Annotated in this window: 45 protein-coding genes and 1 pseudogene (1 of these 46 only partly in view); 29 read left to right on the top strand and 17 right to left on the bottom strand. The window is 69.4% G+C overall.

All coding sequences use genetic code 11. The features are described 5' to 3' along the window. Positions 1–126, bottom strand: the 5' end (the start) of a protein-coding gene (locus ACH5AC_RS11465; protein ID WP_398861494.1) for a sirohydrochlorin chelatase. The gene continues 693 nt to the left of window position 1, outside the view; only the first 126 of its 819 coding nucleotides appear in the window; the start codon lies at positions 124–126; the stop codon falls past the left edge of the window. A 180-nt stretch (positions 127–306) separates the two neighbouring features. Between ACH5AC_RS11465 and ACH5AC_RS11460 the strand changes: the two genes are divergently transcribed. Beyond that, positions 307–993, top strand: coding sequence for a vancomycin high temperature exclusion protein (locus ACH5AC_RS11460; RefSeq protein WP_398861493.1), 687 nt, complete (start codon positions 307–309; stop codon positions 991–993). 165 nt (positions 994–1,158) lie between these two features. Further along, positions 1,159–1,455, top strand: a complete 297-nt coding sequence (locus tag ACH5AC_RS11455) for a hypothetical protein (protein ID WP_398861492.1) — start codon at positions 1,159–1,161, stop codon at positions 1,453–1,455. A gap of 84 nt (positions 1,456–1,539) precedes the next feature. Here ACH5AC_RS11455 and ACH5AC_RS11450 read toward each other — a convergent pair whose 3' ends face one another. From ACH5AC_RS11450 to ACH5AC_RS11440, 3 genes are read right to left on the bottom strand one after another with little or no spacing between them, the layout of a single operon-like run. Then, on the bottom strand, positions 1,540–2,307 hold the full coding sequence (locus ACH5AC_RS11450; RefSeq protein ID WP_398861491.1) for an enoyl-CoA hydratase-related protein: 768 nt from the start codon (positions 2,305–2,307) through the stop codon (positions 1,540–1,542). Between the two features lie 10 nt (positions 2,308–2,317). After that, positions 2,318–3,571 carry a hypothetical protein gene (locus tag ACH5AC_RS11445; protein WP_398861490.1) on the bottom strand — a complete coding sequence of 418 codons (1,254 nt, stop codon included), beginning with the start codon at positions 3,569–3,571 and terminating at the stop codon, positions 2,318–2,320. Then, positions 3,568–5,094, bottom strand: coding sequence for an amino acid adenylation domain-containing protein (locus ACH5AC_RS11440; RefSeq protein ID WP_398861489.1), 1,527 nt, complete (start codon positions 5,092–5,094; stop codon positions 3,568–3,570). The genes ACH5AC_RS11445 and ACH5AC_RS11440 overlap by 4 nt, the downstream gene beginning before the upstream one ends. Positions 5,095–5,404: 310 nt before the next feature. Between ACH5AC_RS11440 and ACH5AC_RS11435 the strand changes: the two genes are divergently transcribed. The 3 genes and pseudogenes from ACH5AC_RS11435 to ACH5AC_RS11425 form a co-directional block, all read left to right on the top strand. Beyond that, positions 5,405–7,537 carry a molybdopterin oxidoreductase family protein gene (locus ACH5AC_RS11435; RefSeq protein WP_398861488.1) on the top strand — a complete coding sequence of 711 codons (2,133 nt, stop codon included), beginning with the start codon at positions 5,405–5,407 and terminating at the stop codon, positions 7,535–7,537. A 39-nt stretch (positions 7,538–7,576) separates the two neighbouring features. Next, entirely contained in the window at positions 7,577–8,131 is a 555-nt protein-coding gene (locus ACH5AC_RS11430) for a hypothetical protein (protein WP_398861487.1), read from the top strand. Beyond that, positions 8,128–8,436: pseudogene (locus ACH5AC_RS11425) on the top strand (gamma-glutamylcyclotransferase family protein); the annotation flags it as partial. The gene ACH5AC_RS11430 and the pseudogene ACH5AC_RS11425, both read left to right, overlap by 4 nt. Positions 8,437–8,443: 7 nt before the next feature. Here the strand turns inward: ACH5AC_RS11425 and ACH5AC_RS11420 are convergent. Then, entirely contained in the window at positions 8,444–10,072 is a 1,629-nt protein-coding gene (locus ACH5AC_RS11420; protein WP_398861486.1) for an IS200/IS605 family accessory protein TnpB-related protein, read from the bottom strand. A 503-nt stretch (positions 10,073–10,575) separates the two neighbouring features. On the opposite strand from ACH5AC_RS11420, the gene ACH5AC_RS11415 reads away from it, so the two are divergent. The 5 genes from ACH5AC_RS11415 (at position 10,576) to nirD (ending at position 16,259) form a co-directional block, all read left to right on the top strand. Further along, positions 10,576–11,121: a hypothetical protein gene (locus ACH5AC_RS11415; protein ID WP_398861485.1), complete on the top strand. Its 546-nt coding sequence runs from the start codon at positions 10,576–10,578 to the stop codon at positions 11,119–11,121. A 105-nt stretch (positions 11,122–11,226) separates the two neighbouring features. Next, positions 11,227–11,907: a class F sortase gene (locus ACH5AC_RS11410; protein WP_398861484.1), complete on the top strand. Its 681-nt coding sequence runs from the start codon at positions 11,227–11,229 to the stop codon at positions 11,905–11,907. Between the two features lie 180 nt (positions 11,908–12,087). Further along, positions 12,088–13,302, top strand: a complete 1,215-nt coding sequence (locus tag ACH5AC_RS11405; protein WP_398861483.1) for an NAD(P)/FAD-dependent oxidoreductase — start codon at positions 12,088–12,090, stop codon at positions 13,300–13,302. After that, positions 13,303–15,912, top strand: a complete 2,610-nt coding sequence (gene nirB / locus ACH5AC_RS11400; protein WP_398861482.1) for a nitrite reductase large subunit NirB — start codon at positions 13,303–13,305, stop codon at positions 15,910–15,912. Further along, positions 15,909–16,259, top strand: coding sequence for a nitrite reductase small subunit NirD (gene nirD, locus ACH5AC_RS11395; RefSeq protein ID WP_398861481.1), 351 nt, complete (start codon positions 15,909–15,911; stop codon positions 16,257–16,259). The genes nirB and nirD overlap by 4 nt, the downstream gene beginning before the upstream one ends. Positions 16,260–16,324: 65 nt before the next feature. On the opposite strand, the gene ACH5AC_RS11390 is transcribed toward nirD, so the two are convergent. Both ACH5AC_RS11390 and ACH5AC_RS11385 read right to left on the bottom strand, forming a co-directional pair. Further along, positions 16,325–16,813: an excalibur calcium-binding domain-containing protein gene (locus ACH5AC_RS11390; RefSeq protein ID WP_398861480.1), complete on the bottom strand. Its 489-nt coding sequence runs from the start codon at positions 16,811–16,813 to the stop codon at positions 16,325–16,327. Between the two features lie 108 nt (positions 16,814–16,921). Then, a complete protein-coding gene (locus tag ACH5AC_RS11385; RefSeq protein ID WP_398861479.1) occupies positions 16,922–18,079 on the bottom strand; it encodes an alkaline phosphatase PhoX in 1,158 nt (385 codons plus the stop codon). A 295-nt stretch (positions 18,080–18,374) separates the two neighbouring features. Between ACH5AC_RS11385 and ACH5AC_RS11380 the strand changes: the two genes are divergently transcribed. Continuing rightward, on the top strand, positions 18,375–19,298 hold the full coding sequence (locus tag ACH5AC_RS11380) for an oxidoreductase (protein ID WP_398861478.1): 924 nt from the start codon (positions 18,375–18,377) through the stop codon (positions 19,296–19,298). Positions 19,299–19,465: 167 nt separating this feature from the next. On the opposite strand, the gene ACH5AC_RS11375 is transcribed toward ACH5AC_RS11380, so the two are convergent. Further along, positions 19,466–20,026: a hypothetical protein gene (locus ACH5AC_RS11375; RefSeq protein WP_398861477.1), complete on the bottom strand. Its 561-nt coding sequence runs from the start codon at positions 20,024–20,026 to the stop codon at positions 19,466–19,468. Between the two features lie 2,233 nt (positions 20,027–22,259). Between ACH5AC_RS11375 and mycP the strand changes: the two genes are divergently transcribed. The 9 genes from mycP to ACH5AC_RS11330 all read left to right on the top strand — a co-directional run bounded on the left by mycP (position 22,260) and on the right by ACH5AC_RS11330 (position 30,676). Further along, positions 22,260–23,603, top strand: coding sequence for a type VII secretion-associated serine protease mycosin (mycP, locus tag ACH5AC_RS11370; protein ID WP_398861476.1), 1,344 nt, complete (start codon positions 22,260–22,262; stop codon positions 23,601–23,603). 81 nt (positions 23,604–23,684) lie between these two features. Further along, a complete protein-coding gene (locus ACH5AC_RS11365) occupies positions 23,685–24,122 on the top strand; it encodes a hypothetical protein (RefSeq protein ID WP_398861475.1) in 438 nt (145 codons plus the stop codon). Between the two features lie 23 nt (positions 24,123–24,145). After that, complete coding sequence (locus tag ACH5AC_RS11360; protein WP_398861474.1) at positions 24,146–26,410, top strand: hypothetical protein; 2,265 nt, start codon at positions 24,146–24,148, stop codon at positions 26,408–26,410. Continuing rightward, complete coding sequence (locus ACH5AC_RS11355) at positions 26,410–26,940, top strand: hypothetical protein (RefSeq protein WP_398861473.1); 531 nt, start codon at positions 26,410–26,412, stop codon at positions 26,938–26,940. Before ACH5AC_RS11360 ends, ACH5AC_RS11355 begins: the two co-directional genes overlap by 1 nt. 275 nt (positions 26,941–27,215) lie before the next feature. After that, the gene (locus tag ACH5AC_RS11350; RefSeq protein WP_398861472.1) at positions 27,216–28,229 is read left to right on the top strand and encodes a hypothetical protein; all 1,014 of its coding nucleotides are present in this window, start codon (positions 27,216–27,218) and stop codon (positions 28,227–28,229) included. A 371-nt stretch (positions 28,230–28,600) separates the two neighbouring features. Next, on the top strand, positions 28,601–29,017 hold the full coding sequence (locus ACH5AC_RS11345; RefSeq protein ID WP_398861471.1) for a hypothetical protein: 417 nt from the start codon (positions 28,601–28,603) through the stop codon (positions 29,015–29,017). A gap of 13 nt (positions 29,018–29,030) precedes the next feature. Further along, complete coding sequence (locus ACH5AC_RS11340) at positions 29,031–29,561, top strand: hypothetical protein (RefSeq protein WP_398861470.1); 531 nt, start codon at positions 29,031–29,033, stop codon at positions 29,559–29,561. A gap of 56 nt (positions 29,562–29,617) precedes the next feature. Next, complete coding sequence (locus ACH5AC_RS11335) at positions 29,618–30,130, top strand: hypothetical protein (protein WP_398861469.1); 513 nt, start codon at positions 29,618–29,620, stop codon at positions 30,128–30,130. Positions 30,131–30,235: 105 nt separating this feature from the next. Further along, positions 30,236–30,676: a DUF6086 family protein gene (locus tag ACH5AC_RS11330; RefSeq protein ID WP_398861468.1), complete on the top strand. Its 441-nt coding sequence runs from the start codon at positions 30,236–30,238 to the stop codon at positions 30,674–30,676. A 259-nt stretch (positions 30,677–30,935) separates the two neighbouring features. On the opposite strand, the gene ppdK is transcribed toward ACH5AC_RS11330, so the two are convergent. Continuing rightward, positions 30,936–33,683: a pyruvate, phosphate dikinase gene (gene ppdK / locus ACH5AC_RS11325; RefSeq protein WP_398861467.1), complete on the bottom strand. Its 2,748-nt coding sequence runs from the start codon at positions 33,681–33,683 to the stop codon at positions 30,936–30,938. A gap of 435 nt (positions 33,684–34,118) precedes the next feature. After that, positions 34,119–35,363: an ROK family protein gene (locus ACH5AC_RS11320; protein ID WP_398861466.1), complete on the bottom strand. Its 1,245-nt coding sequence runs from the start codon at positions 35,361–35,363 to the stop codon at positions 34,119–34,121. A gap of 132 nt (positions 35,364–35,495) precedes the next feature. On the opposite strand from ACH5AC_RS11320, the gene ACH5AC_RS11315 reads away from it, so the two are divergent. The 3 genes from ACH5AC_RS11315 (at position 35,496) to ACH5AC_RS11305 (ending at position 40,884) form a co-directional block, all read left to right on the top strand. Continuing rightward, complete coding sequence (locus ACH5AC_RS11315) at positions 35,496–36,941, top strand: MGH1-like glycoside hydrolase domain-containing protein (RefSeq protein WP_398861465.1); 1,446 nt, start codon at positions 35,496–35,498, stop codon at positions 36,939–36,941. Positions 36,942–36,989: 48 nt separating this feature from the next. Next, a complete protein-coding gene (locus tag ACH5AC_RS11310) occupies positions 36,990–38,930 on the top strand; it encodes a glycogen debranching N-terminal domain-containing protein (protein ID WP_398861464.1) in 1,941 nt (646 codons plus the stop codon). A 205-nt stretch (positions 38,931–39,135) separates the two neighbouring features. Beyond that, positions 39,136–40,884, top strand: a complete 1,749-nt coding sequence (locus ACH5AC_RS11305) for a CDP-alcohol phosphatidyltransferase (protein ID WP_398861463.1) — start codon at positions 39,136–39,138, stop codon at positions 40,882–40,884. A gap of 4 nt (positions 40,885–40,888) precedes the next feature. Here ACH5AC_RS11305 and dusB read toward each other — a convergent pair whose 3' ends face one another. Further along, positions 40,889–42,046 (bottom strand): tRNA dihydrouridine synthase DusB, encoded by a 1,158-nt coding sequence (gene dusB, locus ACH5AC_RS11300; RefSeq protein ID WP_398861462.1) that lies wholly within the window; start codon positions 42,044–42,046, stop codon positions 40,889–40,891. Positions 42,047–42,225: 179 nt separating this feature from the next. On the opposite strand from dusB, the gene ACH5AC_RS11295 reads away from it, so the two are divergent. Then, positions 42,226–42,687, top strand: coding sequence for an RICIN domain-containing protein (locus ACH5AC_RS11295; protein WP_398861461.1), 462 nt, complete (start codon positions 42,226–42,228; stop codon positions 42,685–42,687). Between the two features lie 298 nt (positions 42,688–42,985). Further along, positions 42,986–43,423, top strand: coding sequence for an RlpA-like double-psi beta-barrel domain-containing protein (locus ACH5AC_RS11290; RefSeq protein WP_398861460.1), 438 nt, complete (start codon positions 42,986–42,988; stop codon positions 43,421–43,423). Positions 43,424–43,473: 50 nt separating this feature from the next. Here the strand turns inward: ACH5AC_RS11290 and ACH5AC_RS11285 are convergent, their stop codons facing one another. Beyond that, positions 43,474–44,352, bottom strand: a complete 879-nt coding sequence (locus ACH5AC_RS11285; protein WP_398861459.1) for a helix-turn-helix domain-containing protein — start codon at positions 44,350–44,352, stop codon at positions 43,474–43,476. Between the two features lie 198 nt (positions 44,353–44,550). Between ACH5AC_RS11285 and ACH5AC_RS11280 the strand changes: the two genes are divergently transcribed. Further along, positions 44,551–45,501 (top strand): helix-turn-helix domain-containing protein, encoded by a 951-nt coding sequence (locus ACH5AC_RS11280; protein WP_398861458.1) that lies wholly within the window; start codon positions 44,551–44,553, stop codon positions 45,499–45,501. Here ACH5AC_RS11280 and ACH5AC_RS11275 read toward each other — a convergent pair. Together ACH5AC_RS11275 and ACH5AC_RS11270 are read right to left on the bottom strand one after the other, a co-directional pair. Further along, a complete protein-coding gene (locus ACH5AC_RS11275; RefSeq protein WP_398861457.1) occupies positions 45,482–46,069 on the bottom strand; it encodes a TetR family transcriptional regulator in 588 nt (195 codons plus the stop codon). The two genes, ACH5AC_RS11280 and ACH5AC_RS11275, sit on opposite strands and share 20 nt — an antisense overlap. Positions 46,070–46,095: 26 nt before the next feature. Continuing rightward, complete coding sequence (locus ACH5AC_RS11270) at positions 46,096–47,121, bottom strand: aldo/keto reductase (RefSeq protein ID WP_398861456.1); 1,026 nt, start codon at positions 47,119–47,121, stop codon at positions 46,096–46,098. A gap of 264 nt (positions 47,122–47,385) precedes the next feature. Here ACH5AC_RS11270 and ACH5AC_RS11265 point away from each other — a divergent pair, with 264 nt between their 5' ends. Continuing rightward, entirely contained in the window at positions 47,386–48,312 is a 927-nt protein-coding gene (locus ACH5AC_RS11265; RefSeq protein ID WP_398861455.1) for an FG-GAP repeat domain-containing protein, read from the top strand. 269 nt (positions 48,313–48,581) lie between these two features. Here ACH5AC_RS11265 and ACH5AC_RS11260 read toward each other — a convergent pair whose 3' ends face one another. The 3 genes from ACH5AC_RS11260 to ACH5AC_RS11250 all read right to left on the bottom strand — a co-directional run bounded on the left by ACH5AC_RS11260 (position 48,582) and on the right by ACH5AC_RS11250 (position 55,290). Then, positions 48,582–49,625, bottom strand: coding sequence for a hypothetical protein (locus tag ACH5AC_RS11260; protein WP_398861454.1), 1,044 nt, complete (start codon positions 49,623–49,625; stop codon positions 48,582–48,584). A 31-nt stretch (positions 49,626–49,656) separates the two neighbouring features. Then, the gene (locus ACH5AC_RS11255) at positions 49,657–51,555 is read right to left on the bottom strand and encodes a DNA/RNA non-specific endonuclease (RefSeq protein WP_398861453.1); all 1,899 of its coding nucleotides are present in this window, start codon (positions 51,553–51,555) and stop codon (positions 49,657–49,659) included. Between the two features lie 372 nt (positions 51,556–51,927). Beyond that, the gene (locus tag ACH5AC_RS11250) at positions 51,928–55,290 is read right to left on the bottom strand and encodes a hypothetical protein (protein ID WP_398861452.1); all 3,363 of its coding nucleotides are present in this window, start codon (positions 55,288–55,290) and stop codon (positions 51,928–51,930) included. Between the two features lie 569 nt (positions 55,291–55,859). On the opposite strand from ACH5AC_RS11250, the gene ACH5AC_RS11245 reads away from it, so the two are divergent. Beyond that, on the top strand, positions 55,860–56,378 hold the full coding sequence (locus ACH5AC_RS11245) for a hypothetical protein (protein ID WP_398861451.1): 519 nt from the start codon (positions 55,860–55,862) through the stop codon (positions 56,376–56,378). Positions 56,379–56,475: 97 nt separating this feature from the next. Continuing rightward, positions 56,476–57,671 (top strand): trypsin-like serine protease (locus ACH5AC_RS11240; protein ID WP_398861450.1); only part of this gene is annotated, 1,196 nt, incomplete at its 3' end.

The following is a 57,671-nucleotide window of genomic DNA, read 5'->3' as shown; positions in this document are numbered from 1 at the left end:
ACGGCTGCCGTGGCCGACGAGGACGAGGGCGGGCGGGGCCGGGCGCCGACGGCCGTCCAGCTGGACGAGGCCGAGTTGGCCGGCGAGCTGGTGGGTGATCTGGTTCATGATGTGCGACGCCGTCATGGAAGGATCCTGGCGGTGCGAGGTTGCACCCCGATTGCCTGACCGTGACGGGTGTTTTCCAGCGCTTCACGGCCCGGCTCGGGACGGTGTGAGGTCGGGTGAGCCACGCCACTCGCCTGAACCGGATCATCTCCCGGGGCGTCCTCCCTGTGCGGAACCGTCACGAGGAGGATGCGCGCGATGCGCCGACCCAGGCTGAGCAGACCGCGGCTGCCGCGCACCCGTAAGGGGCGGCGACGGCTGGTGCAGGCGGTGATGGCCGGGTGCGTGCTGGCGCTGCTGCCGTCGACGTGGATGCATGTGTCGACCGCCGGCCGGCTGGTGACGACGGCTGACGCGCCGCGCACGGACGTGGCCGTCGTCTTCGGGGCGGGTCTGTGGAACGGCGAGCCGTCGCCGTATCTGGCGCACCGGCTGGACGCGGCGGCGAAGCTGTACCGGGAGGGGCGGATCAGGGTCGTCCTGGTGACCGGTGACAACAGCCGCAAGGATTACGACGAGCCCGACGCGATGCGCGCGTACCTGACGCGGCACGGTGTGCCGGACGGGCGGATCGTCAGCGACTACGCGGGTTTCGACACCTGGGACTCCTGTGTGCGGGCGAAGAAGATCTTCGGGGTGGACGAGGCCGTGCTGATCAGCCAGGGCTTCCACATCCGGCGGGCGGTGGCGCTGTGCCAGGAGGCGGGGATCACCTCGTACGGCGTCGGGGTGGACGAGTGGCACGACGCCACCTGGTACTACGGGGGCGTCCGGGAGATCTTCGCGGCCGGCAAGGCGGCGCTGGACGCGGTGTTCGAACCGGATCCCCGCTTCCTCGGGCCGCGGGAGCCAGGGGTGCGGCAGGCGTTGGCCACGGCCGAATGAGCGGCCGGACGGGTCAGGACATCCTTGCGCCGACGGGTTTGATATGCGCATTTCACCCGGGCGGGTGAAGCTGCGACTCGAACTCTCCGTGATCGACCAGTCACATTCTTCGGTGTGCGGCGGCGGACCGGGCCGTCCGCCGCGACGTTGGGGGACGGACATCAGATGAAGCGTCTGCGCTCTCTGCTCGCCGCGGCCGTCGCGGCGATGCTGATCACCGGGGCAACCGCCGTGGGGACCGCCCCGGCGGCCGACGCCGCACAGGCGATGGAGCCGGGCTGCGCCAAGCTCCGCGGCTCCGGCTCCTGGTGGGCGGACATCTACAACTCCTGCGGCTACACCATCTCCGCCAGTGTCGAGGTCGACGGCTGGGACCCGTCCTGCATCCAGATCGCGCCCTACTCGACGGGGCGGATCGGTCTGGACCCGGGCGACGAGCCGTACTACGCGTACGAGTGCTGACCGGGGACACCCTCTGACCAAGGGCGTCCACTGACCGGGGGTGGGAACGGGGTGCGTACCCCCGCTCCCGCCCCCGGGCCCGTCTCAGCGTCCGGTGAAGCGCGGTGGCCGTTTCTCCAGGAACGCGGCCATGCCCTCCTGCTGGTCGTGCGTCGCGAACAGGGCGTGGAAGACGCGGCGTTCGTAGCGGATGCCGTCGCGCAGGCCCGTCTCCAGGGCGCGGTCGACGCAGTCGCGGGCGGCCCTGACCGCCGTACGCCCGTAGGAGGCGATGGTCGCGGCTGCGGCGAGGGCCTCCGGCAGGACCCGGGCGTCGCGGACCACGCGGGAGACCAGGCCGCAGCTCTCGGCCTCCCGGGCGTCCATCGTGCGGCCGGTGAGCACGAGGTCCATCGCCTTGGCGCGGCCCACCAGACGGGTCAGACGCTGGGTGCCGCCGATACCGGGTATCACGCCGAGCTTGATCTCCGGCTGGCCGAACAGCGCCGACTCTCCCGCGATGACCAGGTCGCACATCATCGCCAGTTCGCACCCGCCGCCCAGCGCCCAGCCGTTGACGGCGGCGATCTTCGGGGTGCGCAGGTCGGCGAAGTCCTCCCAGGCGGCGAAGTAGTCCTCCGCGGCCATCTCCACGGCGGACTTCCCCGCCATCTCCCGGATGTCCGCGCCGGCCGCGAAGACCTGCTCGGAGCCGGTGACGACGAAGCAGCCGACCTCCGGGTCGCCGTCCAACGGGCGCAGGGCGTCGAGGAGTTCGGTCAGCAGCTCACCGCTGAGGGCGTTGCGGACGTGGGGGCGGTGCAGGCGGACGGTCACCACCGCCCCGTCGCGTTCGAGCTTGACGGTGTTCACAACCATCCCCCTACGAGTCCCAGATGGCGCCGTACGCCGGAATGCCGCGGCGTTCCAGGCCGTGCACCACCTGCCAGGTCAGCTTCTTGTTGGAGATGCAGATGACGGCCTCGGCGCCGAAGTCGCGGTACGCGGCGTACGCGAGGCGCACCATGTCGGGCTTGCCGTGCCGGGAGGTGTCCCAGACGACGGCGTGCGGCTGGGCGGCGAGGATCTCGTCGACGAGGGTGTCGCCGTAGGTGGCGCGCGGATCGCGGGTCGCCCAGACGAGGCGGGCGGGCACCTCGCCGGCCAGCAGGTGGGGCAGGCAGGGGCCGATGCCGCTGCCGGTGGCGACGTAGACGACCTTCTTGAACAGGACCTCGATGTTGGCGACGCCGGCCGTGGTGATGCCCTTGACCCATACGCGCGGGGGCAGGTCGTCGATGAACGAGCCCGTCCAGTCCCCGGCCCGCGAGATGGTGAGCCGGAAGCCGCTCTGGCCGGGTGCGGGCACGTTGGCGAAGGAGTGCCACTCCTTCAGGGGGCTGCGGCTGATCGCGGTCGAGGACCCGGCGAAGGGTGTCTCGCCGTAGTCGAAGCGGGCCAGCACCACATGGCGGGAGGGCCGTTCGAGCCGTACGTCGACCTTGCGCAGCCGCAGCCAGGGCAGCGCGACGCTGAAGGTGACCACGGCGAGGACGACGAGCGGCACCGGTCCGGGCGAGGAGAGGAGGGTGTGGGCCCAGAAGAGGCCGAGGGCGCTCCAGCCGCCGAAGCGGTGGATCTTCTCGAAGTGGTCGTGGTGGCGGGCGCGGAAGGGCGGGAGGGCGGTGGCGACGATGAGGACCAGAAGGGCCACCAGGGTCCAGTTCACCACGGCGAGCGGCGCGTCGGCCGCCGTGGCGACGGCCGACGCCACGAACCACCCGGCCCCCGCCACCGCCCCGCCCACGTGCAGTCCGCCGAAGTGGTACACCTTGCCGAGCGTCCAACGCACCCGTAGCGGCCAGCTCGTCGGGGCCGAAGTCGCCAGCCGGAACAGGAAGTTGATGACGTACTGCTGGCGGACGAGCACGGCGAGGGTGAGGTTGGCGAGGGCCGCGTGGTCGAGGGTGGCGGCGGACAGCGGCCAACGCGCCCACAGGAAGGCGAGGTTGGCGAGGAGGACGATTCCCGCGAGGCGGTTGTAGTGCATCAGGCGGGGGTGTTTGAGGAGGCGTCGGGGTGCGGAGGTGGGCGGGGGCAGGGTGACGGACGCCGCTCTGTCCAGTGAGGTGGTCACCGGGTCACCGCCGTGCGCTCCAGCGCCAGCCGCAGCAGCGCCTGTTTGTCGATCTTCCCGCGGTCCGTCTCCGGCAAGTGTGTCAGGGGCATGACATCCTCGGGCACGCAGTAGTAGGGCAGGGCGTCGGCGACCGCGCGCCGGGCGGCCTCCGGGTCGACGTCGGCCGGGCTGACGAAGGAGACCAGGCTGCGGTCGTCGCGTTTCAGGGTCACCGCACGCGCACAGCCCGGCAGCCGCTCCAGCACCGAGGAGACCGAGTCCAGTTCGACCCGGAAGCCGCGCACCTTCACCTGGTCGTCGGTACGGCCGAGGTGCTCCAGCCGGCCGTCGGGGGTCCAGCGGCCGAGGTCACGGGTGCGGAACATACGGCGGCCGCCACCGAGAAAGGGATCAGGGGCGTACCGCTCACCGTTCAGCCGCTCATCGCCCAGATACCCGGCCGACACACAGTCACCGCCCGCCCACATCTCACCGACCTCACCGATCGGCAGCGGCCGACGATCGGCGTCAAGGACATAGACGGTGTTGTTGGGCGTGGGCCGGCCGATGGTGAGCAGCGGATCACCCGCCTCATGACGGCTCATCGTGTTGACGATGGTGGTCTCGGTGGGCCCGCAGCAGTTGTAGAAGTCACTCCGCCGGGCCCACCGGTCGGCCAGCGGCCGCGGACAGGGCTCCCCCGCGACGGCCACGGCCCGCACCCGCGGACAGGCGTCCGGGTCGAGGCCGGACAGCACGGTCGGGGTGGCGATCAGCACGGTCGCCGTGCGCGCGGCCGCGGCGATGTCCTTGCCGCGGATGACCAGCGTGCCACCGTGAGCGAGGCAGCCGAGGATCTCCCAGGCGGCCATGTCGAAGGCGACGTTGAGGAGCTGGGCCACCCGGTCACCGGGACGGATCCCGAGGCCACCCGGCTCGGTGAGCAGGATGTTGGCCACGTTCCGGTGAGTGACCTTCACACCGTTGGGGCGGCCGGTGGTGCCGGAGGTGAACAGGACGTAGCAGCCGTCGTCGGGACCGGGCGGCGCGCACTCGATCGGGGCATCGTCGTACGACGACGACGCGTCCAGCGCGATCAGACGGTGCCCGGCGGGCAGCGGGACGCGGTGGGCGTACTCGGCCTGGGTGAGGACGATCCGCGTCCGGGCTGCGCGCATCACATGGCTGAGCTGGGCCGGAGGCGTCAGGCCGACGTCCTGCGGGACATAGGCGGCGCCCGCCTTCAGGATGCCGAGCAGTCCGACGAGCATCGGCAGGGACCGGCGGACGAAGAGGCCCACGTGGTCGCCGGGCCGGACGCCCTCACGGACGAGACGGGCGGCGAGGGCACCGGCCCGTTGATCGAGTTCGCCGTAGGTCAGCAGGGCGCCCTGATGTTCGGCGGCGACGGAGTGCGGGGCGGCGACGGCGTGCCGTTCGACGGCGTGATGGATCAGCGGATCCACGACACGGACGACACGACCCTTGCCGTACTGCCAGAAGAGCCGCTGGTCACGGGGGCAGAGATGACGCAGAGACATGAAGGGGGACCTCCAGGCTGCTTGTTCGTACGACGGGTACGGGTGCGGAGGCCGTGCGAGGTGCTTCGCCGCTCGACTGTAACGGCGATCCTTCAAGCATCAACCACCTGTGACCGGCCAATTACCGATACGGAATGAGTCACCTGTGACGTATTTCACCTCACAGGCAACTCGTCCCCCGCTCGGCGGCGACTAGAAGGTGGCCCGCCCTGTGCCTCACGCGGGCGCCGCGCCGGCGGGGAGGTCACCAGCACACCGTCGTAACAGGACACCGCACGCCACGTAACACGGCCGACCCACGCTGAAGTGCATGCAGAGCACCTCGACGCCCACCCACTGCCCGTACTGCGCCCTGCAGTGCGGAATGAATCTCACGCCCGCGCAGGAGGGGGGCGTCGAGGTGATCGAGCGCACCGACTTCCCGGTGAACCGGGGCGCGCTGTGCGGCAAGGGCCGTACGGCGCCGGCGGTGCTCTCGTCCCGGGTGCGCCTGACCTCCCCGTTGGTGCGCTCCGGCGACGGCACGCTGGTGCCGGCCGGCTGGGACGAGGCGCTGGACCGGATCGCCGCCGAGCTGACCCGGACACGGGCCGCGCACGGCCCGGACGCCCTCGGCGTGTTCGGCGGCGGCGGCCTCACCAACGAGAAGGCGTACACGCTCGGCAAGTTCGCCCGGATCGTGCTGGGCACCTCCCAGATCGACTACAACGGCCGCTTCTGCATGTCGTCCGCGGCGGCCGCCGGCATCAAGGCGTTCGGCCTGGACCGCGGCCTGCCCTTCCCCCTGGAGGACATCTCCAGAACCGGCTGCGTGATCCTCGTCGGCTCGAACCCCGCCGAGACGATGCCACCGGCCCTGCGCTACTTCACCGAGCTCCGCGAGAACGGCGGCACGCTGATCGTCATCGACCCGCGCCGCACCCGCACCGCCGAACAGGCCGACCTGCACCTCGCCCCCCGCCCCGGCACCGACCTCGCCCTGGCGCTCGGCCTGCTGCACCTCGTCATCGCGGAGGGCCGCACCGACGACGAGTACATCCAGCAGCGCACGACCGGCTGGGAGGAGACCCGCGCCGCCGCGATGGCCCACTGGCCCGAGTACGTGGAACGCATCACCGGCATCCCGGTCCCCCAGCTCCGCGAAACGGTCCGCCTGTTCTGCGAGCCCGAACACGCCATGGTCCTCACCGCGCGCGGCCCCGAGCAGCAGTCCAAGGGCACCGACACGGTCAGCGCCTGGATCAACCTCGCCCTGGCGACCGGCCGCCCCGGCCGCCCCCTCTCCGGCTACGGCTGCCTGACCGGCCAGGGCAACGGCCAGGGCGGCCGCGAGCACGGCCAGAAGGCCGACCAACTCCCCGGCTACCGCAAGCTGGACGACCCGGCGGCCCGCCGCCACGTCGCCGCCGTGTGGGGCGTCGACCCCGACTCACTCCCGGGCCCGGGCCGCAGCGCGTACGAACTGCTCGACGCCCTCGGTACGGACATCAGGTCCTTGTTGCTGATGGCCTCGAACCCGGTGGTGTCCGCACCCCGGGCCGCCCACATCGAGGAACGCCTGCGCTCCCTCGACTTCCTGGCCGTGTGCGACGTGGTCCTCTCCGAAACAGCGGCCCTCGCCGACGTGGTACTCCCCGTCACCCAGTGGGCCGAGGAGTCGGGCACCACCACCAACCTGGAAGGCAGGGTGCTGCTGCGCCGCCGCGCCCTCACCCCTCCCGAGGGCGTCCGCAGCGACCTGGAGGTCATGCACGAACTCGCCGCCCGCCTGGGCGTGGAGAAGGGCTTCCCCACCGACCCGGAGGAGGTCTTCGAGGAACTGCGCCGGGCCAGCGCGGGCGGCCCCGCCGACTACTCCGGCATCACCTACCGCCGCCTGACCGACGAGAACGGCGTCTTCTGGCCCTGCCCGGCGCCCACCACCGAAGGCGAGGACGCAGCGCCCACCCCCCTGCCGGACGACGAATCCACCGCCCCGCACCCCGGCACCCCCCGCCTCTTCCTCGACCGCTTCGCGACCCCGGACGGCCGGGCCCGCTTCGTCCCGGTCACCCACCGCCCGACCGCCGAGGAACCCGACGACGAGTACCCGATCCTCCTCACCACCGGCCGCGTCGTCTCCCAGTACCAGTCCGGCGCCCAGACCCGCCGCGTAGCCGAACTGAACACCGCCGCACCGAGCGCCTTCGTCGAAATCCACCCCCGCCTGGCAACCCGCCTGGGCGCATCCGAAGGCGACCCGATCGCCGTCGTCTCCCGACGCGGCCGCGCGGTGGCCCCCGCCCGCATCACCCCCACCATCCGCCCCGACACGGTCTTCATGCCCTTCCACTGGCCCGGCGAGGGCCGCGCCAACACCCTCACCAACCCGGCCCTGGACCCCACCTCCCGCATGCCGGAGTTCAAGGTGTGCGCGGTACGCCTGGAGCCGGCGCAGGCATAACCGGAAGGGGTGTCAGTCCCCACCCCTACGATCCCCGCCGTGCCTGACGCCTTCACCGTCCTCTGGACCCATGACACCTGCCGCGCCCTGCGCAAGGACGGACGCACGGGCGAGCGCCCGCCGGTCGCCTTCAGCGGCGTGCACACCTCCCTGCCGACCTGGTCGGGCGCCACGGCCGGCGACGAGGTGTACGCGCTGCACGTCAACCGCCGCGTCGTCCACGTGGTGAGCCGCATGCGGGTACTCGACACGGACCGGCGCGACTGCTGCGGCGCCACCCCCACGACATGGCAGGACCCGGCGTACCCCGGACACGCCGACTGGTGGATGCTCGGCGCCGGCGGCTGCGGCGCCGAGCCCGTCCACGTGGACGCGACCCCCGTACGCTTCGACACACCGATCCCCGGCCCACAGCACAGCCCACCCGAGAGGCAAACCCCGCCCGGCCACCCGCTCCTCCCCGGGCCGTCCGCTCGCTTCTTCCCCGTGCTGGAGCGCCCTTTACTCGGGCCGCGGAAGCACGACACCGGCCAGGAAGCGGGTGGGCCCCCCGCTCACTCGGCTCGCGGGGTGGCGAGAGAATCGCTTCCGTGAAGCTCCCGCGCCTCCCCTTCTTCGTCTACGGCACCCTGCGCCCCGGCGAGATCAACCACGACCTCTTCCTGCGCGGCCGCACCCTCTCCGAGGAACCCGCACTGCTGAACGGCGCCGTGCTCTACGACGCCCCGGGCTGCCCGTACGCCGTGGAGGAACCCGGCGGCAGGGTGGCCGGCGAACTGGTCACCGCGCTCCCGGAGGCGTACGACGAGCTGCTCGCCGAGCTGGACCGACTGGAGGAGTACCGCCCGGGCGCCCCGCACAACCTGTACGAACGTGTCACCCGATACGTGACCCGCACAACCGTTCCTAGAGACTGAGTGGGAGTGAGTCCTGTTGCCAGGACTCGTGCTCAGCCGAGCGCCCCGAACGGTGTTGGGCGTTCTGGTCGACCGCGTTCGCTCCGCGTCCGGCGTACACGGATCGTGTCCGTGGTCCGGGGATGCGGGGGCGGTTTCCCTCACGCCCCGGGGCCACCGGTTCGGCCTGGACGGTCCGATGCCCCGCACGATCGCTCCGGTCGTGCGGGGGCGGTGCCGTCCGTCGCCGGATCGGGTGTCCCAGGGCGCGTCTTGCGATCGCCACGGCGGCCGCGTCGTGGCGAGAAGTCTTCCTGTTCTTGCTGGTGAGGGGCTTCTGCCAGTGCTGGGCGCCCCACTTGCTGGTGTGGGCGGGGTCGACGGCGACGAGGGGGATGCCGAGTTCGGCCGCCATGGACACCAGCCGGGCGCGCAGCCTGCTGACGGGCATGCCGGAGATGAGGTGGCGGAACCGTTTGCGGCGGCCGTGCTTCTCCCGGGTGGTCTCCGCCTGGAAGTCGAGGTCTTCGAGTGCGATGGCCAGGCCGTGGCGCTCGGCCCAGTGCAGCAGGCGGATCAGGGCGTGTCTGACCTGCGCATCGCGGTGCCGGCTGGTGCCGGACAGGTCGTAGAAGAAGCGCCGTGGGTTGCCGATGGGGTTGCCGTGTGTGTCGAGGCGCCAGGCGGCGAGGTGGTCGGCGTTGGTGTCGAAGCCGATCAGGCCACCGGCACGGGCCACCTCCAGCGGCACCGTCTGGGCCGGGGGGATCGTCCAGGACGCGGTCAGGTACCAGCGCCCGCGGATCACGTCCTCGTGGATGCGATAGGCCACGGCCCGGTTCGCCGCCACACGGTCGGCCCACTGCTCACCCCGGTGTGCGAACGCCACACGGGTGGTGAGGACGTAGCGGCCGTGCGGGGCGTTCGCCAGGTGCGTCAGCGGCGCGGGAAGCCTGATCGAGACCTCGCCGTCGTCGGTGACCCGGATGGTCTCGTTGCCGAACCGCTTCCCGGACTCGCCATCGGCCTGCAGGAACCGGCGCCCGGCCTCCCACCGCATGCGCCACTGCTCTTCCGTGAGCTGCGCCTGTTCCAGGTGGTGGCGGGTGTTCATCAGCCGTTTCCCGCCGCGCACCACGCGCACCCGCCCAGCCTCACGCTCCGCCCGGGCTGTTTGAAGCCGGTCCTCCAGCACACGCAGGCGGCGGGACTTGGCGAACCATTCCTGCCTGCTGCGGTAGCCGCCCGGAGCCTTCTTGCTGCCCTTCGCCCCCACGGGCAGGGACAGCCGGTGCCCGATGGTGTCGATCCCGGCTTGAAGGCTCTGGATGTGCGCGAGCTGGCCGCGCCGGGCGAGTGCCCACTGGTCGTGGGTGGCCTTCGTGACCGACCCGGCCCAGCGGGAGGAGGACTCCTGCGTGAGAGCGCGCTTACGCTCGGCCCACTGCTCACCGCCGTGCTCCGGCCCGGCCGCGCACCGTGCCTTCAGATCACGGGAAGCGAGCGAACCGAGGTGGTCGCCGACCAGACGCAGTACCGTCTCGTCCCCGGCGGTCAGGTGCTTGAGCCGGGTACGGATCGCGACCCCCGAGGGGCCGGGCACCACGAACGGCGCCGCCACCTCCCGCAGCCCACCCACCCCTTTCACCCCCCAACCGGTGTCGCGGAAATCCGTCACCACACCCAACGACCACCACCGGCAAAGGTCACACATCCGATACACGAACTCCCGTTCCCCACCGGAATGCGGGATGCCAACCACTGCCCGGAAACTCACACCTGCACGCCAGAACACGCTCAAGCGCCGTCAGTCGCCACCTGTTCACAACCCCCACCCCCACCCCCGCCTGGGTCTACCTGGCCGCTCCCGCCGTGGCCGCGCGCCTCAGGGCGCAGGGCAAGCTGATCGAGGGCGGGGACTGGCACGCACGCCGGCGGTGACGGTCACCCATTCACACGCTCCCCCGACGGCTTTCCATGACACCCCGTCAAAGGCGGTCCGACCTGCACGGACGCTCACCGGACCACACTCCGCCCGCCACCCGTTCTACCTATTCCTGACGCGCTCTCAGGAAGCGCGGTCGGCGTGCTGCCTCTTACCTCGGAAGGGCAGGGACCACCCATGAGCCACGAGGAGCCCCGATGCGACGTACCGTCCGGCTGCTGACCGGCACCGCGTTCGCCGTCGCCGCCCTGGGCGGCATCGCCGCGCCCGCTCACGCCGCGCCCGCCGGGGACACACACGCCGAGGTCACGGGCGGCCTGGAGGTGTACCCGTCCACGGCCGTACCGGGCGGCCAGGTCACCGTGAACACCTCGGCGTGCGGCGACGGCGGTACGGCCGCGGGAGACGCCGGCGCGGTCGGCGCGGGCCGGTTCACGCTGGCGCCGAGCACCCACAAGGGCGACGCGATCGGCCAGTTCGCGGTGCCGCCGGGGGCGCATCCGGGGACGTACGAGATCGTCGCGAGGTGCGCCGAGGACGACCGGCGGGTCACCGGGGACCTGGTGGTGACGCTGGCCTCGTCCCGGCAGCAGGCGCATCCGAGGGGGAGTGTGAAGACGGGGGTCGGCGGCGCCCTGGGCCCCGACCCCGTGCAGACCGCGGCCGGTGTGGCGGCGCTCGCCGTCGCCGCCGCGGGCGGTACCTGGCTCCTGCATCGCCGGGCGAGAGGCGACGGGATCTGACGGACACCTCCGCTGTCCGTCCGCCGGTACCGCATGTCCCCTCCCCCTCCGGGTCCGACGCCCCTCGCGGCCCGGAGGGGGACCGGGGCACTTCAGGAGGCTGATATGCGCAGGCAGGCCGGTACGCGCAAGCTCGGCAACACGGCCATGGCCGCCGTCACCGTCACCGCCCTGTGCGCGGGCGGATGGCTGCTGCACAGCGGCGCAACGACCCACGCACCGCCACAGCCGTCGGCCGCCGAGGCCGCCACGGGCCGAACCTCCGGACAGGACCCCTCACAAACCGCCCGTTCAAGCCCCACCTCCACCCTCACCCCCACAGTCACCCTCACCCCCTCCTCCCCCCACCGCATCCGTATCCCGTCCATCGACGTGAACGCCCCCCTCACCGGCCTCGGCCTGACCCCGACCGGCAGCCTCGACGCCCCTCCGGCGGAGAAGAAGAACCTCGCCGGCTGGTACGAGGCCGGCACCACCCCCGGTGAGACCGGTACGGCGATCGTCGCCGGCCACGTCGACAACGCGGACGGCCCGGCCGTCTTCTACTCCCTGGGCGCGCTGAAGAAGGGCGCCGTCATCGAGGTGGACCGGCGGGACGGGAGCACGGCGGTGTTCACCGTGGACGCGGTCGAGGTCTACCGGGCGTCCGCCTTCCCCGACGAGAAGGTGTACGGCGCGGCACCCCGCCCCGAGCTACGGGTGATCACCTGCGGCGGGGGCTACTCCCGCGCCACGGGCTATCAGGGCAATGTGGTCGTCTTCGCTCACCTCACCGGCAGCCGCTGAACCCGCCGTTTCTCCAGGGCCCACAGAACGCGTCCTGCGGCACCCAAGCCGGACCCAGGCCGCACCCCAGCCGCCCCAGCCCCTCCTCACACCCCACCCCCGCCCCCGCTGAGGGCAGCGTTCCCCGCGGGAAACAGAGGTGATGCGGCCGGGTAACGTCCACACCGCACGCTCGACGACATGACCTCGAAAACGCGTGTGGTGGTGATCGGCGCCGGCCTCGCGGGCGTGCGGCTCGCCCGCCGGCTCGGCGAGCTCGGCATCCCCGCGCTGCTCGTCGGCGAGGAGGAGCACCGCCCGTACAACCGGGTCCTGCTCGCCGAGGTGCTGGCCGGCCGGTACAGCCCGGACGTGATCGCGCTGCCCGCGCCCGACGGCCTGGTCCGCGCGCGGGTCACCGGCATCGACCGGGACCGCCGTACCGTCGTCTGCGCGGACGGCTCGGAGATCGCATACGAAACGCTGGTGCTGGCCACCGGATCCAACCCGGTGCTCCCGCCGCTGCGCGGCCTGTTCACGCCCGACCACGAACTCCCGGAAGGCGTCCACGCGTTCCGGACGATGGACGACTGCCTCGGACTCTCCAAGGCCGTACGGCCGGGTGTGCGCGCGGTCGTCATCGGCGGCGGGCTGCTCGGGGTCTCCGCCGCCCGCGCGCTCGCCGTGCGCGGCGCCCAGGTCGTCCTCGCCCAGCAGTCCGAGCGGTTGATGGAGCGTCAGCTCGACCCGAACGCCTCGCGGCTGGTCCTGCGGCACCTGAAGGACCTCGGCGTCGAGGTGCACACCGAGTGCCGGGTGCGCGACGTGCGCTGTGTCGGCGGCGCTGTCCGCTCGGTCGAGATGGCCGACGGCTACGCCCTGGACGCCGACCTGGTGGTGCTGGCCTGCGGGGTCCACCCGCGTGTCGGCCTCGCCAAGGACGCGGGACTCGCCGTCCACAAGGGCGTCCTGGTCGACGACGAACTGCGTACGTCCGACCCGCACATCCGGGCCGTCGGCGACTGCGCGCAGCACGACGGCGAGGTCTACGGGCTCGCGGCACCGGCGCTCGAACAGGCCGATGCGCTCGCCGAGTCGCTCGCGGGCCGTGCGAACGCCCGCTACACCGGCACCCGTTCCCTGACCCGGCTGACCCTCAACGGTCAGGACACCCCCTTCGACCTCGCCGCGTTCGGCGAGACCGTACCCCGGCCCGGTGACGACGTCGTCCAGCTCACCGACGCCACCCGTGGCACGTACCGCAAGGTGGTCGTCCGCGACGACCGTCTGGTCGGCGGGGTGCTCGTCGGCGAACTCGGCACCGTCGGCGCGCTCGCCCGCGCCTGGGAGGGAGCAGAGCCGCTCCCGGACGACGGCCCTCTGCTCCACCTGCTCACCAACGATGGAGGCTCCTGAATGACCGCCACCCTGGGGGCCACCCCCACGATCGTGCTCGTCGGCCACGGCATGGTCGGCCAGCGCTTCCTCGAAGCGCTCGCCGAGCGCGGCCTGACCGCCACGCACCGCGTGGTCGTGTTGTGCGAGGAGCCGCGTCCGGCGTACGACCGCGTCGCCCTCACCTCGTACTTCTCGGGCAAGACCCCCGAGGACCTGTCCATGACCGACATGGACTTCATCGCCGCGCACGGCATCGAGCTGCGCATCGGTGACCCGGCCGTCGCCGTGGACCGCGAGGCCCGCAAGGTCACCGCCCGGTCCGGTCTGGTCGTCGAGTACGACACGCTCGTACTGGCCACGGGCTCCTACCCGTTCGTGCCGCCGGTCCCCGGCAAGGACGCGGCCGGCTGCTTCGTGTACCGCACGATCGAGGACCTGCTGGCGATCGAGGAGTACGCGAAGACCAAGGCGCGGGTGGGCGCGGTCGTCGGTGGTGGTCTGCTCGGTCTGGAGGCGGCCGGCGCGCTGAAGGGGCTGGGCGTCGAGACGCACATCGTCGAGTTCGCGCCGCGGCTGATGCCGGTGCAGGTCGACGAGGGCGGTGGCGCGGCGCTGCTGCGCACCATCGAGGACATGGGTCTCAGCGTCCACACCGGCACCGGCACGCAGGAGATCGTCGCCGACGCGTCGGGCGCGGTGACCGGCATGAAGCTGTCCGACGGCTCCGAGATCGCCACCGACATGGTGATCTTCTCCGCCGGTGTCCGCCCCCGCGACCAGCTGGCCCGCGACTGCGGTCTCACGGTCGGCGAGCGCGGCGGCATCACGGTCGACGAGCAGTGCCGGACCGTCTCGGACCCGCACGTGTTCGCGATCGGCGAGTGCGCGCTGGCCGCCGACGGCCGGGTGTACGGCCTCGTCGCGCCGGGCTACGAGCAGGCGGAGACGGTGGCGGCGACGATCGCGGCCGACGAGGCGGCCTTCACCGGCGCCGACCTGTCCACCAAGCTGAAGCTGCTCGGTGTGGACGTGGCGTCCTTCGGCGACGCGCACGGCACCACCGAGGACTGCCTGGACGTCGTCTACTCCGACTCCCGCGCCGGCCTGTACAAGAAGCTGGTCATCGGCCGTGACGGCACGCTGCTCGGCGGCATCCTGGTCGGCGACGCGGAGGCGTACGGCACCCTGCGCGCACTGACCGGGTCGGTGCCGCCGATCTCTCCGGAGTCCCTGGTCCTGCCCGCGGGCTCCGGGGCCCCCGCCCAGCTCGGCCCGTCCGCGCTGCCGGACGAGGCGATCATCTGCTCGTGCAACAACGTCACCAAGGGCACGATCCGCGGGGCGGTCACCGAGCACAGGTGCACCACCGTGCCCGAGGTGAAGAAGTGCACCAAGGCCGGTACGACGTGCGGCAGTTGCGTCAAGGTGCTCGGCCAGCTGGTCACCGCCGAGCTGGAGGCGAGCGGCGTCGAGGTCGACAAGGGCCTGTGCGGCTGCTTCTCGCAGACCCGCGAGGAGCTGTACGAGATCGTCCTCGCCCTGCGCATCAACACCTACCAGGACCTGCTGGACCGCTACGGCCGTGACGGCGCCCGGGGCACCGACGGCTGCGAGATCTGCAAGCCCGCGGTCGGCTCGATCATCGCCTCCCTCGCCCCCACGATCGGTGCGAGCGGCTACGTCCTGGACGGCGAGCAGGCGGCCCTTCAGGACAGCAACGACCACTTCCTCGCCAACATCCAGAAGAACGGCTCGTACTCCGTCGTCCCGCGCATCCCCGGCGGTGAGATCACCCCGGAGAAGCTGATCGTGATCGGCGAGATCGCCCGCGACTTCGGCCTCTACACGAAGATCACAGGCGGTCAGCGCATCGACATGTTCGGCGCCCGCGTCGAGCAACTCCCGCTGATCTGGATGCGCCTGGTCGACGCCGGCTTCGAGTCCGGCCACGCCTACGGCAAGTCCCTGCGCACGGTGAAGTCCTGCGTCGGCCAGACCTGGTGCCGCTACGGCGTCCAGGACTCCGTCCGCATGGCGATCGACCTGGAGCTGCGCTACCGGGGCCTGCGCTCCCCGCACAAGCTGAAGTCGGCCGTCTCCGGCTGCGCCCGCGAGTGCGCCGAGGCCCAGTCGAAGGACTTCGGCGTCATCGCCACCTCCAACGGCTGGAACCTGTACGTCGGCGGCAACGGCGGCGCGACCCCGCGCCACGCGGACCTCCTCGCCCAGGACCTGTCCGACGCCGAACTGATCCGCCTGATCGACCGCTTCCTGATGTTCTACATCCGTACGGCCGACCGCCTGGAGCGCACCTCCACCTGGCTGGAGCGGATCCCCGGCGGCCTGGACCACGTACGGGACGTGGTCGTGGAGGACTCCCTCGGCATCTGCGAGGAGCTGGAGCAGCTGATGTCGGCCCATGTCGCGAACTACCGCGACGAGTGGGCGGAGACCATCAACGACCCCGAGAAGCTGGCCCGCTTCGTCTCCTTCGTCAACGCCCCCGACACCCCCGACCCGGTCGTCGGCTTCGTCCCTGAGCGCGACCAGATGAAGCCGGACCTGCCCCTGCTGTCCATCGGCCTGCGTCCCGCCGAAGACATCCTGGAAGGAAGCGCCACGCGATGACCCTGGCACCCGAGACGACCGACCTGAAGATCCAGATCAAGCTCGGCGACGACTGGCTCACGGTCTGCGACCTGCATCGCCTGCTGCCCGGCCGAGGCGTGGCCGCCCTCCTCCCCGACGGCCGCCAGGTCGCCCTCTTCCGCGACCGCGCCGGCGAGCTCTACGCCATCGACAACCGCGACCCCTTCGGCGGCGCCGCGGTCCTCTCCCGCGGCCTCACCGGCACCCACCAGGGCCGCCCCTTCGTAGCCTCCCCCCTCCTCAAGCAACGCTTCGACCTGATCGACGGGCGCTGCCTGGACGACGAGTCGGTGCGGGTGGCCACGTACGAGGTGCGCAGCGCCTGACTGAGGAGCGTGGACCGGGCTCGTCGTACGGTACGACGGTCACGGCCCACGCCACCGCTCCGGCTCTACTCGCAGGCGACCCCGTCCCCGTCACGGTCCAGGTGGCGGCTGTAGCCGGGGTCGCCCCGGTACAGGGGAGTGTCTCCGGCTGCTCGGGCCGCGCTGCAGTTGGCGTAGTAGACGCTTCCCGCGTCGCCGTCGGCGGAGTCGTCGTCGGCGGAGTCGTCGTTGGCGGAGTCGTCGTTGGTGGAGTCGTTCGAGAGCGCCGGCTCTGCCGTGATCGTCTTGGTGACCTCCACGGTCGCCGTGGCTGTCACCGTTCCCGCCGGCTGCGGTACCGCCGTCTCCGTGGTCGTGGCCGTGACCGTGACCGTTGGCTGAGGGCTCGCCGCGGCGGGCTTCTCGTTCGTCGGTTCGCTGTTCTCGGCCGCGCCCATGCCGATGCCCAGGAACAGGGACAGGGCCAGCGCGGGCAGGACGTATCGCTTGCGTGCCCATCTGGGGGCCGGGGGCGGGGGTGTGGCGGCGGTCATGCCGGTGTACGGGTTTGTCATGGCGTCCCCCCAAGGAGCGTGACGTGAGGGGACGACCGTATGACTGCGGCGTGCGGCGGCGGAGGGGATGTGTTGGATTTGTGATGAGAATGTGTGCCCGCTCTGCGGCTAGGCGCGGAACGGCCCCGTCACCTCGTAGGTGATCCCGCCCGACGAACTGCCCGACGTGCCTCGCTGGCTCGAGAAGTACAGGCGTTTGCCGTCCGGGGAGAAGGCCGGGCCCGTGATCTCCGACGACGACTGGCCGCCGATGCGGAGGAAGGGGGTGACGATGTCGTCCGGGGTGATCAGGCAGATCTCCATGTTGCCGCCGTCCTCGGCGACGTACAGGTCGCCGGAGGAGGAACCCGTGACGTTGTCGACGCCGGTCAGCGGGGCGGTGCCGGACGTCACCAACGAGTCGTCGTAGGCCAGTTCGATGGTCTGGCTGGTCGCGTTGTACTGCCAGACCCGGTTGTCGCCCTTGGTCGTGAACCAGCAGGTGTCGTCCGCGTAGTAGCAGCCCTCGCCTCCGCTGAAGCGCTTGGCGCCGGAGACCTGGTTGCGGGTGGCGGTCGCGCCGGTGGGGTCGGGGACGCGGGCCCAGGTGACGGGGCCGGAGGTGGCGGTGCCGGCGACCAGGACCTCCAGGGTGCCGGAGGAGAGGTCGCCCCAGGTGGTCGGGCGGAAGCGGTAGAAGCAGCCGTCCGAGACGTCCTCGGTCATGTAGATGACCTGGCGGGTGGGGTCGGCGGCGGCCGCCTCGTGCTTGAAGCGGCCCATCGCGTCGCGCCGTACGGCCGCCTTCACGCCCCAGGGGTCCGTCTCGTAGACGTAGCCGCGGTCCACCTCCTCGCAGGACAGCCAGGTGTTCCAGGGGGTTCGGCCGCCCGCGCAGTTCTGGCGGGTCCCCGAGAGGATGCGGTAAGCCGCCGTGATCGCGCCCGTCGAGGAGAAGCGCACCGCGCTCGCCCCGCCCGACGGGTTGATCTCCGAGTTCGAGACGTAGATCCAGCCGGTGCCGTCGGGGTAACAGGCGCCGCCGTCGGGGGCGTTGTGCCAGGTGTACGAAGTGCCGGGCACTGTCCGGCCGGACCTCGCGATCACCCGGCTGGTGAAGCCCGCCGGCAGGCTGATGCCGTTGGCGTCCGGCGAGAGCAGCGGACCGTACGGGCCCGTACCGGGCTGGGCGGGGGCGGCGTACGCGGCGCCTCGCCACAGGGTTCCGCCGAGGACGGCGGACGATCCGCCGAGCACGGCCGCACGCAGGAGGGTACGACGTTCCACGCTCACTCCCACACTCCAAGAGGTGTCGTGACCGACCCGCCGTCGGTCGGCGGCGGGGTCGTGCGGCAGAGGACGCTAGGGGCTGCGCGTGGAATTGTCGTGTCGCCGCTGTGGCCGGGGGATGCTCGGTGGGTTACCAGATGCACGCGTTCCATGTTTGGGATGGTATGTCCCTGTATACCCACGGTCCCGTGGGACACCCTGGCCGGCCTCGCGTCCCGCTTTGCCTCGCATACGCTGAGCCGACATGCCCGCTTCTACGCTGAGGTGGCACCGATGGAGGGAGAAGCGGGCCATGGGCGGCTGGAGCGTGCGGGACATGCCGGGGCTGGGTGGGCGGATCGCCGTCGTCACCGGCGCAAACGCCGGGATCGGGTACGTCACCGCTCGCGAGCTGGCCCGGAAGGGGGCGCGGGTCGTCCTCGCGTGCCGGAGTGCGGAGCGGGGGCGGGCGGCGGAGGAGCGGTTGCGGGGTGAAGTCCCTTCGGCCGACGTGGAGTTGCGGCGGCTGGATCTTGCGGATCTGCGGTCCGTACGGGACTTCGCCGCGGGATTCCCGTACGCACGGCTCGATCTGCTCGTCAACAACGCCGGGGTGATGGCGGTGCCGTACGGGACCACCTCGGACGGGTTCGAGATGCAGTTCGGGATCAACCATCTCGGGCACTTCGCGCTCACCGGGCTGCTGCTGCCCAGGATTCTCGCCGCCGCGCCCGGAGCGCGGGTCGTCACCGTCTCCAGCGTGATGCACGCCGTGGCCAACGTCGAGCTGCGTGATCTCAACTGCCTGCGCAGTTACCAGCGTTGGACCGCGTACGCCCGATCCAAGAGCGCCAACCTGCTCTTCACGCACGAACTGGCGCGGCGGCTGCGGGCGAGCGGCGCCGACGTCGTCGCGGCCGCCGCCCACCCCGGGTACGCCGCCACCGGGCTCACCGCCGGAGTGGGCAGCCGGGCCACCCGTCCGCTCCTGGCGGTCGGTGACCGGGTCTTCGCGCAGTCGGCGGAGGCGGGCGCCCTGCCCACGCTGTACGCGGCCACCGCGCCCGGCGTCCAGCCCGACTCCTTCACCGGGCCGGCCTTCGCGATGTGGCGCGGGGCGCCCGCGCGGTCCTGGCGGGCGGCCTGGACACGGGACGACGCCATGGGGCGGCGACTCTGGGCCGCCTCCGAGCGGCTGACCGGCGTCAGGTACGACGCCCTGGAGCAGGCGTCGTAGGGCCTGTCCGGCGGATCAGGTCGCAGGGAATCGGCGGTGTCTCAGCAGCGCAGGTGAGCGGGGTTCGGTGCGTGCAGCCGCAAGGCGGAGGAGGGCGGCGACGCGTGCCAAAGCCCCGCGTCTGCGGCGTGATCCGCCGGACAGGCCCTGGCCGGGCGGCGGGCCGGTCAGCGGCGGTTGCAGCCCGTCGAGACGCGGACCTTGTTGGACCAGGTGTCGGTCGTGGCGTCGAGGACCATCAGGGTCGAGTCGTACCCGTAACCGTAGGCGGTGCAGTCCAGCAGGCCGAGCCGAAGGTCGAAGCCGCCGCCGTGGCGGCCCGGGGTGTAGCGGGCCGTGGTCTCCTTGTAGTGGCTCGGGATGCCACGGCTGCCGTCGCGGTAGACGACGATCTTCGCCTGGCCGCCGACGGTGAAGCTCTGGCCGTGCACGTCGAGGCCGTGGACGCCGATCGTGCTGGGGGTGCGGGTGGCCCATGCGCGGGGGGCGTGGCCGTACGCCTTGCCCTCCAGGGCCGGCGAGGACGACGACGAGGACGCTTTGGCCGGGCCGGCGGTGCCGGGTGCGCTGGCGATCCCGGTCGGTGCGGCTCCCGCGCCGCCCGTGTCCGTCTTGCCCGCCGTGCTGCCGCAGGCCGCCGTACCGATCGTCGCCGTCACGGCGAACAGTGCCGCGAGGCCGAGTGTGGCGGCGCGGCGCCGGACGGTTGTGGTGTGCGAAACGCTCATGGCCCATCCCCCGATGTCCCCTGGCCCCGAGCCCTCTCGGCGGCCGATGCCCTGGGGGACACCGGACCACGTCCGGCGGTTGCGGCGGCTCTCGGGGGCGCGTGGAGCGCGGGGTCGCACGGCGGGCGGCGCCCGCTCCGGCCGGTGCGGGCGGAACCGCAGGCCGGCGGTGCCATGGCGGGGTGGTGCGCGGGGGCGGGCCCAGGTCTGTGGCGTAGGCGGCGACCGACACACCGCCAACGCGCCCCCACCATCCCCGTCGTATGGTCAAGAGCCTAGGTACGACCGAAGCCATTCACCGCCGCGACGGAGCGAATGGACATGTCACCGCTGATAGTTAGAGTTTCTGAAGCGGCTGCGGGTGTCTGCCGGATCATTCCGGCCGTACGGGGAGGATGTGCTGCTGTGTTGCTGACCGAGGGCGGTCCGGTTTTGGTTCAGGCTGTGCTCAGCACGGAGACGAAGGAGCCTTGGAGCAGCGGCTACCACCCCAGTAGCGGCAAAAGTGACGCCCCGTCTGGTAACGACGCGGAAGGCACGCTCTGATGCCGGCCAAGGGCCCCGGAGGCGGCACTACCTCCTTCGAGAACATGACCCACGAGCAGATGCTCACCTGGCTCGACCAAGCCAACTCCGGCCATGTCCAAGCAGCAGCCGAGCGCCTCCTCGCCGCAGCGAAGGCCATCCGCGACATCGCCGAGGAACTGAAGATCCGCCCCCAATGGGTCGCCTGGAAGGGCGAGGGCGCCGACGCCTTCCGCACCTGGACGGCCGACCTCGCCAACTCCACGCTTCGGCTGGGTGACTTCAGCGACGACGCGGCCAAGTGGCTGACGGAGGCGTCGTGGGCGATCGCGCGAGCCCAGGCTTCCATCCCGCGGGAGGTCCCCGGCGACGTCCAGACCCTCCAGGCCAACGTCGACGCGGCCCGCGCCGCCCACAACGACCCCGACGCCGCGATCGCAGCCACCCAGGCCGAGCAGGAACTGCAGGCCCTGACGTCCCGCAAGGAGCAGGCACGGCTGCAGGCAGCTGCGCAGATGCGAAAGCTGGCACAGACGTACAGTTGGTCGGCGATGCAGATGAGCGCGCTGGAACGGCCTAAGTTTCCGCCTCCGCCGGATGCGATCGTGCCCGACCCGGCACTCAGCGTCGACAGAAAAGACATCGACAAGACTCCGGCCGGTGGTTCAGTGTCCGCTGGATCCTCCTCCATTGAAAGCACCTCTTCGGTAAACCCAAGAACGGAGCAACCGATTTCTGGCACGCGCTACGTGTCGGAGATCTCACGTGTCTCTACGGCTCTTCCTCATGTGACCGGGGAAGTTCCGCCTCCCACCCGCATGGTCATTGACTCTGTGACCACCACGCCGCAGTTCCCTCACGCCCCGACGGACAGCGTCAACAGCCCGTCGTTCCCTGAACAAGCGAGGCGCGAGCCGGTCACGATTCCCCCGACATTCGGTAGCAGCAGAGGTGCTTCCTCCGTACAGCCTCCAGGCAGGCCGGTACCGGGTGCGGCGGGGCCGGTCAGAGCGGTCACCGGGCCCTCAAGGCAGGGTGCACCAATCGCTGGTCCGTTGGCGCCAGGACCGGGACAACCGGTTACAGGACGGTCACCGCTGGGGCCTGTCCCCGGGATGCCACCAGCGACTTCCGGTCGGGGCCCGAGCAGCCCGGTCAATGGCATTGTCGGTGGTCGCCCGGTGACGCCGCCAACTGGTAGACCGACGGGAGCCATCCCACGGGGCGTGGTTGTGGGCGGGGAGGCCGCCCCTGCGCGCGGGCCCGTGGGACCAACCGTCGGGACAGCGAACCCAGCCGGACGTGTGATCGGTCAACCGGGTCAAGTCGCCGATCGCCGCTTGCCGCCCCCGAACGCTCCCGTTGTCGGGGGGCGTCCACTCCCTCACAACGGCATTGTCAGCAAAACTCCGCAGCAAGGACCTGCAGGAACGCCCACCGACCGATCTAGCGGCCCCGCTACGACAGGCGGTGCCAGCGCGGTGCGTGGTGGCGTCTTCGGCAGCGCAACCAACACGGCACGTCCAGGCGACAGCAACGGCACCAGCAGGCCCCGGAGTCCTCAGCCGACGTACCCAGCGATCAACGGGAACAGGGGCGGACAGCCGCACCGCGGGGAAGACGAAGAAAACCGGCAGCAGAACCACCGACGTACGCGGCCGCCAGTCATCGACTGAACGTATTCCAGGAAACCGAGAAAGCGAACCTCATGCACACGAGCAGGACTCGATACGGAGGCCGCCGCGCGGCGGCAACGGTGGCCCTCGCTCTCCTGCTCGCAGGCGCAGTGGGTACGCCGGCCGTCGCAGAGTCGATCCGCGAGGAACAGTGGTACCTCGACGCCATGCGCGCCGAGGAAATGTGGCGGACCAGCACTGGAGAGGGCATCACGGTCGCCGTCATCGACACCGGCGTCGATCCGAACAACGCCGACCTGAAAGGCCGCGTACTGCCCGGCAAGGACTTCGCTCCCGATGAGGTGCCCGGAGACGAGCACACCGACTACGACGGCCACGGCACAGGCATGGCCGGCCTGATCGCCGGAACCGGCGCACGCGGAGGCGGCAACGGCGCCTTCGGCCTCGCGCCCGGCGCCAAGATCCTGCCGATCCGCCTGCCAGTAGGAGGCACGGCGGCCAATAAGGCCGAGGGAGCCAAGATCTTCAACACCGCTCTGGCACCGGCGATCCGCTATGCCGCCGACCAAGGTGCGAAGGTCATCAATATTTCCCAGGCTGCCTCACAGGGCTCGCCTCAGGTGACTGCAGCAGTCCAGTACGCCCTCGACAGTGGATCCCTGCTCTTCGCCGGTGTCGGCAACGAGGGTGACAAGGTCAATGAGGTGATGTATCCGGCGGCCACGCCCGGTGTCGTCGGCGTCGCAGCAGTCGGGAAGGACCTCCGGCGGACTCCATGGTCCCAGTACGGTCCTCAAGTCGACCTCTCAGCTCCTGGCGAGAGCATGGTCCACGCCTGCGGTGGCAAGACCGGCCTCTGCGAAACGGAAGGGACCAGTGACGCCACCGCCCTCGTCTCCGCCAGCGCAGCCCTCATCTGGTCCGCTCACCCCGACTGGACCAACAACCAGGTCCTGCGGGTCATGCTCAACACCATCGGCGCCCCCACGGACGGCACCAGACGCAACGACGCCATCGGCTACGGCATCGTCCGCCCCCGCATCGCCCTCTCCAACCCCGGCGACCCGGGCCCCGCCGACGAGTACCCGCTACCAGACCTCGCCGAGGCCCGGACGTCACCATCGCCCGCGCCGACCCGTACCGGAACAGCGGGCGCCTCCGAGGACACCGACCCCGGCATGGCAGTACCCAAGCCCGACGACGACAGCGGGGTGCCCTGGCTGGCCGTAGGCACAGGCGCCGCCGCCCTCGCAGGCATCGGAGTCGTAGTGGCCGCCGTGGCCCGGAAGCGCCGAGCACCCACCGCACCGGTGCCTGGCCCAGGCCAATACCCTTACTCGCCGGCCGGCTTCGGGCCACCCCCCAACGTGCCGGGCAGCCATCCCCCGCCGGACCGAGGGCCAGGCACCACCTGACCACACTCTGTCCTCCGGACACCGCGGGGACACAAGAAGTTCGATCAGGCATACGACGACCAGACACGGGGAGGGCCACGCATGGCGTGGGAGGAGTGGGAGCAGCTCAAGGCGCAGGCGCTGGCGCGCTCCCAGAACGGGATGCAGCTGAACGGCGTTGCGGAGGCGGGCGGAGCCGGTGCCACAGGCGCACCCGACTTCAGGACGAACAAACCGGGCAAGAAGATCGCGGTGAATGCCCTGAGGGTTGAGCTCCCGGAAGGTACGAAAGAGGCCGGCAGCCATCCTGATGAGTCCTCGTCCGCTGCCGCCCGGGAGTTCAGCGGCTGGGAGACCGGTTCCGGTCTCACAAGCGCGCATGAGGAATGGGGGTTGCAGGTCCAGGGTCTCCTGGGGCGCCTGGACAGGGACCTTGGAGCTCTTGAAGGCTCCCACGGGCACTTCCAGTACGTCGACCACGGCGTCGGAAGCCAGCTGGCACAGCTCGACTCCGGCGTTGACCCGCGGCGCGAGGCATAGGTAACGGGGAAACGGGGGCGACCATGCTCAGCTACCAAGACGTCATCACGATCAACCTGGGCGTATTGACCACGGCGGCCACCAGCTGGGCCGAGACGGCCGACGGCTTCGAGGAGCTGGAGACCTTTTACCGAGGGAAGGTCGAGCCGGTCGCCAATGACGGCGTCTGGGTCGGCGTGAGCGCCCACGCCGCATCCGGCCAGTTCGCGGCGACCCGCCAGCAGTTCGCCGATGCCCAGACGGAGGCCCGCGCCATCGCCTCGATCCTGCGCGACGCGCATCAGCAGTTCGCCGAACTGGTCGGCAGGGTGAAGGACCTGGTCGAACAGGCGAAGGCGGCAGGGCTGGCCGTGACCGGCCAAGGTCAGGCGGTGTACGACGACAGCACGCTCAACGCGATGCGGCACGACCCGGACTACGGCGTGCAGCGGGCACGGGCGGACGAGGCCGCCTGGACCAAGGCGATCAAGGACGCCGTGCAGGCGGTCGACGACGCGGACCACGGCGTCAAGCTGGCACTGCGCGAAGCCGCCGGCGTCAAGAGCTGGATCGAGCGCGCCTTCGACCAGGCCAGAGGACAGGGCCACAGTTTCAACGGTGACGCGATGGGTGACATCGAGGCGTACGAGGCCATCGAAGCCAGGAAGTACGCGGACCAGGTCCTCAACGGCGAACAGTTGGCGAGCGAGGACCTCCAGGAGTGGCAGCGCCTCATGCGCGACAACTCCGACAACAAGGTCTTCACCCAGACCCTGTTCGACTCCCTCGGCGCGGATCAGACATTGAAGCTGACCACCACCATGAACGACTTGGCCCACGCCGGCGACAGCCCGAACAAGAACGCCTACGTGCAGATCAACGGCGGTCTCTCCGATTCCCTGGCAACCGCCACGCGCGTACCGGACTTCAAGGACACCAACGGCAAGCCTCTACCCTTCGGGACACCGGCGTACAACGAGGCGTTCAACGCCTGGAAGAAGACCGACGACGCCCAGTTCTACAACAAGTGGCGCGACGCGCTGCGCGAGCACGGCGACGACAAGTACCCGACCGAGGCGTCGGTCGGCCGAACCGACAGGGTCGACACCGGCAGCCCGGAGATCCGCGGCTACCACAGCCTGGTCACACTCATGCAGCAGGGCAGCGGCTATTCCCCGCAGTTCGTCGCGGACGTCACCGACGACATGATCGCGATGGAGAAGAAGGACCCCGACATCTGGCACCTCTACCGGAGCAGCGACAAGGACTCCTCCGGCTCCTGGTTCGCAAACGACCCGATCGACGGCGCACTTCAGGTGATGTCCCGCAATCCGGAAGGTTCCACCGGCTACTTCGACCCTGCCACGAGCACCGGCAAAGACCGCATGCACTACCTCCTCGGCGACGGCGACGGAAGCCGCGACTGGGAAGTCGTGGAGGTCACCGAATGGCGCGGCAACACCGAAGTCGTCAAGAGCACCGAGGACAGCGACAACCGCAAGGGCCTGGGCGATGCCCTGACAGCAGCCGCCACCGGCATCGACCCCAACAGCTCACACCCGCCAGGCCCCACATCGCACACCGATGCCAACAACCGCGTATTCGTCCACACGCTGGAGGTCCTTGCCGGCCAAGGCGACGACATGCCGGCGTCGCTACGGGACGACATGGCGAAAATCATGACCAATCACGGTGATGAAGTGTACGTGGCAATGAGCGACCCTAGCGGCACGCGGCAGCCCAGTGATGGCGTGAAGCTGGAGATGGAGCAGGTCATGGAGGTGACCAAACAGATCTCCAGAAGCGAGCATTCTTACGGTTTGCTACACGAGGGCATGAACTACGCCATCATGAACGACGTCTACGACCGCACGCGCGAACCGGGTGACACACTTAAATCCGCGGGTTACGCAGTCGGATTCATGGAGGAAGCGCGGTACTTGGCCCTTAAGACTGACCAGCACGATTACACCTGGGACAAGGCATGGAGCTACCATAGTTCAGGCGCAATACTGAACTTCGTACCGGGCTATGGGGATATCCTCCAGCGTGGAGCAGACATGGTCACAAGCGCATGGATTATGGACGAACAGCAGCAACAGGCTGCAAAGTTGACAAGCGACAGTCAGTTGACATATGAGCTGCGCAGAAACCAACTCAACGCCATTGCTCAGCAGTGGTATGCAGCCAACTCCGACTGGGCTCACGGTCGCGACGGCTACTCCTACGAGGATGGCATGTATAAAACCATTGCAGGGGCGGCCAACCATGGTAACGCCTTGGCAGAAGGCATTTCGGGAGTACAGTAGTGACCAAGATGAGACTCAGAATGGTGGCACTCCTATGGATGGTCGCGGCAGGTGTATCAGCGGGCTGTAGCAGCACGCAGCCTTCCATTCCAAGTGAATTCTGCAAGGCCCCCGTAGATAAAGCTAGCCTATCGCCACTCATCCCGAACGGCGGCTCAATTGATCAACAATATAACGAAAACCAAGCCCAGCCTGGAGCAGCCTGCAAATTGAGCGTAGGAGGCAATCAGATCCTTTTTGTTGAAATAGCGCGCTGGGATCGCGATCCCGAACCGGTGGACTGGGACACGGTGGGATCTCAGTACAAGCATGCCGCCAAACGGGATGTCTCGTTTCCAGGCCATGCATCCATCGGAAGCGACCGTGCCATAGTTCGGGCGACATGCAACACCAGTGCCGCCTACATGTCATTCATGTTCTTCTTCTCGGGCGACCGCGTCGAGGACACATCGAGTGGTTATAAGAAGCTTCAGCACTTTATTAATGACTTCGTCCCACGCCAGACAGCAAGGTACAAGTGCACGGAGTGATAGAAGTACGGGCGGGCGTATGCCTCGAGAAGAAACACCTCTGACTATGTTCCCGATCTCAGCATCGAACTCGATGGCGATTCCACCGATGACAGAGTCCGCCGAGCACTTCAAACCGTAAAAAACCTGGATCTGGTGCCGCAGTGGGAATCCACTCACGGTGTGGACTCCGAGAAGGATCCCGTCGTGAACTATCTGCAGCACCACGTGAACTTGCACTACGGTTCAGCCCGCAACCAAGCGCTCGCCGATCTGCACCGAGGATTGTCCTGCCCATGAAAAAATCCGTAATTGTCGTATTGATCGCGGTTGTTCTGGCCGCCGGCGGAGGCATTGTCTACGCCTCTGGTGCTTACGACGAATTGCGTGACGGGCAAGCGCTCGATGAGGCGTGTCACGGACTGGTCGATGCCTCGGAGGTACGTAAGGCGCTGGGCGCGGACCGGGTCAGCGGCAAGAGCACCGGAAGTGCGGGGTGCCGCGTCTACGACCCCGGTGATACGAACGCTTCCCTGTTGATCTCCGTGCAGCGTGGCCGAGATGACGCCGAGTCGATCAAACTCAACGCTGGTCGAATCCTCAGGTACACCCCGGCGGAGATACTGGTTCCCGTGGGCCACGGATGGCCCGCCCTGGTCTCTGCGGGAAGTGGCACCGACTCCTATGCCACGGCCTTCCTGCCTTGCGGAGAGGCGGCAGAGGACGATTTGGTCCTCAGCTTGAGCGCAACCCGAGCCGCCCCGGCAGACAGCGTGCAGGAGCGACGAGATGGCATGGCCGTCCTAGTCACCCGGGCTCTGAAACAAGCAGCCAAGAAGCAGGAATGTGAATTTCGTGATACGGGTGCTGTACGCAATACGCCCACCGGCGCCTTTCAAAAGGCAAAAGAGGCAGGCACAGCAACGGGTACATGCCAGGGCATCGACGAACCGGATTTCGTGTATGAAGCCGAGGCAGATAACGCAGCACCGATCGAGCAGTGCCTCCTTTTCGATGGGTCCGCTACGCCCGCCTTCCGTATCGCCGCATATTACGGCCCTTATTCGAATGCCGCGCGTCACAATCCGGAGCGAAACCCGTACGACTACGTCGGCGCGAGCGGCACCAATGACGGTAAGTCTTGGGTCACCGCATCATGCTCAACCGGTGCGGCCCTTTACATCCTGGAACCTCTGACGTCTCATGCGGCGGCCGGTGATTCAGAGCGTCAAGCGCTCCACGTCTTTGCTGCTCAATCAGCCAAGCGGCACAGTTGCGACAACCTGAGCACTCCAATCAACAAGGGCTAATCCGAGCAAACAGGAGACGCATTGCTACATCCATACGGACATGCCACCAAATGTGATGTTTCACTTCCAGGCCATGCACCGATCCGGAATGCCCATCCCGCAGTTCGGGCGGCATGCAGCGCGGGCACTGCCTGCATGTCGTTCACAGTCTTCTTCTCGGGCACCGACGTCAAGGACACACCAACTTGGCACAAACTTCAGCGATTCATCAATGATTTCGCGCCTCACCAAGCATTGAGGTACAGCCGTGTCGGTGATCAGTAACGATGGGCATACTCCGACTAACAGTCGGTCTCACAACGCTGGTCATGTTTGTTAGTGCGTGCGAAAAGAGCGACGTCTCCGTCCCGAAAGAAATCTGTGGAGTTCCCGTGAAGAACTCCACCTTGTCACCACTCATCCCCAGCGGTGACAAACTGAGGAAGAGCGAACCATTGCCCCTGGACTCGGATCCGGCGTACTGCGACATCTACGTCGACGGAATTCACGTCCTCAATATCACCGTCCGTATGACAGAAGAGGGTCCCGCCCCGGAGGACTGGAAGGACGCTAACGCCAAGTACTCGCTAGGCGCACCTCGAAAAATCTCCATCCCAGGTACTGCTGTCATCGGGAGCGACGGGGCACTGGTCACTACGAAGTGTGGCAGCCCTGCGAAGTACTTGCTGTTCGTCGTTCGACTCAAAGGGGATCACGTCGAGAATTCTCAAGCTGGGGTTGAGAAGCTCCAGCGCTTCATCGAGGAGTTCGCAACCGGAGCGGCGAAGAAGATCGAATGCACCGAATAGTCGAGGCACAGCGATGAGCAAGTTCAACCGAATTTCAGCAATTGCACTGTGCGTGACGACGGTGTTGGCCACCGCAAGCTGCGGTAGCTCCACCCTCAGCATTCCCGATGAATTCTGTCGGACTCCCACGGAGAAGAGTGCCCTGTCGCCACTTATCCCAGAAGGCGAAAATCTGCAACAGAAGTACAAGGAAACCCAGGCACGGACTGGCGCCTTCTGCACTCTTAAAGTGGACGGCCATCAGGTACTGTTCATCACGATTCAAAAGTACGACCGGAAGCCCGATCCTGTTGATTGGGAGATCGTGGCTTCCACCTACAAGAACGCAGCCAAGAGGAAAGTGTCTTTCGCTGGTGGCGCGGTGATCGGCAGTGACCGTGGCGTAGTGCAGGCCACCTGTGACTCCACGTCGACGTATATGTCATTCGCAATTGATTTCCGCGGTGACCGTGTCGAGGACAGCGCTCAGGGCTACAAGAAACTCCAGCGCTTCATCGATGACTTCGTGCCCCGCCAAACGAAAAGGTACGAATGCACCACGTAACCAAGGTTGTACGAAAACCTGGGCAACCTCGCCTTGGGCACTCTGGTCACCGCACGGTGCGCGCGACGGTCGCTGCGGTGATGGTGCTTCTGGCTGCCACGGGTTGTTCGGAACCACGCGGTTACGAGGTCCCGAACCAGGCATGCGGGGTAACGGTCGATCCCGACCTCCTCACCCCTTTCCTGCCGTACGGAAAGGAACTCACCCAGCGCTCCGACGATGCCGGCCCGGAGAGTCCCCGGTGCCGCCTGTCGGTGGACAAGAAGCTGGTGATCTATCTGTCCGGAGACGTCGTGTCCAAGGACACCGACCCCATCGAGGTCCAGGACCGTGCCCTGCGACGACTCGGCAATCCGACCGCTGTCGACATCGGCGATGACGCCAGGGTCGCGGACAGGGGAGCCACGGCAGTGGCGGCGTGCACCTACGAAGGACAACAGCGAAAGTTCGTCTCACTGATCCAGCTCCAGGAGGATCTCCCCGACGGGACCTCCGAGCGCCGCAACGCCCTGCAATCGTTCCTTCGCTCTTACTTCCCCGAGGCCATGGCTCAGCAAGGCTGCAAATAGCTGCGCACAAGGCGGGTTCCAGCTCCTGGACAGAACGTAACAGCGACGACAGCGGTGATCCGGCTGGATACGCTCACCTGTCATGACCAGCCGAAAGGTGCCGTGTTGAGCCAGTACTTCGATATGGGCGACGAGACTCTGTGGAACCCGACCAACGGAGCTTCCCGTCTGTTCCGACGCCAAGTGTCGGTCTTCGAGGCGGAGCTGGAGCTCTCATCCGGCATCGGGCCGATGGAGAACGACGAGTGCCAGATCGACCCGGCCGTCTTCGAGATCTTCGTCAACGCCCTACTGGCGCAGCACCGAAGAACAAGCCATGCCACGGTGCTTGCGCTCTCCGAGGGGTTCACCGCCGCCGCGCTGGTTCTCGCGGAGCGCGCCGGGATCAGGGTGGACTGGGCACAGTTCAGATCCGCCCCGGATGGCGCACTCGAAGATGCACAGATTTCCGCAGTCACAGGGCTGTCCGCTCCTGCCGAAGGGCGAGCCTGGGGTGAGGGACTATGCGAGAAGGCACGGGAGCTCGGGCAGCACATGCCTCGCTGACTGGAGCAACCGGGTCTGCTGATCGCTTGCCCACCGATGCAGTCCGCAAAGAGGGTGCTCGGGTGTTGGGCCTGCACGCGGGCTCAGGACCGGCCCGTTGACACACAAGAGGGCGGCACCCCCGCACAGGGTGCCGCCCTCCTCTTGCGTGCCGGAGCCGTCGGCCATCGGTTGAGGGTCGGGGACGGACGACGGCTCCGGGGTCGGGATGGGGCCCAGTGGGGACCGGTGGGGCCCGTAGGCCCCGCGGCCCCGTCGGTCAGCGGTGGTCGCTGCCCACCGAGTCGGTGGCCGCGCGGCCGGCCTCCAGGCGGGCCACCGGGATGCGGAAGGGGGAGCAGGAGACGTAGTCGAGGCCGACCTCGTGGAAGAAGTGGACGGACTCCGGGTCGCCGCCGTGCTCGCCGCAGACGCCGAGCTTGATGTCGGGGCGGGTCTCGCGGCCCGCCTTCGCCGCGGCCCTGACCAGTGAGCCGACGCCGTCCTTGTCGATCGTCTCGAAGGGGGAGACGCCGAAGATGCCCTTCTCCAGGTAGGCCGTGAAGAACGATGCCTCCACATCGTCCCGGGAGAAGCCCCACACCGTCTGGGTCAGGTCGTTCGTGCCGAAGGAGAAGAACTCGGCGGCCTCGGCGATCTGACCGGCGGTCACCGCGGCGCGTGGCAGTTCGATCATCGTGCCGATCGACAGCTTGAGCGACGTACCGGTCGCCGCCTCGACCTCGGCGATGACCTGGTCGGCCTCGTCACGGACGATCTCCAGCTCCTGGACGGTGCCGACAAGCGGGATCATGATCTCCGCGCGCGGGTCGCCCTTGGCGTTCTTGCGCTCGGCGGCCGCCTCGGCGATCGCGCGGACCTGCATCGTGAAGAGGCCGGGGATGACCAGGCCCAGCCGCACACCGCGCAGGCCCAGCATCGGGTTCTGCTCGTGCAGGCGGTGGACCGCCTGGAGGAGGCGGAGTTCGTTCTCGTGCGGCTCCTGGCGGGACTCGGCCAGGGCGACGCGGACCGAGAGTTCCGTGATGTCGGGCAGGAACTCGTGCAGCGGCGGGTCGAGCAGGCGGACCGTGACGGGCAGGCCGTCCATCGCGGAGAAGAGTTCCACGAAGTCCTTCTTCTGCAGGGGCAGGAGCTGCTGGAGGGCCTGCTCGCGCTCCTCCGCCGTGTCGGCCAGGATCAGCCGCTCGACCAGCTCACGCCGGTCGCCGAGGAACATGTGCTCGGTGCGGCACAGGCCGATGCCCTGGGCGCCGAAGCGGCGGGCGCGCAGCGCGTCCTCGGCGTTGTCGGCGTTGGCGCGTACCCGCAGGCGGCGCTTGCGGTCGGCGAACGCCATGATGCGGTGCACGGCCTCGACGAGCTCGTCGGCGTCCTGGGCGCCCGCGTGCATGCGGCCCTCGAAGTACTCCACGACGGGGGACGGGACCACCGGCACTTCGTCGAGGTAGACCTTGCCGTTGGAGCCGTCGATGGAGATCACGTCGCCTTCCTCGACGACGTGCCCGCCCGGCACCGTCATCCGGCGGCGCTTGGTGTCGACCTCCAGCTCCTCGGCGCCGCAGACACAGGTCTTGCCCATGCCCCGGGCGACGACGGCCGCGTGCGACGTCTTGCCACCCCGGCTCGTCAGGATGCCCTCGGCCGCGATCATGCCGTCGAGGTCGTCGGGGTTGGTCTCACGGCGGATCAGGATGACCTTCTCACCCGAGCGGGACCACTTCACGGCGGTGTACGAGTCGAAGACGGCCTTGCCGACGGCGGCGCCCGGTGAGGCCGCGATGCCCCGGCCGACCTGCTGGACCTTCGCGTTCTCGTCGAAGCGCGGGAACATCAGCTGGGCGAGCTGGGCGCCGGTGACGCGCTGGAGTGCCTCGGCCTCGTCGATCAGGCCCTGGTCCACCAGCTGGGTGGCGATGCGGAAGGCCGCGCCGGCGGTGCGCTTGCCGACCCGGGTCTGGAGCATCCACAGCTGACCGCGCTCGATCGTGAACTCGATGTCGCACAGGTCCTTGTAGTGGTTCTCCAGCGTCTCCATGATCTGCATCAGCTGGTCGTACGACTTCTTGTCGATCGACTCCAGCTCCGCCAGCGGGACGGTGTTGCGGATGCCGGCGACGACGTCCTCGCCCTGCGCGTTCTGCAGGTAGTCGCCGTACACGCCCTGGTGGCCCGAGGCGGGGTCACGGGTGAAGGCGACGCCGGTGCCGGAGTCGGGGCCCAGGTTGCCGAAGACCATCGAGCAGACGTTCACCGCGGTGCCCAGGTCGTGCGGGATGCGCTCCTGGCGGCGGTACAGCTTGGCCCGGTCGCCGTTCCAGGAGTCGAACACCGCCTTGATCGCGAGGTCCATCTGCTCCCGCGGGTCCTGCGGGAAGTCCCGGCCGGTCTCCTTCTTGACGATCTTCTTGAAGGTGGTGACGAGCTTCTTGAGGTCCGCGGCCTCCAGGTCGGTGTCGACCGTGACCTTCTTGGCCTCCTTGGCCTTGTCGAGCGCGTCCTCGAAGAGGTCGCCGTCGACGCCGAGGACGGTCTTGCCGAACATCTGGATGAGGCGGCGGTAGGAGTCCCAGGCGAAGCGCTCGTCGCCGGCCTGGTCGGCGAGGCCCTTCACGGACTTGTCGGAGAGGCCGATGTTGAGGACGGTGTCCATCATTCCGGGCATCGAGAACTTGGCGCCGGAGCGGACGGAGACCAGGAGAGGGTTGTCGGCCTGGCCCAGCTTCTTGCCCATGCGCTGCTCCAGCGCGTCGAGGTGGGCACTCACCTCGTCGCGCAGCGCCGCGGGCTCCTCGCCGCTCTCCAGGTAGACCTTGCACGCCTCGGTCGTGATCGTGAAGCCGGGCGGGACCGGAAGGCCCAGGTTGGTCATCTCGGCGAGGTTGGCGCCCTTGCCGCCGAGGAGGTCCTTGAGGTCCTTGTTGCCCTCGGTGAAGTCGTAGACGAACTTCACGCCCTCAACGCTGTCGCCCTGTACGGCTACCTGGGGTTCTTTGTTTTCCGACACGGGTCTCGACTCCTCGAGGACGCGGTGGCTGCCCTGACGGCCAGGAACATACCCAGATCGAAGGCGTCTGGGTACGTCCACTCGTGCGTCATGCGCCTGTAACCAGGCGTCCGCCAGGGGATCGAAAGTCAAGGCTTGGTAAGGCGGAGGCGGTTTCTGTCTTCATTTCCTGAACACAATCAGCCCCATCGGCAGGCTATGGCGCTCATGTGAGCGCGATTCGGCACGTATGATTTTCCGCGATGAACGATCAAGGGGTGGCACCCAGTGCCACCCCTTCCAGAAGTGCAGCCGCTCTTGATCCGCTCATCTGAGCGCAACCCTTATCAGGGGTGGCGAGAATCACGCCGCCGCAGGGCGCCCGATTTCACCATGCGGACGGGTATCCAGGACCGAAACATCCATGTCACACCCCGCCTCGCAGCCTCCGGGGCCTCACACCCCCAGCGCCAGCAACCGCTCCTCCACCCGCTCAGGTGCGTACAGGTGCTCCACCACCAGCGCCCCGGCCCCGACCAGCCCGGCCCGCTCCCCCAGCCGCGAGGTCACCACCTCCAGATGGGCCGTCGAGCGCGGCAGCGCCCGCTGGTACAGCAGCTCCCGTACGCCGGTGACGAACGGCGTCCCGGCGAGGTCCCCGGCGATCATCAGCACGCCCGGGTTGAGCAGGGTGACGACCGTCGCCAGCACGTCCCCGACCCGGCGGCCGGCCTCGCGCGCCAGCGCCATCGCCTCCGGGTGCCCCGCCGTGAGCAGGTCCCGTACGTCCGAGCCGGACGCGGCCGGCACCCCGGCCGCCGCCAGCCGCCGGGCCACGGCGCCACCGCTGGCGAGGGCGGCCAGACAGCCGTAGGAGCCGCAGCGGCACATCGCCTCCGCGCCGTCCGGGACCCGGATGTGCCCGATGTCCCCGGCGCCACCGTCGATGCCCCGGAAGACGGAGCCGTCGACCACGACCCCGGCGCCGATCCCCGTGGACACCTTGACCAGTACGAACGCCGAACAGTCGGGATAGGAGGTGCGCTGTTCGCCGTACGCCATGAGGTTGGCGTCGTTGTCGACGAGCACCGGGACCGGACCGGCGCCGGTGCGCTCACCGAACGCTCGGGACAGGCGGCCCCGTATGTCGTAGCCGTCCCAGCCGGGCATGATCGGCGGCTGCACCACCCGACCGGTCTCGCTGTCCACCGGGCCGGGGACGGCGATGCCGATGCCGCACACCTCGTCCGCCCGGTGCCCCGCCTTCTCCAGCAGCTCCGCGAACCAGCCGCCCAGCTCGCCCAGCACGATGTCCGGGCCGTCCTCGATGACGAGGGTCCCGGAGTGCTCGGCGAGCAGTTCGCCGGTGAGGGTGAGGACGGCCGCGCGGGCGTGCCGGGTGTCGAGGTCGGCGGCGAGGACCACCGCGTGCGCGTCGTCGAACTCCAGGGTGATGGAGGGGCGCCCGCCGAGCGGGGAGTCGACCGGACCGCCGGCGCCCTCACGCAGCCAGCCCGCGCGGAAGAGACGGTCCAGGCGCTGTCCGACGGTGGCGCGGGACAGCCCGGTGGCCTGCTGCAGCGCGCCGCGTGTGGTCGCACGGCCGCTGCGGACCAGCTCCAGCAGGTCACCGGCGCTGCCCTGACCCCGGCCGCCCGAGGCGGAACCCCGGCCGCCGCCTGTCTGCCCGCGAGTCGTCATGCGCACCCCCTTGTGTTTCTCAAGCTTGCATTACATATTGAGTTTTGCGTGTTAAATAGACGTAACCCTACGGTAGCCACCGCCGAACCGGGTTCGACTGTGGTGTCGTCAACGTTCTTCGGGGAGCCCCGAGTGGATCGCACTGCCCAGCTCATCACCCGCCCCGCTGAGCGCACCTTTGCATACGATCCGGACACCACCGCCGGTTCGTTGCACCTCAGGGCGGTGGAAGTGCTGGACGGCAACTGGACGGGAACGTCCACGGTGCCCTCGCGGGGCCTGTACCCGCACCAGTGGTCATGGGACTCGGCGTTCATCGCGATCGGGCTGCGGCACGTCTCGCCGCTGCGGGCGCAGACCGAGCTGGAGACGCTGCTGGACGCCCAGTGGGACGACGGGCGCGTGCCGCACATCGTCTTCAACCCCTCCGTCCCGCTCGACGCGTACTTCCCGAGCCCCGACTTCTGGCGCTCCTCGACCGCGGGGCGCGCTGCGGGCGCCCCGCGCACCGTACAGACCTCCGGCATCGTGCAGCCGCCGGTGCACGCGCTGGCGGCCTGGCTGGTGCACTGCTCCGACCCCGGCCTGTCCCGGGCGCGCGGCTTCCTCGCCCGGGTGTACCCGCGGCTGGCCGCCTGGCACCGCTATCTGCTGCACCGGCGCGACCTGGGCGGTGCCGGCCTGGTGTCCGTCGTACACCCCTGGGAACAGGGTATGGACAACAGCCCCAGCTGGGACGCCCCGCTCGCCCGGGTCACCCCCGCCCCGGCCCGCTCCTTCCGCCGCGCCGACCTCGACCACGGGGCGGCCGAGGACCGGCCGACCGATCTGGACTACGGGCGGTACGTGCGGCTGGCCGCCGACTACCGCGACCGGGAATACGCCGATGGTGCCGGGGACTTCGCCGTCGAGGACCCCGCCTTCAACGCCCTGCTCGTCGCCTCCGAGCACGCGCTCGCCCGCATCGCGCACGAGCTCGGAGCGACGGGCACGGCCCGGCACGCACGTGCGGAGCGGCTGACGGCGGCCCTGGTGGAGCGGCTCTGGGACCCGGCCGAGGGCATGTTCTTCTGCCGGGACGTGCGCGGCGGGGAGCCGATCCCCGAGCGCGGGGTCTCCGGACTCGTCCCGCTGCTGCTGCCCGGCCTGCCGCGCGAGGTGGCCGCCGCCCTCGTCCGCACGCTCACCGGCCCGCACTTCGGGCTGGGCGCCACCACCCGCCTCGTACCGAGCTACGACCTGCTCGGTGAGGCGTTCGACCCGCACCGCTACTGGCGCGGCCCGGCCTGGTTCAACACCGGCTGGCTGCTGGAGCGGGGCCTTCGGCTGCACGGCGAGACGGCCCGCGCGGACGCGCTGGGCGAGGCCGTGCTCGACCTCGCGGCCGCCTCGGACTTCGCGGAGTACGTCGACCCGTACACCGGCGAAGCCTGCGGCGCGACCGGCTTCGGCTGGACGGCCGCGCTCGCACTCGACGTCCTGCACACCGCGTCCGAGAAGCGACACTCCGAGAAGCACCACAAGAACCACAAGAACCACCAGAACCAACAGAACCAGCAGAACCACCAGGCCCACTAGGCACTCGGATCACCAGGCACTCAACGGCTTCAAGGGAGGGGACCGGAGATGACCGACCGGCATCATCTGCTCGTCTACGGCGGGACGTTCGCCGCCGTAGACGACCGCGGGGACATCAGCGGCGTACGGGGCGCCGGCTCCTCCCCGCAGGGATTATTCGTCCGTGACGCGCGGCACCTCAGCCGCTGGCAGCTGACCGTGGACGGCGCGGTGCCGGAGCCGCTGACACCGGTCGCGGACAGCGACACCGCGCGCTGCGTCCTCGTACCGCGCGGCGGCCGCACCGAGCCGCCGTCCTGCACGCTCTTCCGTGAACAGGCCGTCGGCGACGGCTCGTTCGTGGAGTCGCTGCGGGTCACCAGCAATCGCGCGGTGCCCACCACCATCCGGATCGCGCTCACCGCCGACGCCGACTTCACCGACCAGTTCGAACTCCGCACCGACCACCGCACCTACGCCAAGTCCGGCGCCGTACGCCGCCGCGAAGTCCTCGGCCACGGCGTGGAGTTCACCTACCGGCGCGGTGAGTGGCTGTCCCGTACGACGGTGACGTCCGACCCCGCCCCGGACAGCGTGGAGGAGACCGGCACCGGCGCCCGGCGGCTGGTGTGGAAACTGGAGCTGGAGCCGCACGGCACCACCGAGTTGACGGTACGGGTGATGGCCCGGCCGCACGGCGAGAAGCGGGCCCTGCGGGTGCCCCGCTCCCCCGCCGCGCTCGGCGAGCAACTCCTGGAGGCCGAGGGCAGGTTCATGGAGGGCGTGGCCTTCCCCACCGGCTGGCCCGAACTGGCGGCGGCCTGTGCGCGGGGCCTCGCGGACCTGGCGGCGCTCCAGGTCCCGGCGACCGGCCCGGACGGCGAGGAGCTACGGGTCCCGGCGGCCGGCGCGCCCTGGTTCCTGACGCTGCTCGGCCGGGACGCGCTGCTCACCTCGCTGTTCACCCTGCCGTACCGCCCCCAGCCCGCCGCCGCGACCCTGCTGGCGCTGGCCGCCGCGCAGGCCACCGAGACCGGCCCGCGGGCGGTGTCCCAGCCCGGCAAGATCGTGCACGAGGTCCGCCACGGCGAGCTCGCCCACTTCGAACAGGTGCCGTACGGCCGTTACTACGGCTCGGTCGACGCGACGCCGCTGTTCCTGGTGCTGCTCGGCGCGTACGTCGAGCGGACCGGGGACGTGCGGCTCGCCCGCCGTCTGGAGCGGCACGCCCGCGCGGCCATCGGCTGGATGCTGGACCACGGCGGGCTCACCTCCCGCGGCTACCTGGTCTACCGCGCCGACCAGGGCGGCCTCGCCAACCAGAACTGGAAGGACTCCCCCGGCGCCATCTGCTCGGCCGACGGCACCCGGCCGGCCGGCGCGGTGATGGCGGCGGGCGCCCAGGGCTACGCGTACGACGCGCTGCGCCGGACGGCGTGGCTGGCGCGCACGGCGTGGGGCGACGAGACGTACGCGGCCCTGCTGGAGCAGGCGGCCGGGGATCTGCGCGACCGCTTCCAGCGGGACTTCTGGATGCCGGAGCGGTCCTTCCCGGCGCTGGCGCTGGACGGCGCGGGGCGGCAGGTGGACGCGCTGGCGTCCGATGCTGGGCATCTGCTGTGGTCGGGGCTGCTCGACAAGGAGTACGGCGAGGTGGTGGGCCGGCGTCTGCTGGAACCGGACTTCTTCTCCGGGTGGGGCGTGCGGACGCTGGCGGCCGGGCAGCCGGCGTACCACCCGTTGTCGTACCACCGCGGGTCGGTGTGGCCGCATGACAACGCGCTGATCACACTGGGGCTGGCGCGGTACGGACTGCACGACGAGGCTCGGGAGGTCGCGCACGCGCTGGTCGACGCGGCGACCGCTGCGGGGCATCGGTTGCCCGAGGTGATCGCGGGGTACGGGCGGGACACGCATCCGGAGCCGGTGCCTTATCCGCATGCGTGTGTGCGGGAAGCGCGGTCTGCGGCGGCGCCTCTTGCGTTGCTTACGGCGGTTGGTGGCGCCTGATCAGGGGGTGCTGAAGCTGTCCGCGCGGGTGCGGGCCGGTGGGGGCTGGTCGCGCCCGCGCGGCGGTAGCCGCAGATTCAACACGGCCCCGCGCCCCTGAATAAACTGAACGTCGGCTGCCAGGTGTCCGTACGTTACGGTGGCGGATCCGATCCCCCCACGTCGGGTCCGCCGTACCGCCGGGATCGTACGGAAGGACCCTCGGGTGGCTGTGTCCACGCGCTCACCGCAGGCTGCCGACGAGGTCGAGGCTGTGGAGGAAGCCTCGGCGCCGTCCCTCAGGTCCCGGTTCTCACGGCTGCGTTCCTGGCGCGGCCGGTATCCCCGTGTCGCCCGTGTGCTCTGGTGGAGCACGACCGTCCTGTCGGTCGTCCTCGTGCTCGGCGCCCTGCTGCTGCCGAACAACGCGAAGGCGTTGCAGGTGAGCACGTTTATGACGCTGCCGGCGGAGGCGATCGTGCTGTGCGCGGTGCTGATCGCGCTGCCGCGGCGGACGCGGACCGGGGTGGCCGTGCTGGGCGGTTTCCTGCTGGCCGCGCTGACGGTGCTGAATCTGCTGGACATGGGCTTCGCGGAGTATCTGGGCCGGGGGTTCAACCCGGTGCTGGACTGGGTGCTGCTGGACGACGCGCAGGCGTACGTCGAGGACTCGATGGGGCGGGCGACGGCGGTCTGGGCGGTGGTCGGGCTGGTCGCGCTGGTCGCGGTGCTGTTCGCCGTGATGGCGGCGGCGGTGGTGCGCATCGGCACGATCCTCGCTCGTGACACGCAGGCCGCCACCCGGGGCACGCTCATCGCCGGGACCGCCTGGATCACCTGCTCCATCCTGACGCTCCAGGCCGGCGGTGAGCCCCTCGCCGCGCATCGCGCCGCCAACGCGCTGACCGGGCAGGCCGAGCGGGTGCGGGACACGCTGCGGGACGAGGCGGCGTTCGCGAAGGAGGCCCGGGTGGACGCCTTCGGTGCCACACCGCCCGAGCAGCTGGTGCCCGATCTGCGGGGCAAGGACGTCATCTTCACGTTCATCGAGAGCTACGGCCGCAGCGCCATCGAGGATCCGATCATCGCGCCGGGAGTGAACGCGACGCTCGCCGCGTCCACCGAAGCGCTGGAGAAGGCCGGGTACAAGGCGAAGAGCGGCTGGCTGACCTCCGCGACCTACGGCGGCAGCAGCTGGCTCGGCCACTCCACCACCCTGTCCGGGCTGTGGATCGACAACCAGCAGCGCTACCGCACGGTGATGGCCAGCGACCATCTCTCCCTCACCAAGGCGTTCCAGAAGACCGGCGCCTGGGACACCGTCGGCATCATGCCGGGCGTGCAGAAGGCGTGGCCCGAGCAGAAGTACTACGGCCTCGACAAGGTCTATAACGCCTTCCAACTGGGCTACGAAGGGCCGAAGTTCAGCTGGTCGACGATGCCCGACCAGTATGCGCTGGAGGCGTTCCAGCGGCTGGAGCACGGCAAGGAGCGGGACCGGCCGCTGATGGCGGAGGTGATCCTGACGTCCAGTCACCAGCCGTGGGCGCCGCTGCCGGAGATGGTCGGCTGGGAGGAGCTGGGCGACGGCTCGCTGTTCGGCCCGATCGAGCAGGCCGGGAAGAAGGCGCAGGACATCATCTCCGACAGCACCGCCTCGCGCGAGGAGTACGGCAGGTCGGTCGAGTACTCGGTGACCGCCCTCACCGAGTGGCTGGAGCGCTACGGCAGCGAGGACACCGTCCTCGTCTTCCTCGGCGACCACCAGCCCATCGCCCGGGTCAGCGGCGACAAGGCCAGCCGGGACGTGCCGGTCTCGATCGTCGCCAAGGATCCGGAGGTGCTGGCGAAGATCGCCGACTGGGAGTGGACGGATGGCCTGCAGCCTGCGAAGGACGCCCCGGTGTGGAAGATGAGCGCCTTCCGCGACCGTTTCCTCACGGCGTACGGCTCGACGCCGCACCCCACGAAGTAGCCGGTCACCCTCCGGACGTGTCCAGCTCCGCGTCCTCGCTCACGCCCGCGCAGTCGTACGGGTCCTTCAGCCAGCCGTCGGGCAGTACGACGCGGTTGTTGCCGGACGTGCGCCCGCGAGGCCCGTCGGCGCCGGCCGGCCACGCCTGGTCGAGGTCCAACTCGTCGAGCCCGGCGCGCAGTTCGGCGAGGGAGGAGGTGATCGCGAGGCGCTTGCGCATCTCGGAGCCGACCGCGAAGCCCTTCAGGTACCAGGCGACATGCTTGCGGAAGTCGATGACCCCGCGCGCCTCGTCGCCGATCCACTCGCCGAGCAGGGTGGCGTGCCGGACCATGACGTCGGCGACCTCGCGCAGGGTGGGCCGTACGTAGTGATCGGTACGCCCCTCGAAGGCGGCCACGAGGTCCGCGAACAGCCACGGCCGGCCGAGGCAGCCGCGCCCGACGACGACCCCGTCGCACCCGGTCTCCCGCACCATCCGCAGGGCGTCCTCGGCCGACCAGATGTCGCCGTTGCCGAGGACGGGGATCTCCGGCACATGCTCCTTCAGCCGGGCGATGGCCTCCCAGTCGGCGGTGCCGCCGTAGTGCTGGGCGGTGGTACGGCCGTGCAGGGCGATGGCGGTGACGCCCTCCTCGACGGCGATACGGCCGGCGTCGAGGTAGGTGAGGTGGTCGTCGTCGATGCCCTTGCGCATCTTCATGGTGACGGGCAGGTCACCGGCGCCGCTGACGGCCTCGTGCAGGATCGCGCGCAGCAGGTGCCGCTTGTAGGGGAGGGCCGATCCGCCGCCCTTCCTCGTCACCTTCGGGACCGGGCAGCCGAAGTTCAGGTCGATGTGGTCGGCGAGGTCCTCCTCCGCGATCATGCGGACGGCCTTGCCGACGGTCGCGGGGTCGACGCCGTACAGCTGGATCGAGCGCGGGTTCTCGGTCGCGTCGAAATGGATCAGCTGCAGGGTCTTCTCGTTGCGCTCGACCAGCGCCCGGGTGGTGATCATCTCGCTGACGAACAGCCCCTTGCCGCCGCTGAACTCTCTGCACAGGGTGCGGAACGGCGCGTTGGTGATCCCGGCCATGGGGGCCAGGACGACGGGGGGCTGGACGGTGTGCGGGCCGATCTGGAGGGACGGGGTCCGGAGGGGCGGGGCGGTCGTGGGCATTCACCCATTCTCGCGTACCGGGCGGGGCGGGGCGACATTAATTAGTTAGACGTACTATCGACAGGGCGGACGCAGCCGCAACATCCCGACAACCGACCGCACTCTTGCGGAAGAATGCCAGGACCCGAATTGCATAACCTCGGAAAGTCCCAGTCGACCGAAGCGAAAGAGGGCATGCAATGGCTCGGGGATTCAAGCAGGCATTCAGGGCCGCCGTCGTGACGGGAATGGCGTCGGCCGCCACGGTGGGGTTGTTCGCGCCGACGGCGAGCGCCACCGAGAACACGTGGATCATGGACAGGAGCCGCAATAACCTGTGCATGACCGCCAAGTCCGGAGGCGCCGTGGCGAGGGAGAACTGCCGCTTCGGTGACCTGTCGCAGCTGTGGGACCGCACGGGCGCCCGGATCAAGCGGGCCTACTCGAACCAGTGCCTCGACAGCAACAACGCCGGCCATGTCTACTGGCTGGAATGCAACGGCGGCAACTACCAGAACTGGGACTACAACAGGGCCGTCGATGGGTGGGTCTACGTCAAGAACCGGCAGACCGGTAGGTCTCTCGTCCTCAACGGGTCCGGATACATGACCCTCCCCCAACGGTTCCAGGACTCCCCCTTCAGGTTCTTCGGCGGCGAGTAGTCGCCTCGCAAGAAGCCGGTAGCCCCTGAGGGTCATGGGTTCCGGACCGCTTCAAGCGGTCCGGAACCTTTTTCTTTTTCACTTCTGCGGGCTACGCCTCCGCAATATCCCGACAGATGTCCGCACTATTTCGACGGAACTCCCGTACGGAAACTTCGTAGGGTCGCTGCCGTACCACGGAAGGCCCGCAATCGGGCTGTTCGCAAACTCACCTTCTCTTCCAGGAGTCGAAGTGCAGCGTCTTGCGAAAACTCTCAGTGGAATACGCGGAACACATGGAACGCGAGGAACGAAAGGCATGAAGCGCGGCGCCCGTCGCTCTCTGACAGCCGGCGTCCTCTCCGTCGTCGCCGTCACCGCTACCGTGCTGGGCACCACACCCGCCGCCGCGTGGGCCCCGGGCACCCAGCACTGGGGCGACGCCACCTGGTACAACCCGAGCGCCGGGGTCGGGGCGTGCGGCTGGCGCAACGGTGACAACGAGATGGTGGCGGCCGTCTCCCCGCAGGTGTACGGCAACTACCCCAACCCGAACAACTCTCCCGTGTGCGGCAGGAAGATGGTGGTCTTCAGCGACGCCGCCGGGAGCTGGTCGAAGCCGGCCATCGTCGTGACGGTCGTCGACAGGTGCGCGGGCTGTGGGCCGGACGACGTGGACCTCAGCCCCGCCGCGTTCCAGAAGCTGCGCGGTCTGGACGTCGGCCGGTTCCGCACCACATGGATCGAAGCGGAGTAACCCTTCTGATCGGTGAACGACGGACAGGCCCGGCCGGGCCTGTCCGTCGTTCACCGCTGTCCGCGCCGCAGCCGCCGGTACTCCGTGGGCGTGTGGCCGACCTGCTTGCGGAACACCGCGGTGAAGTGACTGGCCGTACTGAACCCGCACAACAGGCCGATCCTGCCCACCGGCTCATCACCCGCCTCCAGTAACCGGCGCGCGGTCTCGATCCGCAGTCCGGTGAGGAACTGATGGGGGGTCTGCCCGGTCGTCGCGGAGAACAGGCGCAGGAAGTGGAACCGGCTCAGCGCGACCTCCCGCGCCAGGTCGGCCAGGCCGATGCGGTCGGCGAGGTGGGCACGCATGTACGCGGTGACCGTGTCCATCTGCCGGGAGTCGAGTGCGCCGGGCCGGGCGGGTCTGCTGTGCAGGGGCGAGAGGAGATGGGCCGCCAGGTACTCCGCGGCGGACTCGGCGTAGAGCTGCCCGGCTCCGGCGTCCTGGGCCCGGACCAGGGCGGCGGCCATGGAGGTGATCAGCGGGTCCGGTTCGGCCACTCTCTCCAGCGACCCGAGGTCGGCGCCCCGGCCGTCGGGCTCCTCGGCCATCTGACGCCCGAAGACCTCCATCGGCAGGAGGATGTGCACCGCTTCCATGGGGCCCGGTCCGACGGGTCGGCCACGCACCACGGCCCGCAGCCCGGGAGGGACCTGGCAGGCGTCTCCGGGGGCGCACAGAGCCGAACGCCACGGGCCGTCACCGATGTGCGCGTCGAACCGTGCCGCACCCCGCAGATGCGCGACGATCCGGAACCGGTCCGAGGGCGGCAGATTCCGTTCGACCACTTCCAGCGTCACCATCCGGCGTTCGACGCTCAGCGCCCGCCACGGGGCCGGGCTCTCCGGCGCCGGCGGGAGCGCCGGGGATTCGTAGCGGGCAGTCGTCATCGCGCGCACCTCCCGGGGGTCGTTCAAGGGGCGACACGACGGTATGGGGCATTCCGGATGCCGAGTTGCCCGTCCGTGCCAGAGGACATGCCCCGCAAGGACGCTCGTTCGGCTGTGAACCCGTTCGCCCGTATGCCCGTCTAGCTGTGGCAGAGACCGAGACCCACCCAGGACATGCACAGCAGGGAGAGAACCGACATGAGCGTCATGCTGTACACCGCGTCGGTGCCGGTCGCGTTGGTGGGCCACAGCGGTATGCGCCCCGGCACCACCGGCCACGGGTTCACGGGCTTCCCGGGTCCCGCCGACACTCCGCTCAACAGCAGCGTCACGACCCACTGGCTCGGCCCTCTGCGTGTCACCACCACCGAGGCCGGACCCGCATGCGCGAGCGCCCACTCCACGGACACGGACGACGACAGCGTCACGGTGCTGGTACAGGACAGCGGCTCCGCGGTGATCGAGAACGACCGGCAGACACTGCTCCGGCCAGGGAGTCTCGCCTTCACCGACACCACCCGGCCCTTCACCCTCACCTACCTGGACCGCTCCCGCACCCACGCCTTCCGATTACCGCCGCGCCGGCTGGGGCTGCGCGAGGGCGACCGGCTGCGTATCACCGAGACGCCCGTCGAGCCCGACACCGAAGCTGCCGCCCTGGTCGTCCCGTTCCTCTCCCGGCTCGCCGACCAGGCGGGCACCTACGGACCTCACCTGGGTCCCCTGCTCGCCCGCAACGCCATCGACCTGCTGGCCACGCTCGCCGCCGAGCGCCTGGAACACGACAGCCCCCGGACCGACACCGCCGCCACCGTGCTGCGGCTGCGCATCAAGGGCTACATCGAGGACCACCTCACCGACCCGGACCTCGCGCCCCGGACGATCGCCGCCGCGCACCACGTCTCCGTACGCCATGTACACCGGATCTTCCAGTACGAGGGCACCACCGTCGGCCGCTGGATCCAGCACCGCCGACTGGAGGCGTGCCGCCGCACACTCAGCCGCCCCGCGCGCAACGCGCCCGCGCTGACGGCCGTCGCCCACCGCTTCGGCTTCGCCAGCTACTCCCACTTCAGCCGCGCCTTCCGCGCCGCGTACGGCATGTCGCCCCGGGAGTGGCGCGCCACCGCTATGCCCGCAGTCCCCTGATCACCAGATCCACCACCGCCGTGAACTCCTCGTCGACACCGGGCCGTTGCCACTCGCGCGCGTAGCACGGGTCGTGGAACCGGCCCGTGGCCTGGAAGAGGGCGCGGGCCGAGGTGGCCGGGGCGGGGGTGGTGAAGGTGCCTGTGGCGGTGCCGGCGTTGATGATCTCCGTGAGCTGGGCGGTCAGGTCGGCGATATGTTCGCCGACCGCCTCGCCGTTCTCCTCGACGAGCGCCATGTACGTGGCGAACAGCTCGGGGTCGTCGCCCGCCTTGTGCCGCTTGGCCTCGAAGAGTGCCGTCAGCCAGTCGCGCAGCCGGGTCTCGGGGTCGCGGTCGGCGGTGGCGATGCCGGCCAGCAGCTCCGTCGTACGGTCCAGCCAGCGCTTGGTGACCGCCTCGCGCAGCGCCGCCTTCGTGCGGAAGTGGCGGTAGACGCTGCCGTGGCTGACGCCGAGCGCGCGGGCCACGTCGACCACGGTCGCCTTGGCGGGCCCGTGGCGGCGCAGCACCTCCTCGGTCGCTTCGAGGATGCGCTCGGCGGTCAGGGTCTCGGTGCTCGCTGCCATGGCTCAGACGGTACCCGGCCCGGTGGTCAGCGTTCGCTGTCGAGCATGGCCATCTGCGCGGCCGCGTACCGGCTGCCCGCCGCCGCCTCGGCCGGGAGGGCGTTCTCGACGGCGGCGAGGTCGGCCGCGTCCAGGGTGACCTCCAGGGCGCCCAGCGACTCGGCGAGGCGCTCGCGGGTGCGGGCGCCGATGAGCGGCACGATGTCCTCGCCGCGGGAGAGGACCCAGGCGATGGCGATCTGCGCGACCGTCACGCCCTTGGCGTCGGCGATCTTCCTCAGGGACTCGACCAGGGTGAGGTTGTGCCGGTAGTTGTCGCCCTGGAAGCGCGGGGAGTGGGCGCGGAAGTCGTTGGCCGTGAACTGCTGGTCGGGTGTGAAGTGGCCGGAGATCAGTCCGCGGGAGAGGACGCCGTACGCCGTGATGCCGATGCCCAGTTCGCGGGTGGTCGGCAGGATCCTCTCCTCGATGCCGCGGGAGATGAGGGCGTACTCGATCTGGAGGTCGGCGATCGGGGCGGTGGCGGCGGCGCGGCGGATGGTGTCGGCGCCGACCTCGCTGAGGCCGATGTGCCGGACGTAGCCCTGCTCGACCAGTTCGGCGACGGCGCCGACGGTCTCCTCGATCGGCACGTCCGGGTCGAGGCGGGAGGGGCGGTAGATGTCGATGTGGTCGACGCCGAGGCGCTGGAGCGAGTAGGCGGCGAACGCTTTCACCGAGGCCGGGCGGCCGTCGAAGCCCAGCCAGCTTCCGTCGGGGCCGCGCAGGGCGCCGAACTTCACGCTGACCAGCGCGTTCTCCCGGAGGGCGGGCGGGGCGGTGCGCAGGGCCTCGGCGATGAGCAGTTCGTTGTGGCCCATTCCGTAGAAGTCGCCCGTGTCGAGCAGGGTGACGCCGGCTTCGAGGGCGGCGTGGACGGTGGCGATGGACTCGGCGCGGTCCGACTCGCCGTACATGCCGGACATACCCATGCAGCCGAGGCCGAGCGGGAAGACACGGGGGCCGGTGGCGCCGAGGGGGCGGGGGGCGTGGGTGTGGGTGTGCGTCGTCATGGCAACCACCCTGCCATGACGACTGACAGATTTCAATATCTGTCAGTCGTTACTTGTCACTCTTCATGCAGCTGACACCCAGCAGCAAGAAAGGTTGTACGAATCTCCGTTGCACCTTCGTCCCGCTTCCGTACCGCTTCATATACCGAACGTAAATGCGATTGACGTGTGATGGACACACGCAGGGATGATGGAGCATCAGTGGATCTTGCCGGCCGGTCCTCGGCCCGAGATCCGTTTCCTCATGACCATCTGGAGACCTACGTGGCCAAAAGCTCCGGCATGAAGGTGCGTCAGACCGTGGCGCGCTTCACGGCTGCGGCGCTCACCGTCGCCCTGGCGGCGACCGGCACCAGCGCCTTCGCCGCCGACGACAGTGGGCCGACCTACAAGCCCGTCGCCCAGCAGGCGTCGAAGGCCAACAAGTTCACCGGGTCCACCGCCGCCGATGAGGCCCCGATCAACCCGCTGGTCGGTATCGACCGCGCCGGCGACATGTGGGGCTACTGGCCCAACGGCAGCGGCGGCCTGGACGCCCGTGAGAAGTTCGGCACCGACTGGTCCTCGTACTACCGCATCGTCCAGCAGGCCGACCACGACAACGACGGCTTCTCGGACGGCCTCTGGTACATCACCACGGACGGCGTCCTGGCCAGCTGGATGGACGACGAGCTCGACCCGGTCCGCATCGGCAGCGGCTGGGGCATCTACAACCAGGTGCTGTCGGTCGGCAACCACGGCGGCGCCAGCCCGGACGACATCCTCGCCCGCGACAACTCCGGCGTGCTGTGGCTGTACCTCGGCTACGGCAACGGCAAGGTGACCTCGCGCATCAAGATCGGCGCCGGGTGGAACGTCTACACCCAGATCGCCGGCAAGGGTGACCTCACGAGCGACGGCATCGACGACATCGTCGCCCGTGACAAGGACGGCGTGCTGTGGCTCTACAAGGGCACCGGCAACCAGTACGCCCCGTTCGCGCCCCGCACCAAGATCGGCGCCGGCTGGAACATCTTCAACTACCTGGTCTCCGTCGGTGACATCGACCTCGACGGAATCACCGACCTGGTCGCCCGCGACACGGCCGGCGCGCTCTGGCTGTACAAGGGCACCGGTTCCGCCACCGCCCCGTACAAGCCCCGTGTGCAGATCGGCACCGCAGGCTGGAACACCTACCGCCTGATGTTCTGATTCCGCGACGGCACCAGAACGGGCCGCTCCCCTTCGGCTTCAGCCGGGGAGCGGCCCGCTTCCATTCATCCACCGCGATCCGGCCCCGGTCCGACCGGAGGTCGTCGCCTCAGAGCAGCAAGCTCGGCAGAAGGCCGCTGACGGTGTCGGTTCGCTCGCCCACCACAACCTGCCCAGTCACTTCAAGATCCTCGCCTCCTTCCCGATGGCCGTCTCCGGGAGGTGCGCAAGGTCGAACTGTCGACGAGTTGGGTGAGGGCGGAATGGGCTCACTGGATCAGTTCGAGATGGGGGTGATCCGCGGACACGGGGCACACATGGAGCTGGAGATCGTAGCCTCGGGCGAGGATGATCCGAGTGTAGTTCGCCGGGGGGACACCAGGGGGAAGCGGGTCGCGGGCCTGGTCGCCCTCGGGAGCCCAGCTCTTGGTGCCGCCGTTCCATTCGGTCGTGGCGATGGTCAGCAGCGGGTCCATCTCGGTGCCGCAGGCGGAACAGACCCGGGGCATGGGGTCGGTGAGGCCCCAGCGGGTCCAGCCGCCGGCCTTCCAACCGGGAGAGACGGACAGGTGGTTCATGTAGAACTCCTGCGGCGCCACGGCGTAGGAGTCGTCCACCGCGGCTCCGGCCGCCTGCCATCTGCTCCAGTCCGCAAGGTGCTCCTGCGACTCCTTGTCCAGTTCGAGGAAGTTGGGGTATTCGGTGACCTCCTCGGGAGACAACAGGCACGGCTGAGGCACGTAGTCGGCGACCTGGACCGCGGGCGGCTCGGGCGGGGTTCCGATGACGTCGGTGACCTCGACGGCGGACCGCCAGAACAACGCGGTCCTGGGGTGGTCCGGGTGGTCGAAGGGGCACCACAGCACCTGCAGCAGATCGGCCTCGACCTGGCCGGGCGGTCGCAGCAGGGGGATGTCACGCACGTACAACTGGGCCACGGGCAGCATGGCGATCGGGCCCTCCGGCCAGGGTCGGCCGGCATTGATCCGCTCGATGATCGCCCGCTCCTCGGGCGTGTACCGGGACACGTGGGGAACGTCGGCCGACCGGCTCGCCGCGGCGGCGTGGATGCGCCGCTGCACCCGCACGTCCTCAGGTGAGGTGGGCTCGTTCACCTGATCCCACTCGTGCGGGCCCTCGCAGTACGGCCACGGCTCGTCGGCGGGCCACAGCAGCGGCCCGCCGACAGAACTGTCGTGCCACGACGGCGACCCGGCGCGAGGGTGCAGCCGGGTCGCAGTGCGTGCCAGCGGGGCCAGTTGAGGGAAGAGCGCGGTGACGTCGAACGGCCGCGGCGGGGTGACACGACTCATGCTGGCTCCCGTTGGCGTGCGTCAGCTGGGTTCAGTTCCCGAGGTTGAGGGTCCCGGTGTTGCCCTTGGTGTTAGGGACGTAGACGTCGGGAAGCAACGGCTGCGACGTTCCGTCCGCCCGCTGCACTGTAGCGCTCATCGTGACCCCCACAGGTATCGTGCTGGTGGCGTCCTGGTACTTGGGCGTCACCTGGTAGAAGAGCGCATCGGTCGCCTTGAAGTTGGGGTCCTCCTTCACCAGCTTCTGAGCCGCCAGCTCGAAGGTCCGCATGCTGGGCGTGCCGGTGTTCATGCCGGACTGCCAGCAGGGGACGAGGTTGTCCTGTCCGCCGTCCCGTACCTGGCCCTTTCCGCCGAGGATGTTGGGGATCAGGTGGCAGCGAGCCAGCCCGGTTCCGGGGGAGTAGGTGTCCCGGAATAGCTGCGCGTCCTGCCATCCGGTGATGTCGCCGGCCGCATCCGTGCCTTCGTCTAGGTTCTTCCCCAGGCATGCCTGCGCCATGGCCGCCCGGGTACCGGGCCCGTTCGGGGTGGCGGTCTTGTTGACGTGATCGACGGCTTCGGTGGTGTTCTTAATCCACCCGTCGCCGGCACGAAGCGTCCCGGTCGGCACGGTCTGCAGGCAGGCGCCCAGTGGCTCCGCGCTCGAGCCCGTGATCTCCACCATGAACTGTTCGGCCTCCAGTACTCGCTGGTTCACGAAGCCCTCGGAGACCTGGTTCTCGGCGGACTGGTTGTCCGCGAGCGGGACGTGGGCGCGCACGCAATGCCTGCTGGGGTCCGCGTCCCCCAGTTGCTGAACGGCCCACCCTCCGCCGGTCCCCTTAAGGATGATCTCGGTGCACTGGGCCCCGTCGATTCCTCCTTCATGCGTGGCTGCGAAGGGGAACGTGCCACAGCTGTCGGTCGCCACGACGTCCGGCATGGCCTGGAAGGGCTTAGACCCCTCGCATGTGCGACTGGTGCGGTCGGCCACGCCGTCCTTCGCCCGGGTCAGCGGCTTGTCGCGCCCCCAGCCGTCCGCCAGGTTCTCCTGGGCCCACCGGTACCCGGCCGCAGCGGCGCCCGACGTGCCGTTCAATTGGACGACCGGCATGACGCTGGGCACCACGCAGCCGGGGCTGGGTGTGCCGATGGAACCCGTGTCCCGGACGTCGTCGTCGCAGCGGATCTTTCTCGGGTTGCTCCAGGAGGCGCTCGGGTCCGTGACCTGGGCGCCGGGAGAGGTCACATACAGCTCGTACGACGTCGTGAACTCGACCTTCGTGCCAGCGGCAGGGGAGGAAGAATACACCACACGGCCGCTGCGGAAATCGCCCTTGGCCAGTGTGCCCCCGTACCACGGGGCGGACTTGGTGACTGTGCAGCCGACCGAGCACGCTGACCTGAACTTCGCGGTCAGGGACGTAACGGCCCCGGTCGCACCGGTCATTGTCACAGTGACGTGCTCCTCCCACGTCGTGCCCGCGGCGGGCAGGAGGGCACTGGTCAGGACGTCCAGGGTGCCGGTACCAATCTGGTTGCCGTTGCCGTCCTTGAGCACATACAGCACGGTCAGGCCGCTCAAGCAGTAGCCAAAGCGGCTGAATTTCCACGTTCCGGGGGTCGTGATCGCGCAGCCGGCTGAGTCGTCGGCGGCGGCCGACGCTGTCGGGGACGCGGCGGCGAGGGCCCGCCGCCCGGCCTGCGACACCGGCGTGGCACTCATGGTGACGCACGCCTCCACCGCACCCGCCCTGTGCTCGCGGGAGCCGGCGCGCGTGGACTCGCAGTGCTCTCCGGGGGTCACCGGGACGGGCTGGGTCTCGACGGGGGCGGAAGTATCGGTCAGATCGGCCAGGTCGATTCGGACCACCTGGCGGGGGGCAGCGTCCGAGGCATGGGACGCCGGCACCATCCCGGTGGTGGCGCCCAGGGCCAGGATGATCAACAACGGGACGGCTGCGCGTCGATATCGCGCAAATATGAACGATGGTCGCATCATCGCACTTACCTTTCGAGCGTGATGTACTGCCGGACGAGCGGGGTTGAGGGACGCGTCCCGGGGAGTGCGGCGCGAGGGAGCAGCGGGGCCCGCCGAAGACCGCGGATCCGCGTCAGCGCGGAGGTGGGACGTCCTCATGGGGCTGCCCCGCCGGTGACCGGCGGGGCAGCGGCGTCACCGTCGCGTGATGGGTGGACGGTGCCAGTCGCCAGAGGCGCGACAGGCCAGCCGGTGATTGGGGACACCAGTTCCTTGCCTCTGCCGCAACCTTGTTGGTCACGAGTGCGATCGAAAGAGAGCGCTTTAGCTGAATGACGGTCAGAGAATCGACGACAGACTGCTGGTGATCGAGGACACGAGTTCCTTGCCCTCCTGCGTAACCTTGTTGACCACGGGAGCCACCTTCTTGGCGACCGGGGTCACCCACTTGGACTGGCCGTACGTGACCAGGCCCAGGGCGGCCCGGCTGGCGGATTCGATGAACTGGCCGCTGGTGAAGCCTTGTTCGATGCCGGTGAACAGCGCGCTGAGCGCGCCGGCTCCCATCGACACATAGCCAAAGAACGCGGCGGCCGGGGCCAGCGGGGGAAAGACGAGGCTGGCGAGGCCGAGGCCAGCGGCGAGGAATCCCGATCCGATGCTGACGTAGCTGAAGGCGTCGGCCCACCAGCCGGCGTCCGACCACCAGTCGTCGTTCCCGGAGGTCCCGGTGCCGCCCCGGTTGACGTCGTCGTTGGACTCGTTGTCGGCCGGGTTGCTGCCGTTCTGCCGTTCCTGCCGGGCCTTCTCGGCGGCCTCGGCGGCCTCCTGTGCGATCTCGGCCTGACGCTTCTGGGTGGCGATGGCCCGGGCCTGGCTGGCCGCGGCGGCCGCCGCGGCTTTGTCGGCGCCCGCCGCGAGTTCGGCGGCGCGGGCGCTGGCCGCGGAGGCCTGGGCGCTGTAGGAGGACTGCAGGGCCGAACGGGCCGCATCGATGGCCTTGTTCGCGGAGTAGTTCGCCGAGCGGGCCGCACCGCGCGCGGTCGCCGCCGCCGTCTGGGCCTGGCTCGCCGAGGCCCGTGCGTCCGCGGCCGACTTGTCGGCGGCATCGGCGTTCTGCCGCGCCTGCTCGGCGTGGTCGTCCGCCTGCTGCGCCGAGGCGATGGCCTTGTCCGCCCAGTACTGCGCCTCGACGGCGGCCTGGCGGGCGTTCGCCGCCGCCTGCGAGGCCAGCGCCGCGTTCTCCTGCGCCTTGTGGGCGATCTTGGCCGCGGCCGCGATGGCCCCGCGGACCGCTGCCACATGGGTGGCAGAGTCGTGGTCGAGCTGGGCCGCCACGTGCTGCACGACCTGGACGAAGTTGCGACGCATCCACGTCGGGCCCTCCAGGGCGACCTCCGCGTACGCCTTGGTGTACGCACCTCCAGTGGTCACCCGCGTCGCGGTCTCGACGGCGTCGTCCTCCCGTATCGCGGCCGGGTAGGTACGGTCGAAGAAGTCCTGCAGCGCCTCCGGAGTGCCCGCGTCGAGCGCGTCGTTGCATGCCTTGCTGACGGCCTTGCCGGGCTTCTCGTTGAGGATGCGGGCGATCTGCACCCGGTTGTCGTCCCGCGCGGCCCGGATCACGCCGGAGGTGATGAAGTCGCCCACCGCCACGGCGCTGTCGCTCTCCAGCGCGGTCTGTGCCGCCGCCGCGACGGCGGGGTTGGACACTTGGGCGATGTAGAGGACGGTCTCGCGGTCATCCTGGTGCTGGGCGATGGAGCGGTCGAGGTCGACCCAGGACAGCACGTCGTCGTCGCTGCCGGCCAGCGCGAACTGTGCGGCCTCCCGGGTCCACGCGCCCTTGGCGGAGAGCAGACCGGTGGCGGCCCTGCGGCCCAGGGTGGCGGCGAGGGCCAAGTCGCCGTCCTCCCACAGGGCCTTCTCAGCCCCGGCTATCAAGTCCTTGACGGCCTGTTGGGTCTGGGCTTCCTGGGCGCGCTTGTTCTCGTACTCGGCCCGCTCCTTCGCCTCGATCTGGAACAGCAGCCGGGCCTCGTCCAGGCCCTGCAGTTTCTCCTGCTCCAGGCGTGCCAACTCCGCCTGCCGTGCCGCCTGCTCCACCGCGATGGCGTCCTCGACGGCCTTGGTCGCGACGTTGGCCGCCTTGACGGCCTCGGTGGCGTGAGCGGTGGACTTGTTGGCGTAGTCGATGGCCTGGCCCGCGTACTTCACGGCTTCCTCGGCGGCAGCAGCCGCCTTCTCGGCATGGTCCGCCGCGGAACTGGCGGCGTCACGTGCGGTGCGTGCCGCGGCGGCGGCGTTGTTGGCGAGAGCCTGCGCGGTGGACGCGGCGTTGGTGGCGCGGTTGGCGGCGGTGTTCGCGATCTGCGCCTGGCGCTGGGCCTCCGCGGCTTCCGACTGGGCGACCCCGGCCGCCGCGGCAGCCTGCGCGGAGGCACTGGCGGCGGCAGCGGAGTTACGGGCGGCGGAGGCGGCGGAAATGCCGGCGGCGGCTGCCTGTGCAGAGGCGGTCGACGCGTGGTCGGCGGCCTGGGCGGCGGTACGGGCCTTGGCGGCGGCATTGCGGGCGGCGACCGCGGCGTTCTTGGCCGCCTCGGTCTTGGAAGCGTCCTTGGATGCGGCGATAGCGGCGTTGTAGGCGCGGGACGCGGCGTTTCCAGCGGTCGAGGCGGCCTGGGAGGCGGCGGTGGCGGCCCAGGAGGCGCGGCGGGAGGCGGCGACCGCCGCGTTGGAGGCGTTGATGGCATTGCGAGCGGCATTCGCCGCGCCTTGAGCGGCGCTGGCCGCCTTGCGGGCCGCCGCGGCGGACTTCTGTACGTCGTTCTTGACAGCCGCAGCCTCGGCGGCGGCCTTCTCCGCCGCCTCCTTGGCCTTCACAGCAGCGGTCTGGGCTCGCTCGGACGCCTCCACGGCGAGGTCGGTCTCGGCCTGGGCGCGCTTGCCCTCCCGCTCGACGACCGCGACGAGTTCCTCGATCGTCGCCGACTCCTGGTCGCGGGCACGGGCGATGTGCTGGCCGGTGTCCAGGAACCACTGAACGTCGTTCGCGGTGCCACTCAGGGCCCGGTTCGCGTACTTGCGTACCTCGGGCCCGGCGTTGAACAGCATGGCGGAGACCTGGACCCGCGCGTCCTCCAGGCGCGCGGCGTACTGCCCCTTCGTGAGGAAGTCCTCCAACGCCTGTTGCGTGCCTGCGTCCAGGGCGGCGGTCGCCGCCCGCTGGACCGCCTTGCCGCCAGTGGCCGACACGGTGGATGTCGCGACCCGCAGGTCCTCCAGCAGAGCGGGCTTGTATCCGTCCGTGAGGAAGGCGGCGATGGCACTGTCGCCGTTGTTGAGCGCGGCAACGGCCTCACGACGCAGGCCCTTGCCGGAGCGGGCGAGGTACCTCATGATCGCGACGCGGTTGTCCTCAATCGACACCTTCGGCAGCGTCTCGGTCAGGAACGTCTGGATATCGGCTTCGGTGCCGGCGAGCGCGTAGGCCGATGCGGCCTTGGTGGCCCTGCCGCCTGTCATCCACGCCCTGACCACCTTCGCCCGGTCCGTGTCGGGCAGCGCGAGCGGGTCCGTGGTCGTGTCCGCCGCGGCAACAGCGCGGGCGGTGGACGTCAGCGACAGCGGGAAGGTGGTGGCCGCCGTCACAGCGGCAAGCGTGCCGAGAAGCCGTCTGCGGCTCCAGAACATCGTCTGCATACGGGTTTTGTCCTCGTGGTCTGTGTCGATGGAGCAAAAACGTGGCTCATCAGCGCCCACTGGCAGGCAGGGAATTGCGCAATGAGCCGGACGCGCCCGCACGCATTCACCAGTAAATCAATGGACACCGCAGCGAATCAACTGACAAAAACACCGAAGATCATTATTGAGCAGAAACCTCGACTCACACCCATCCGCCGCCCCTGGTGACTGGGAGCGAACCGAGGAGGTGACGAGCGAAATCCTTACTCCAGGTCCGCGATCTTGATAGTCGATTCATAGCCAAATGCAAGCCCGAATGGCTCAAACCGACCCCTCGGCACCGCCATGCAGACCTCTCCACCTGGAATTTTTACTATCTCTTGAACTGAATTCCCACAACCCTCACGTGCGTGATCGAGCTCACATAAAGGGATCCACATTATGGCGCTTTACTAAGTGGACAGGCCCAGTCCCGCCGTGTTCCATAAGTGGCTTCGAGTTAACTTCCGACACATAAACGGGGCTTATCTAAATTCCGGAGAAACTCCCCCGTCCGTCTGCCCTGAAACCGAAGAACGAGGATCGCCATGCATATGCGAAAAAGAGTCGTAGGCACCGCTGTGGCGGCGTTGGCCGCAGGCACCCTGGCGTGGTTCGGGACCACGGGCGCCACTGTCACCGCGCAGGGCACCGAGCAGGGGACGGTCACATCCGTCGCCGACGAGGCGCCCGGCTACACCGTGGAGAACTTCAACTACCCGCAGGCCGACAAGATCCTGGCCGAGCACGGCATCACCCTCAAGCGTGGCGACGGCCATATCACGCTCGCCGACTGCGTGAGCGGCACCGGACAACTCGAGATCATGGCCCGCAGCCACACGGACAATATCTGCTTCAACGTCACGGGCAACTCAGGCTGGCTGACCTTGGAGATCCCCACCGTCTTCGCCATCCGGGGCAACGACTACACCACCCAGGTCGACATGACCACCGGCGCGGAGGAGAAGTCCTTCGACATCGTCAAGAACAGCTGGACGGCGGTCGGGGAGAGCGCGGACGAGCAGGGCCGCGACTTCATGCTCGTGGAGATCCGGACCTCGAAGTAGTCAAGCCCCACCAAAGAGTCCGCACTCTCATCACCCACTGACCGGCCCGGGCCGGTCACTCCCGGGATCACTCACACCTTCGATCAAGGACCACGGAATGAGCCGTTCACGTCCCTTCGGCGCCCGACCCGCACGGGCCATGGCCGCTGCAGCCCTGGTCGCAGCACCCCTGCTGGTGACCGCCGCACCCGCCGGTGCCGCCAGCGGTCCCGCCACGACCGACAGCGCTTACGCCTTTACCGCCCGCATTGACATCGGTGAGGGCGAAAGAGCCTGCTCCGGCGCCCTGGTCGACCCCCGCTGGGTCGTCACCGCCGCCTCCTGCTTCGTAGACGACCCGGTCTCCGGCACCGTCCCCTCCGACGGCAAGCCGGTCAAGCCGACGACCGTCACCGTCGGCCGCACCGACCTCACCGGCACCGCCGGCCTCGTCACCGAGGTCACCGAGATCGCCGCCTACCCGGGACGCGACCTGGTCATGGCCCGCCTGGCGCAGCCCGCCACCGGCATCGCCCCGATCGCCTTCGCCACCACACCGCCGGCCGCCGGTGAGACGCTCAAGGTCGCCGGCTTCGGCCGCACCCAGAGCGAGTGGTCCCCGCTCGCCCTGCACACCGGCAGCTTCACCGTGGACGCCGCCCAGGACGGCCAGGTGTCGATCACCGGCCAGAACGGCGCGGCGGTGTGCGCGGGTGACGCCGGCGGTCCGCTCTTCCGCGAGCAGGACGGCAAGGTGGAACTCGTCGGCGTGAACAGTCGCTCGTGGCAGGGCGGTTGCTGGGGCACCGACGCCACCGAGACCCGCACCGGGGCACTGTCCGTCCGCGTCGACGACAGCGCGACGCAGACGTGGGCCAAGGAGACGCGGGAGCGGCTGCGGGAGATCATCCACACGGCCGACGTCAACGGCGACGGGCTGAGCGACCTGATCATCCAGGGCGTCGACGGGAACATCACGGTGCGCACCGCCAAGGAGCTCGTCTTTGCCCCGACAGACCAGCCTCTCTACCGCTTCAACACCGGCGTCCACTGGAGCGCCGGCTGGGCCAACTTCACCGGTGAGCCTGGCAAGGGCAGGCTGTACTTCGCCGACATCAACGGCGACAAGAAGGCCGACATGATCGTCCACGGCACCGACGGCACCATCGCTGTCCGCACCAACAAGGGCACCTACTTCGACGGCGGCACCCACTGGAGCGCCGGCTGGACCAACTTCCTCGGCTGGGAGGGCAAGGGCCGCCTCTACTTCGCCGACATCGGCGGCGACGGCAAGGCCGACCTCATCGTCCACAC

This window comes from Streptomyces sp. NPDC018693, assembly GCF_044391385.1.
Lineage (GTDB): Bacteria > Actinomycetota > Actinomycetes > Streptomycetales > Streptomycetaceae > Streptomyces.
This window is presented reverse-complemented; position numbering and strand designations above follow the sequence as displayed.

Excerpts from the sequence above, each read along its gene's own strand:
- ACH5AC_RS11460 (WP_398861493.1), top strand. The coding sequence starts at position 307 with ATGCGCCGACCCAGGCTGAGCAGACCGCGGCTGCCGCGCACCCGTAAG.
- ACH5AC_RS11455 (WP_398861492.1), top strand. The coding sequence starts at position 1,159 with ATGAAGCGTCTGCGCTCTCTGCTCGCCGCGGCCGTCGCGGCGATGCTG.
- ACH5AC_RS11440 (WP_398861489.1), bottom strand. The coding sequence starts at position 5,094 with ATGTCTCTGCGTCATCTCTGCCCCCGTGACCAGCGGCTCTTCTGGCAG.
- ACH5AC_RS11435 (WP_398861488.1), top strand. The coding sequence starts at position 5,405 with ATGCAGAGCACCTCGACGCCCACCCACTGCCCGTACTGCGCCCTGCAG.
- ACH5AC_RS11415 (WP_398861485.1), top strand. The coding sequence starts at position 10,576 with ATGCGACGTACCGTCCGGCTGCTGACCGGCACCGCGTTCGCCGTCGCC.
- ACH5AC_RS11410 (WP_398861484.1), top strand. The coding sequence starts at position 11,227 with ATGCGCAGGCAGGCCGGTACGCGCAAGCTCGGCAACACGGCCATGGCC.
- ACH5AC_RS11405 (WP_398861483.1), top strand. The coding sequence starts at position 12,088 with ATGACCTCGAAAACGCGTGTGGTGGTGATCGGCGCCGGCCTCGCGGGC.
- nirB (WP_398861482.1), top strand. The coding sequence starts at position 13,303 with ATGACCGCCACCCTGGGGGCCACCCCCACGATCGTGCTCGTCGGCCAC.
- nirD (WP_398861481.1), top strand. The coding sequence starts at position 15,909 with ATGACCCTGGCACCCGAGACGACCGACCTGAAGATCCAGATCAAGCTC.
- ACH5AC_RS11390 (WP_398861480.1), bottom strand. The coding sequence starts at position 16,813 with ATGACAAACCCGTACACCGGCATGACCGCCGCCACACCCCCGCCCCCG.
- ACH5AC_RS11380 (WP_398861478.1), top strand. The coding sequence starts at position 18,375 with ATGGGCGGCTGGAGCGTGCGGGACATGCCGGGGCTGGGTGGGCGGATC.
- ACH5AC_RS11375 (WP_398861477.1), bottom strand. The coding sequence starts at position 20,026 with ATGAGCGTTTCGCACACCACAACCGTCCGGCGCCGCGCCGCCACACTC.
- mycP (WP_398861476.1), top strand. The coding sequence starts at position 22,260 with ATGCACACGAGCAGGACTCGATACGGAGGCCGCCGCGCGGCGGCAACG.
- ACH5AC_RS11365 (WP_398861475.1), top strand. The coding sequence starts at position 23,685 with ATGGCGTGGGAGGAGTGGGAGCAGCTCAAGGCGCAGGCGCTGGCGCGC.
- ACH5AC_RS11360 (WP_398861474.1), top strand. The coding sequence starts at position 24,146 with ATGCTCAGCTACCAAGACGTCATCACGATCAACCTGGGCGTATTGACC.
- ACH5AC_RS11350 (WP_398861472.1), top strand. The coding sequence starts at position 27,216 with ATGAAAAAATCCGTAATTGTCGTATTGATCGCGGTTGTTCTGGCCGCC.
- ACH5AC_RS11340 (WP_398861470.1), top strand. The coding sequence starts at position 29,031 with ATGAGCAAGTTCAACCGAATTTCAGCAATTGCACTGTGCGTGACGACG.
- ACH5AC_RS11320 (WP_398861466.1), bottom strand. The coding sequence starts at position 35,363 with ATGACGACTCGCGGGCAGACAGGCGGCGGCCGGGGTTCCGCCTCGGGC.
- ACH5AC_RS11310 (WP_398861464.1), top strand. The coding sequence starts at position 36,990 with ATGACCGACCGGCATCATCTGCTCGTCTACGGCGGGACGTTCGCCGCC.
- dusB (WP_398861462.1), bottom strand. The coding sequence starts at position 42,046 with ATGCCCACGACCGCCCCGCCCCTCCGGACCCCGTCCCTCCAGATCGGC.
- ACH5AC_RS11295 (WP_398861461.1), top strand. The coding sequence starts at position 42,226 with ATGGCTCGGGGATTCAAGCAGGCATTCAGGGCCGCCGTCGTGACGGGA.
- ACH5AC_RS11290 (WP_398861460.1), top strand. The coding sequence starts at position 42,986 with ATGAAGCGCGGCGCCCGTCGCTCTCTGACAGCCGGCGTCCTCTCCGTC.
- ACH5AC_RS11285 (WP_398861459.1), bottom strand. The coding sequence starts at position 44,352 with ATGACGACTGCCCGCTACGAATCCCCGGCGCTCCCGCCGGCGCCGGAG.
- ACH5AC_RS11280 (WP_398861458.1), top strand. The coding sequence starts at position 44,551 with ATGAGCGTCATGCTGTACACCGCGTCGGTGCCGGTCGCGTTGGTGGGC.
- ACH5AC_RS11275 (WP_398861457.1), bottom strand. The coding sequence starts at position 46,069 with ATGGCAGCGAGCACCGAGACCCTGACCGCCGAGCGCATCCTCGAAGCG.
- ACH5AC_RS11270 (WP_398861456.1), bottom strand. The coding sequence starts at position 47,121 with ATGACGACGCACACCCACACCCACGCCCCCCGCCCCCTCGGCGCCACC.
- ACH5AC_RS11260 (WP_398861454.1), bottom strand. The coding sequence starts at position 49,625 with ATGAGTCGTGTCACCCCGCCGCGGCCGTTCGACGTCACCGCGCTCTTC.
- ACH5AC_RS11250 (WP_398861452.1), bottom strand. The coding sequence starts at position 55,290 with ATGCAGACGATGTTCTGGAGCCGCAGACGGCTTCTCGGCACGCTTGCC.
- ACH5AC_RS11245 (WP_398861451.1), top strand. The coding sequence starts at position 55,860 with ATGCATATGCGAAAAAGAGTCGTAGGCACCGCTGTGGCGGCGTTGGCC.